Consider the following 57333-nt stretch of genomic DNA (forward strand, 5'->3'; position numbering starts at 1 on the left):
TACGAGTTCGTTTGTGGTAAGATGGGTGTAGGTCATTTATGGTAGTTCCTCTCAGACAAATGTGGTGTTTATCTGAGCCTAACATAAATGGCTTTTTTCTGTCTAGCTTAATTTTACAAATTGGGCAACTAAAACGCGCCAAGGCTGAAAATTATTGCCAGATGGCGCATAGCTGGCATGTTTCAGCATATCGACGATCACACTTTTTTCCAAGATTGCTTGGGAATCAAAATGTCTGACAGACCGACGTTCATCCAAAAAGCTTAAAATATTTTCCATAATCTTGTATCCTCCTTTGTGTTTCTTAACAATTTCATTATAATAAAGCTAATAATGAAAAAACAGTAGTCACTTTTTTGTGACCACTGTCTTAGGAGACCCTGCTATGCAAACAAACACACACTGGAACTGTGGGGTATCAAGATTAATGGACAGTATTTCGGGAAAATGGAAACTCAATATTATCTGGATTATCTCACAGCATGAGTCTATTCGTTTTAACCAGTTAAAGCGTGAAGTAGAGGGAATCACCAAAACCATGCTGACACGCGCTTTAAACGATTTAATAGCCGATGGCCTAGTGCTCAAAACAGACCTACAAACCTTACCTTTTCACACTCAGTACCGCTTAACAGCAAAAGGACAAGAACTATTGAAGCTTTTACTCAAACTCAACACATGGGGTAAAGATAATATGTAGCTGCCCTCTATGTTAGAAAGCAACAAAATATTGACATTTAGTCTATAAATTTATAGACTGTTACCAGTATTATCTATTACAAGGAGGCCATTTATGAAAACAATCAACGCCACGTTCTTTATTAAAGAGGATAATCGTCAAGATTTCTTGCAGGCGATTCAACCACTGATTGAATCCTCAAGACAAGAAAAAGGAAACCGCAGCTATCAGCTCTATCAAGCTGTGGACAAGCCCAATCAATTTATCATGATTGAACAGTGGGAAAATCAAGAAGCCATTGATAGCCACAACCAAACACCGGCCTTCACCCAATTTTTCGACCAATTGTCTGACTGGTCATCAGCTGAACCAATTGTGACTGTATTGGACTAGGTTATTTTAAAGGCCTGCTCTAGGAGCTCTGCTATTTCCTCCGAAGGCCTATCATCGTTGGTAAATACTGGGTGAAGTTTTAGGCCTCATCAATAACTTTACTCTATGACTTAGAGAATTTTTCGTAACTACTTGTCTAACTTTTCATCTCCACCCCCGCATAGCGGGCGGTTTACTGGTTCACACGCTTTGTGAGCGCAGCTCCCTAAAAAGATAAAAAATAAGCATAGAATTACGATGTTAAAATCGTTTATTCTATGCTTTTATTATATTGACTCACCTAAAAATACATGATTATATTTAAACAATACTTGCACCGCCATCAATAACAATCTCAGTTCCCGTTACAAATGAAGACTCATCTGATGCCAAGTACAAATAGGCGTAAGCGATATCTTCTGGCTTTCCAACATACGGCGGTAGAGGAGTCTTGCCCTTCATTGAATTTGAGAGTTCCTCAAATGAACCCATACCCATTTTCTCAATGAGGGGCGTATAGATGAAACCTGGATTAACCGAATTAACACGTATATGATCACTGGCAAGGGTCACAGCCGCATTAATACTCATACTGTAAACGCCACCTTTAGAGGCTGAGTAGGCTACTGTATCTACGCCTCCTTGATGAACAATACCAGAGGCACAGTTTACGATAGAGCCACCGCCGGCTTTTCTCATATAAGGCACAACCGCTCTCATGCCCAACCAAACACTCTTAACATTGATATCCATTGTTTTATCCCATAATTCCATGCTGCAATTTTCAATACCTGCATCATTAGGGCTAATTCCAGCATTATTAACAAGAATATCGATTTTCCCAAACATCTCTTCAGCTTGTTTAGTGATATCTTCCCAAGCCTCTTCTTTGCTTAAATCATAAGCGAAACCAATCGCCTTGCCTCCCGCATCCTTAATTTCATTGACCAGTTTTTCGATTAAATCAGCTTCTAGAGCAACCAAAACAACCGATGCACCTTCTTTGGCAAATAACTTTGCTGCGGATTCCCCCATTCCTGAGCTTGCACCTGTAATGACCGCTACTTTTCCTTCAACTCTGCCCATAATTGCTATCCTCTCTAATTATTTTCACAAGACTAGAAATCGTAACTTTATGATTCCCAAATATGTCTGTATACCTAGCTAGAATATAGCATATGAAAGAGTCAAAAACAATCAACAAAACATTTGAAATATGTACTTTTACACTAATATGTGAAAGTGTGTAATTTTGTCGTTAAAGCGACATGGTCATTATAATAAATATGGTTTAAGTTTTTGAGGCATATTTTCCTCACAAAATTCTATAAAATTCTCAGTTGACATAGGTATTTCATCCATAGAAAATCTGTAAAACATTTCTACAAGGCCACAAACATACAATCTAAGTACTGCTTCTATCTCAAAATCTAGTTTATCTATTTTATTGATTTTTAAAAGCAATCCCAAAATGGCATCATAAGCCTGGTTTGCATGTATAGTCTGGAAAGATTCCTGTCCAGAGGTATTGGCGAAAGCATTCTTTATAAAATATTGAATCTTCTTATAAGATTCGATACCTATGACTAAAAAGTCATGAAAAGAGTAATTACTATTTTCGAGCTTTTTATATATTTTTTCTGTCTCAGACTCCTCTACATAGAGCATCAGTTCAAGTTTATTTTGAAAATGATTATAGAAAGTCTTTGTAGATAACCCACTCTCAGCCACCAACATTCTAACTGTAATTTTGTCAACGGGGTAACTTTTAGTTAGTTCAAGAAATACAGACGCAAATATCTCTTTTGAAGTTCTCTTTTTCAACATCTATTTTACCTCATATAAATGATTTTGCCTTATTATTAAAAGAAAACAGGTTTTCCGATAAATAATTAATCATTTATTGAAAACTATACTCATCCCCATCAAAAATATTTTAGTCGTTAATCCCATCTCTATTTCCTCCTCTTTACATCTGCGACAGTCTCAACACAACTCCTAATTTTCTCATTGTAGCGGTAATGCCAAGCTGTTTCTCTAAAAAATTGGTATTCAATTTTTTCGTTTTAGCCTCTCTAGGCAAATACAGATAGAGGCACTGACTACCTGCATAAAGCTCCTCATCCCCAAAGTCTTTTGCTAGAAGCTCTGCTATTTTGCTTGAAGAAATGGTATCATTGGTGAAAACCAGATGAATACGGGAACTATCATAGCCCTCATCAAAAGGATTTTCCTGCGCAGCCTTTGCCAGTTGCTCAGGGGTTTTGACAATGACGGATAAATTCGCCCCGATATTTTTTAAAATCGTATCGTAGACGAGATTTTTGATGTCTTTATCGGCTAAATCTGTCTCGCAAACAATATTCCCGCTCTGAATATAGGTTTCTACGGACTGCAAACCTGCTATCTCTAAAATTTCCCTAAGATAAGTCATCTTGGGAATTTTATTTTTACCGACAGGTGTGACACCGCGTAAAAGGGCGATTTTTTTCATTAGCTAATCTTCCTTATAGAAACAGTCTGATTTGTAACAAGCAACTTCACAGATATATCCTAACACGTTTTTGGTATTCTCGATAGGCAGCACCAAATTTTATGAAACACTCTCTTTCCTCCGCTAGTATGATAAAGTGAGCTGACAGTTGAAAAATAGCTAAGAAAATAAGCAGCATTAATGACCGAGTCAGCATCGCCACGCCTAAAAAGAAAACAAAATAAGCGATATACATTGGGTGACGGGACAGAGCATAAAGTCCTTTGGTATTCTCCTTTTTCATCAAGGTTGGCAAAATCCTTCATGACCAAAATAAGAAGCACGTCGCCTAAAAGATAGACTCCCAATCCTAAGTAGAAAAAACTAGAGAAATGAAGACTGACTTTAGAAAGAAGGGAGCAACCAGAAGCATCAGGGTAGATAATTGATAAAGGCAGTAAGCTATCATTTCTTTCCCTTGCATCGAAGCAAAATGGGCTGCTCGCCCTATTGCTTTCCTATCCAAGAGTGAAAGAAAAATAAATCGGATAAAAAAGAAAGGAACTAGTAGGTAAAAAGCTGGCATATAATTTTCTCCTTACTCTGAAAATGAGGACATCAATCTGGCATAAGCGGCAACATCTCCCGTAGAAAAATAGTCAAACCAGGCTTCGATAGTTTTCTTAGCATACAAGTCTAATTTTTCCACAATCAGTTTGGCCCACAAGAGCGAACCAGCAGAACTTGCTGTAATCAGATTGCCATCACAAACAGCCACATCTTCTTTGTAATACCTCTGCCCAGTATAATGAGGACTCATTTCTAGATAAAAAGGAGCATTGCTCGCATGGAAACGTGTATTTAAGGCACCACGGTCGGCCAGGCCCAAGGTAGCTCCGCAGATAGCGGCAACCAAGAATCCCTCCTGTAACAACTTGGCCGCAAGGTTCAAAATAGCTGCTTGCTCCTCATCTAGCCAAGTCTCACCGCCAATGAGCACCAAAGCTGCTGTACTCGCAACATCTATATCATCTAGACTTAAATCTGGTACTAGAGTCATTCCACTGGCTGTCCTAATCGGCACTTTTGTCCTGCCTACCGTCTTAAAAGAAACTTTGGGCTTTTTCAACATGACCTGTAAACTCAGAGCTTGCATCAAGTAGCCATGCTCCCAATCGGCCATGGTATCTTGGACATACATATAAACGGTTTTCATTTTTCTTGTCTCACACACTTATTGGATAACGTTTTCCATGTATTTACCTCACGGAGTACCTAAGTATAGTTTTTTGCTTGTCTTCAGCTGTTCTGTTGCGATTTCTGTGAAAATCGGCCGTTCTTGTCAGGCTGAGTTCATTGGCAAGTTGATCCATCAATGCAAAAGATTTAGGTTCATCATCATAGCTTCCCATGTGTAAGATCTGAATAGATTTGCCATCTTCTACTTCTTCAAAGCCTATCTCATCATACAGAATATTAGGCTTCTTCTTTCTGACAGTCTCAAGTGCTTTGGTAACATCCTTCTGCCTTATAAAATCAGGTTGTTTAATCATCAGCGTATAGGTCAGTTTGTTTTTATCAAATGCTGACTCATCACCATTTTCCCAAAGTCCCTCCAAAGGATAGACGGTAAAATCCGTCACTTCAGTATCGGACCTGTCTTTCATATCTTTCTTATACTGCATTTTGATCGCATAGGCCAGTGCGTACAGAGCGGATATTCTCTCTGAAAAATCCGCTTCATTGGGATTGCCCTTGCCTCTTATTACGATAAATTGCTGTTTGGATACTTCTACTACGACCGGCGTCTGCTTGACACCATAAAGCGCTTTTTCCTGTTTTCGCCATTCGTATTTCATGATCTAGTCCTCCTGTATTTTGATAACTCTATTGTACAGGAAGATACTTGACACCATTTGTCAGGTTCTATATTTTTTGGCCATTTTATGAGTCATTTCTCTCATTTGCTGTCGAACATCCTCTGGCTCTAAAACTTCTACCGCATCGCCAAAGGAAAGAATATAGCGATAAAGGTTGTCATCATTAGGCAGTTCTATCTCAGCATAGAGATTGCCCTCTTTATCTTCTACAGCATATTCAGCCATTTCATCGTAGATCCTAAAAGCTACGGTTTTATCAAATTTCATTTTGATTGCTACTGTATCTTCAGTCTTTACTTCCCTTGGCAAAACAATACTGTCGAACTGATCGTTAAAGCTATTCGGACACGTTTCAAAGGCTTTGATACGAGACAGTTTAAAATATCTAAAATCATTTCTGAGTAAACAAAAGCCATAGACATACCAATCCCAGCTTTTAAATAAAAGTCTGACGGGTTTGACTTCTCTATAGGTTTCTTCTTTACTGCTGGAAAAATATCGGAATCTCACAATATTTTTATTGATAATAGCCGACTTTATGTCTCTAAATAATTCACCATGGGCCTTATTCCCCTGCCAGCTGTCAAAATCAACCTCTATCCAGTTGGTGTTTTTCATTTTAAAAAGGGCAGACAGTTTTGTCAGAAGCTCATTCTCATATTCTTTACTTGTTCCCTCCAGACCTTTCAAGGCGATTAAAATCTGCTCTTGTTCTTTCCCAGAGAGCAGTGACTTCCTCAGTATAAAGTCATCAGAAATTTCAATGCCGCCACCCTTGCCTTGAGTCGCATAAATCGGAATTCCCGCACTGCTGATAACATCGATATCTCGGTATATGGTCCTGACTGAGACTTCATATTTCTCAGCCAATTCATTAGCCGTTACTTTACCCTTCTCTAGGACATAGTATAGAATTCTAAACAGTCTATTATTCTTCATGATTCAATCGCTCCTACAAATAGGACAGCACAAGCCTGACAGAGATTGTCGGGTTAGGATATTTCTCACTCAGCAAAATCTTCAAAACCTTCTGCAAATCTGCATGGCCGTCTCCCATCCCTTAGGCTTCGTCAATCATCAACTTTACAAAACCATCTTCTTCGGCATTGTAGACATGTTTCCCAATAATAGAACGAAGATTTTGAATATCTGCTAAGTCAGGACTGGCAAATTCTAGATATGCTTTTTCTGAATCTTGATGACTAATTTCAGGATAAAAATCATTTATGTAACAATAAAATTTATCAAGAATATCCTCAAGAGGATACTGCGATATAGCCTCACCAGCTCCCTCACCCAAGTCGGGCTCCTGTACAAAAGACAATGAAGTCACATACTGAAGTTCTCCGCTCTCATCTTTGGTCTGATAAATGCCTGATTCAACTTTTTCATAATTAGTTTGTTGATATTTTTCTGCCTGATGATCTTCAATAGCCTTCATATCGCACTCCTTTATACCTTGCCATTACTTAACTTTCTCCAAAGTCATATCGAATTGAAAAACTAGAATAACCTACTATAATTCAACCACCATAATCAACTCTTCATCTTTTTCAGATACTGTGTGGAAACAGAGTTTCCGGTACAGTTTAACGGCATAATTGGCCTTTTGAACTGATAAAGAAGCTGCCTTAAAGCCATTTATTTTGAGCAAAGTCAACATTTCTCTCATCAGGGCTGTTCCAATCCCCTGCCCTCTGTATTCTTTGAAAAGAGAAACGGCAAGAGAAGGCGTGTCATCATTGATGTGCCCATAATCCTCTATTATCCTGCTCCATACAGCACCGACTAGCTCTTGATTGATTTCTGCCACCAGGCAAAAATCCCCAAACTGACTGCCAAAGTCTTTGACATATAGCTGCAGGTCTGGAAGCTTGATAATCTCTTTATCAGTTTTTTCCGCCCCTTCCGGAATAAAAATCGCTTCATACAGAAAATCATTCAGCCTATCAACTTCATTTGCTTTCATTTTTCTAATCTTGTAGGTCATCATATGCCCCCAGCAATTATGGTTTGATTACCTTTCTTGGCTCCTTAGAAATTTATATATAGCCTTTTCGATCTGTCTCGAATGAGACGTGAGCACCTGATGGCCTCCATCTTCAATCCATTCTAGCTGAGCTACCTTTATACGCTTGGCTAACTCTCTGGCAGCCCTCTTATTGGGAACATCTTTTGTTCCACATAATACCAAAGTCGGACAAGAGACTGCCGACAATTTTTCTTCTAGATTAACATCTACCATGGAATTCATAAATTCAATCGCCCGATTTTTTGTCAGCCCCAAACCTTTAAAAGTCTGCTCAGGCATGAAATGAAAGATGAAATTTTGTACTTTTATCAGCCATTTGGGTGTCTTATACTGAGCAGAAATTAAAATTAAGTAGGAGACTTTGTCCGGATGAGCAGTCGCATAATGTAAGGCCAGTACGGCTCCTAGTGAATGTCCAGACAAAACCAATGACTCTTTAGTAGCTTGACAGTAGTTTTCTAGACCTTCATATAATTGTTTGTAATGCGGGTGCTCTTTATCAAACCAATCCTCTAAAGGCAAAATAGAAGATTTTTCTGAAGGAATTTTAGTTGCTATATCTCGCCAGACAGATGGAGAATCGCCTAAACCGTGCAGATAAACATGCTCCATTTCCCTTCCTCCAATTTTTAATTTTTTTGATAATTCTCCATCACTTCTTCAACCTCTGTCAGTGTCACGCCAAACAGATCTAAGCGCTTTAGAAGCTGCTTACCGTTGGTGTAGCCGATACGCAATTGTTCACCGAGGTACTCACGGCGCTGACGACTGTCAGCTCCCATGAGAAGGCCGAGACGAACGAGATCGGATTGGGTAATATCAAAATGGTTTTCATCATCATAACTGCCAAGCACTCCTGCCAGAGCCCTTTGCAAGTCCTCAAAAGAGGCATGTTCAACACCGAGCGAGCGCCCCTTGGTTTTTGATTTAGGGGCAGCCTCGCCGCGATTGAGAAAGGCATGCTTAGCTGTTGGCACTGCCTGCATGATAATTTTGCGAATGCGCTCGCCATTGTAGTCTGGGTCGGTAAAGACAATCACCCCACGCAAGTCATTGAGGTAAGCAATCCTTTCTAAATCGTCATCAGTAATTGCCGAACCTTTGGTTTCGTAGGTGTCAACCTCATAGAAACGACGCAGGTTGGCAGTGTCACTCTTGCCCTCGACGACGAGGACTTCTTGTATTTTAATTTTATTTTCCATCATTTTTATTGTCGCTATGTGCACAAACTGACTAGCGGATAATTAATAAACCTTTTCAAATACTTCACTCAGCATAGGGGCTTGTTCATAAAACTCTTTTCCGACTTTTTGGTATTCCTGAGTGAAAAAATCATCATGAACCTTTTTCCAATAGACGTAACTCCTATCACCTTCTCCCTCATGCCAGGCATGCTCAGGTGAAATCAAATGATAGGGCATGATATAGGTCACTTTTGTTTGCGTGACACAAACAGGTTCATCCGAACCATTGAGGATGATGTTGTATTCCCCAATCTGGGACACCCACTCTCCAAGCTCATACAATTCATAGGCTGAGGTTGTAGCCGTTTTAATCTTTCTATTCACTAAATCCGCTAGCTCGTCTGCCATCTCTTTAGTGTTTCCAAAGCTCCACGCCTCATACTTGGTATCTTCTGGTAAATGTAACTTCCTACAACAACGAACCCAGTAATCCTTGATCGTGTCAGTCATATCGTCTTTTTCTTCATCTTAGCAGTCAATTCCAAAAATGCGCAGAGCATTTTCAGTCGTAGCTTCAGCCACTTCCTCCACAGTCATACCTCGGAGTTCTGCAATTTTATCAACGACATAGCGGGTATAGGCTGTGCGGTTTTCTCGGCCACGTTTAGGTACTGGTGCTAGGTAAGGGGCATCGGTTTCCACTAAGATTTTATCAAGCGGTAAACCAGCTGCTGCCTCTTGTACGTCCAGTGCTTTTTTAAAGGTCACAACACCTGAAAATGAAATCATCATACCTAAATCCACAAACTTCTGCGCCATCTCAAGAGACCCTGAGTAGGAGTGCATGATCCCACCACGGGGGCCGACGCCAACCTCCTTAACGACCTCATAAGTGTCCTCTAGGGCATCACGGGTATGCACCACAAAGGGCAGGTCATGATCCTTAGACAGCTGGATTTGACGCTTAAAGACCTCAATCTGAACTTCTTTGGGATCTTCCATCCAGTGGTAATCCAGCCCAATCTCACCAAGAGCAACCACGCGCGGATTGGACAGATGACTAACAATCATATCCTCCACTTCCTGCGTGTAGGAGCCAGCCTCAGTCGGGTGCCAGCCGATAGTCGAATAAAGCTCAGAAAACTGGGCAGACAATTCCAAACTCCGCTTAATCGTCGGTTCATCAAAACCAACAATGTTCATCCTCGTCACACCGAGTTCACGCGCTGCTGCAATTTCTTCTGCTTCTTTTCCTGCAAAATTTTCTACGTTTAAATGAGTATGGGTATCGAATATATTCATGCCTTTATTTTATCACAAAGTCCAGATAAAAAGAGCCCAAATCATATTTGAGCTCTGCTATCTTATTCCTTAGTTTAGTTCTTGGAATTTACCATCTTTTACCTCAGTGTAACCACCAGCTAGCAAGGCTTGAATGGTTTGGCTGTAACTAATCTGATCGGGAGCTTTTCCATCTGTCAACTGAATCTGCAAAAGTTCAGCATTAGCTTGTAAATCAACCTTGGTATAATCAATAGTTGTCTCCTCTATCAGGCGATTTGTCTGATAATCAACCTTATGCTCAATGCCTTCGATACCATCCCACTTAGTCGCACCGTTTTGTTCATAATGAGCCTGCGCAGCCTCTGGTGAATCAACGCCCAAAGCCGAGTAAAAGACAACTGTCCTTGTCTGCGACAACAATAGCTGATCCCCTGCGTACTCATAATGATTACGGATATCCCTTTCACCGGCAACAAATTTCTGATAATCAGACTGCTGCCGACTAGCCTGACTATTGCTGGTAGTATTTGTAGTATTATCAGATGTCTTGCTACCGCCACATGCGCTCAAGCCGACAAGGACCAACAAGGCCAGCAAGCTGACAATCACCTTTTTGAAAGTCATAAAAATCTCCAATCTTTTCACTCCCTCCATTATAAGGTATTTTACTGCAGGGTCAAGAAAAATCTAAAAAGCCAATTCCCTCGAGTAAGAATTGGCTTTTTATTCATTATCACCCTTAAGCTGACAATACCTTACGTCCCTTACGACGGCGGGCTGCTAGCACGCGGCGGCCGTTTTTAGTTGACATACGGTGACGGAATCCGTGCTTACGTTGGCGACGAATTTTACTTGGTTGATACGTACGTTTCACCTTGAATACCTCCTCTAAGATTTTCGTATTCGTTTAGCCGGCTATTATTGTGATCAGTTACTAAACATACCTTATTATTCTATAGGAAATGGGTACGCTTGTCAAGATTTACTCTTCTTTTTTTCAGCTAGCTTATGGTTAATCTTATCAATACGATGAATCCATATACTATAAACTATTCCCCAAATAATAAGATAGCATAAAATAAAGTTACCAAACGAACTGAGGGAAAAAAGAGTCCCATCATAATCATTTAATCTATTCATAAGAATAACCAGACTATAGACCAAACAAAAATGAAGGAATAGCTGGGCTATAAAAGAAGGACGTTCAAAGCTAAAAATCATGGAAATCAATCCTATTAAAGCACTGATCCATACAACATTGGCAATCTGTTCCACAGACTGACTTTCTGCACCATTTAACCAGAGGATGACAACATAGGTGAAACCACCAAAGCCGACACCTATAAGAGCGTATAGGGCCATTTTTCTCAAAAATCTCTTCATTTTCTTACCTCATAAACCTAAACGTTCCTCTAAATTGCGCAGATAGCGACGGCTGACATCTAGTCTGCGTTTCCCTGTCAGAATAGCTAGCATGTTACCAGAAAAACTGGCCTCCAAAGCTTCCAGATGGTTAATATTCAAGAGGGCATGCTTAGATACCTGTACAAAATCTGGATTATTGAGCTGTTGACTGAACCTATAGAGTCGCTCATTGATCTGATAGCGCCCCTGCAAGGTTTCTAAGATCAAACTGCTGCCATCGACATCAACAAAGATCAAATCTTGCACCTTAAGCATTTCAATACGATCAGCTGTTTTAAGCGGCAACACGGCTGGAGTCTCGGTTTGGTAAGCCGATAGATAATTCAAAACTTGCTGCACCTCTGCATTTAGTATTTGGCTGCGAACCACTACCTCAATTGCTTCCCGGTCCAAGCTCTTATCTTCTTCAAAGCGGTAATTCATCTGTCTCTCTGCCCCCTTGGCATAAGTATTACTGCATTCCACCACCAATCCGCCTCAAAATTCCGGAGAACCCAGCTCTGGTCTTTGGACAAGCAAGAAATGCCTAATTAATCATACCAGAATTTACACTAGCAACTCAAACTTTGCCCCAATACTCTTATCAGTTTATCGCAAAACTGACTTCTTGACAAATAGAAGAATACTCAAAACAAGCAAGCTGACAAGCGTGACACCAGCACTTAATAAAACATTCTGTGACAAGGTCATAACATGATCCTTTACAACCAGACTAATGCCTAGGTATTCCTTTAAATCTAAGGGAGACTGCCATTTAGGAATCTTACCCCCGATGAGAATCTGACGGAAAGCCGCAGCAACATAGGCTCCTGGAACTAATTTAATCACCTTTTGAGCCATATCTGGCAAACCACCGATCGGCATGTAAACCCCAACTAAAAAACCAGACGCTGTCCCGATAATAACAGCCAAGCGTTCCGCAACTTCAACAGAATGAATAAATTGCAAGATGATCAAATTAAGGATAGCTGCCATGATCGAGCTCAAGAGCATGAGTCCCAGAATTTTAGGAAGAGCAGCTCCATCAAACCCTAAACCATCCTGCCAGGCAAAATAGAGCGACATAACACCATACATGACCAACTGCATAATACTGCCGATCAAGCTGGTGCTGATAAGATAGCCAAGATTCAATTTAAAAGCAGAGGTCTCTGTCAGCAAAAAATCATTAAATTTTTGACTTTCCTTATCACGAACCAGACGCACAGCACTAGACCAGGTCGTCGTAATGCTAGTAACCGCTAGAATACCTCCCATTACCCATTTATCTAAGAATTTTTCTGGATGGTCCAGACTGCTCCAAGCATCCAGCATATTTTTTTGCAGAAAGATAATATAGAGTGCAAAGGCAATCCAAGCCCCCATAAGGGAGAAAAAAACACTAGCCTTATTGCTAAAATAAAGTGCTAGATTTCGTTTAATAATAACTAACATTAGTCAATCTCCCTTCCAGTAATAGCCATAAAAGCTTCATTAATTGTCCCTTGTTTAAATTCAAAATCGATAATACTGTCCTGATAGTTAGCAAGTATAGTAATAACCTCCTGAGAGGATAATCCTTCCACCAGATAGCCCGCTTCGACCCTCCTTATCTCATAAGGGAAATCAAGTAATTTTTGCTGGTCCTTTGTTTTTAAAAGGAGCTGACTCTTTGCATATTCCTTGATTAATTCAAAGGCTGTTCCCTGTGCTAAAATTTTTCCTTGATCAATGACATAGGTCACTTCCGCATTTTCAGCTTCTTCTAGATAATGCGTTGTCAAAAAAATAGTCAAACCCTCTTCCTTTTTCAAGCGATAGAGCAAATCCCAAATCATCTGACGCGTCTGAATATCCAACCCTGTCGTGGGCTCGTCAAGAAAAAGGAGGTCAGGCTTACTGATAAGAGCACGCGCAATATCGACGCGGCGGCGCTGACCGCCAGATAAGGTGCCGTATTTTTGATGAAAAAAGTCCTTCAAACCAGTCATATCAATCAAATCAGTCAACCAGTCCCTGTCAATTTGACGATACAGACCTGCACGGTTGTTGAGATTAGCCTTGACAGTCAATTCTTCATCAAGCACGCTGTCTTGAAAGACAATACCAATCTTGACCTGAGGAAGGACCTTAATCTCACCAAAGCTTGGTTTTAAAAGTCCTGTTAACATTTTAATTGTCGTTGATTTTCCGGCACCATTGGTTCCTAAGTAAGCTACCAAACTGCCCTTGGGAATCTGTAAATCAAGCTGATCCACAACTGTCTGATTAGCATAGACTTTGCTTAATGATTTTGTTTCCATTAACATATCTCCCACCTCCACATCATATAGTAGCAAAAAAGCTCCTTCTCGTGACTGAAATACCGGTAAGCGGTAAAAACAAGGAGGTAAGTGGTAGCAAAAAAAAAAGATATCACTTATTTAAAATTTTCCTCAAAAAAGAACCAGACCGTACGCGTCCAGCTCCCTTACATTATTGCTAAGTCCTGTCGGGAATCACAACGACATAACGCTTAGGATCCCTTCCTTCTGAATAGCTGTCAACCCCCTTAATATTAGCAATAGTCTTATGCACAATTTTGCGCTCATCATTGCTCATACTATCCATAGCATAAGATTTACCGCTATCCATAACCCTATAGGCAATTTTTTTAGCAAATTCACTCAGGGTCTCCATCCGCCGCTCGACATAATCATGCACATTGAGCGTGATAGAAAAAGCGCGCGAATAGTGGTCATGTAAATAATTTTGTGCCAAAACCTGCAGAGATTTGAGTACCTTCCCATGATAACCGATAACACGTCCTGCTTCAGGTGTTTCAATCTGAACAGTAATTTGACGGTTAGTATGTCTGGTGGTCAGACTGGCTTCAACATCCATTTCATAGATAATAGCTTCTATATAGGAAGCCACATCTGTTGCAGCCTTTTCGATATCTTTGCTGGTCAACGACTCTACTTGATCAAACTCACTGGCGACAAAAGCTTCAAAGGAATCAGCTTCTGATGATGAATGGGCAGTTGAAGCCGCTACAGCAATTTCCACTCCTTTAGAAACTGCTATCTCCGGCGCTGCAACAGCCCCCCCTTCAGACACCTCTTGCTGCTGCGATAAGGCAACAACATCCGCTGAACTATCGTCTAACTCATCCTCCCAATCCAGTCCTTCTTCATCCAGCTCCTCTTTCTTCCGACGATACTCCTCGACAATCTCATCTGGCAGTAAGTCGCTGAGAATAGCCGTCACCGATCGTCTGGCATCCAGCATTTCTGATTTCACATTATCATTGACAATCTGTCCACGCTTTTCTAAATACTTGATAATACTGGTAACCTTACGAGCTTCCAGTTGCTCTTGTTTCAGAGCTTCTTCAGACACTTCTTGCTTACTTAAAGCTCTTGGTAAACTGCGGACAATTTCTTGATCAGCCTGAGAAACCGTCGTGCGATTAATGACTTCGACATCGACCTCCGCTGGCTTCTTCCAAAAACCAAAAAATCCTTTCTTTCCACGGGATAGGACACGGATAGAGGCCTTAGTCCTCGTGATATCGAGTTCACGTAAGCCGTTCTCAATTGCCTCATCAACAGTGTTACCTGTGAATTTAACCATAATCTATCTTCTCCTTCGCTAACAGAAAAAATATCTACCTTCTGATGCGTTTACTTAACGTCTTTTACGCGCCTTCTTCTTAGCACGACGAATTTTCGCTTCCCTCTCTTTGGCCTCACGCTCCTGACGCTCGCGCTCGGCAATAATCTTAAAGGGGTTGTTGAAAATCAGCATCTGAACAACCTGAAAAGCATTACCGATAGCCCAATAGAGAGCGATACCGCTGGTGAAACGGGCGCCAATCCAGAGAATAAAGAGGGGCATGATAATACTAGTTGCTGTCATGAAACCATTTTTCTCTTTGGCAGCCTTGTTGCTCAGCCACATGGACAAGAAAGTAAAGAGCGCTGCTAAGACTGGCAAAATATAAGTTGTATCGTTACGACCAAGATTCCAAATCAAAAAGCTACCGCGACTGAGCTCTGGTACCCTGATCAAGGCCTGATAGAGCGCCAGCATTACAGGAAACTGAATCACTAAAGGCAGGAAAGCTGCCCATTGGTTGATCCCTTTCTCTTTGTAAAGTTCCTGGGTTTTTAGGGCCTGCATATTGCGATCGTCCGCATATTCTTTTTGAATACGTTTGAGTTCTGGCTGCAATTCCTGCATTTCCTGACTAGATTTAATCTGACGATTATAGAGAGGAATCAGGGCAATCCGAACCAAAAGAGTAAAAAGAATAATACCGATACCAACCGAGCCACCAAACGACATAAATTGGATAGCCCGACCGAATCCATAGACTAGCTGATCCCAGCCTGTCGAGGAACTGGTCACTTCGCCGTTGCGTCCGCAAGCCGATAAAAAGATAAGGGCGGCTAAAGCCAGTCCACTAAGCTTCATGGTTTTCTTCACAGTCATTTCCTTTCCGATACAGCTGAGCAAGCGCTAATACATGCTTCAAATTTTGCTTCACTTCCTGATAGTTCAAGTCCTCCACTCCTTTTCTGGCAATCACAACAAAATCATGTTTTGTCAGATCAGGCGAGAGCTCCATCAAAATATGCCTCAATTTTCGTTTAATACGGTTGCGGGTGACAGCATTCCCCAGCTTCTTGCTGACAGATAAGCCCACCCTGAAATGTTTTTGCGGCCTCTCAAGACTGTAGACGACGAATTTTCGGTTGGCTACACTCTTACCCTGACCAAAAATAGCCTGAAAATCTTGATGACGCTTTACTCGATAAGTCTTTTTCACCACGGTCTCCAAACACTCGAAATTATTCTTTATTATACCACAAAAGACCAAAAAGCCCAAAATCCCTCAGATTTTGGACTATCCTGATAGAAAATCTTACTTATAAACAGCTCGCTCGGTTGTTCTCAAAAAAGCGACCTATCCAAAGCCTTCTTAGCCTGTTCAACTTGCCATTTAACCTGTTCAAAACCTGTCCCTCCTAGAGAATTGCGGCGCTCTACAGCTGTTTTGGACTGCAAGGTCACATAGATATCCTCCTCAATTAGATCTGAAATTTCTTGGTAACGCTCCAGAGGAAGATCCTGCAAGTAATGACCATTCTTGGTGCACTCCAGTACCAGCTTACCAACGATTTCATGAGCCTGACGGAAAGGCACTCCCTTAACTGCTAAGTAATCAGCCAGCTCGGTTGCATTAGAGAAGTCTTTTTCAGTCGATTCAGCCATATGGACATCATTGACAGTCATGCTGTCTAGCATTCCAGCTAGAATATCAATAGCAACCGTAATAGTCTCCACTGTATCAAACATGCCCTCCTTGTCCTCCTGTAAATCCTTATTGTAGGCTAAAGGCAAGGACTTCATCACGGTCAAAAGACCAGTTAAGTTACCATAAATACGCCCAGTTTTGCCACGAATTAACTCTGCCATATCCGGATTTTTCTTTTGCGGCATAATAGACGACCCTGTTGAAAAAGTGTCTGACAGGGTAACAAATTTAAACTCGTTGGAACACCAGCTGATGATTTCTTCACAAATCCGGCTCATATGCATCATTAAGATACTAGCATTTGCAAGAAATTCTAAAATAAAATCGCGGTCAGATACAGCATCCAGAGAATTACTGTAAGGTTGTTCAAATCCCATCAACTGAGCTGTCATTTCACGATCAATAGGAAAGGTCGTTCCAGCAAGAGCTGCTGCCCCCAGAGGGGAAATATTGGTATGTTTTTGGTTGAACTCAAATCGCTCGCTATCACGGGTAAACATATTGTAGTAGGCCATCAGATGGTGCCCAAAGGAAATGGGCTGAGCATGCTGCAAGTGCGTATAACCCGGCATAATCGTATCAGTATGCTCAGCAGCTAACTCGACCAAAATCTGACGCAGATGATGCAATTTATCAATGACCTCACTCAACTTAGCCTGAAGGTAGAGATGCATATCTGTCGCAACCTGATCGTTACGTGAGCGGGCAGTATGAAGTTTCCCTGCTACTGGACCGATCTTTTGAGTCAACAATGACTCCAAGTTCATGTGGATATCTTCATTGCTGATATCAAACACCAGCTTCCCAGCCTTAAAGTCCCGCAACAACTCTTCCAAGCCAGCTTTAATTTGAGCAGACTCAGCCTGAGTAATGATTCCCGTCTCACCCAGCATCGTCACGTGAGCCAGCGACCCCTTTAGATCAAATTCTGCCATCTTTTGGTCAAAAGAGATAGAAGCTCCAAACTCTTCAACCCATTTCTCAAGGCCAGCTTCAAAACGGCCGCCCCACAGTTTATGATTTTCTGCCATTGTATTTTCTAGGACAGTTGCATTAGCTTGAGCAACTCCCCATTCCTTTCTGATCTTTTCGAATAATTATCAGCCAATTTGATCATCCTGCCGCAGCCAAAAAGCCTAGCAGTGACAAAACAGTACTTCCTCATTCTATCAAAAAAACTAGCCTATGTCACAGCTAGTTTTAACGGCCTCACGGGACAGCCCCTTGAAAGGAACTCACTGGTTCACCTTATTCAAGCTCGTAGGAGACCTCACTGAATCTCCCAATCGAGAATCGAAAATAATAAGAAAAGAGTCTCAGATCCAGCTCTCTGACTGTGATTATCTGATAAGGCTTCCCCTCTATTTTAAAATAGCCGGACTGCTTCAATAATCTGATAAAAATTCAAAGGCTGATAGTAAAGCCTATAAAGCAGCCACAACTCAAATGCTGAAGCTCAGTCAGCTCGGAAGCTCTCTTCTCTTCTTAAAACCTCTAATTCAGGCGCACTAGCGAACTATAAGGCTGAGCTGATTGATTATAGCTTGCCCTCAATCACTATAGTCCGTCTGAAACAACGAGTAATAGTGGCTATACTCTTAAAAACAGCTCTGATACCACCAGTCACCTCAACTATTCACCTGGCTTATTAACCTGGGCATTAACCTGTGTTGGCAGTCCCCAAAGCTTGATGAAACCAACCGCAGCATCCTGATCAAAACTGTCTGCTGAAGTATACGTGGCAAGATTTTCGTCGTACAAGGAATTTGGTGATTTACGAGCCACAACCTTTGCAGAACCCTTGTACAATTTTACTTTGGCAGTGCCGTTAACTACTTTTTGCGTTTCCTCGATATAAGCAAGAATAGCTTGTGTCGCTGGGCTGAACCAGAGGGCATTGTAAATCAAATTTGACAGCTCGTTTTCAAGGATAGGCTTGAAATGCGATACTTCACGCACCAAGGTCAGATCCTCGATCTCTTTGTGGGCCGTCAAAAGGGTAATAGCCCCTGGGCATTCATAGATTTCCCGAGATTTGATACCGACAAGCCTATTTTCCACATGGTCAATACGTCCCACTCCATGTTTGCCAGCGAGGTCGTTCAATTTTTGGATAAGATCAGCCAGTTTCATTTCCTGACCATCAAGAGCAACTGGCTTACCTTCCTTAAAAGTAATTTCTACAAACTCAGGGGTATCAGGAGCTTCTTCTACCGGGTTTGTAATCCCAAAGGCATCTTCTGGTGCTTCATTCCAAGGATTTTCAAGAACACCACATTCGTTAGCACGTCCCCAAAGATTTTGGTCGACTGAATATGGATTGTCAAGATCGGCAGGAACCGGTACACCATGAGCTTTAGCGTATTCGATTTCTTCTTCACGTGACCACTTCCACTCCCTTACTGGGGCAATAACTTTCAAACTTGGATCAAGAGCTGCAATGGCCACTTCGAAACGAACCTGATCATTCCCTTTACCAGTACAACCATGAGCGATAGTTGTTGCCCCTGTCTTGTGGGCAATCTCAACCAATTTCTTAGAAATCACCGGACGGCTGAGGGCTGATACCAGCGGATATTTTTGTTCGTAGTAGGCATGGGCTTGAAGAGCTGGCAGCACATAATCTTGCGCAAACTCATCTTTAACATCAAGGACATAAGACTCAACTGCTCCAACACTTAGAGCCTTATCATGAATAAACTCAAGATCCTTTCCTTCACCAACATCCATACAGACCGCAACAACATCGTAGTCCTTTTTCAACCAAGTGATAGCAACTGAGGTATCAAGCCCCCCCGAATAAGCTAGAATAACTTTCTCTTTTGACATAATTATTTCTCTTTTCTTATTTTTTTGGTTGTTTTTTGTATATCTCAACCTTACGAGCCCTATTATATGGTATTTTTATTCACTCGTCAAGTGTTTTTTGTATTTTTATCGATTTCTTGCCATTTTTTTGATTTTTATTCATAATAAAGTAGAATATACACATAAAAATAAACAATCTATTAATCTGATTAATAAAACTTTTTAAGACAAAAAGAAACCTGCCGTTTGGGCAGGTTTCTTTCCATTTCACAAGTATATTGGGAGAGAGATGAGAAATGGGTTTCGAATAAATAAGAAGTTCGGGATAAGTTTGCGTCTGTTTCCTATTAGTGAAAGACTTGGGAGAGAGAAACTAATAGAAAACTTCATCCCTACATTCACTAGTATATCTCAAATCTCTATTTTTTAAACCGCTATGTCTTGAATTGTCGTTTTTTTGTCCTGAAATGTCAAAAATAATCTTGAACTGCCTAAGCACCCTGACGTCTTTGCTCCCATTCTTTCATAAGAGACTTTAATTTCAGACGAGAGACCGGACAGGAATCTCCATTTTCAAAGAAAGCAAGAAGCTCTGCCTTATCCACACGGCTAATATTATCCAGATTGACAAGGAAAGATCGGTGGCAGGAGAAGAGTCGGGAATCTACTTCAGCAATTTCAGAAAGATTGCCGTAAAATTCCAGCCGCTCACTTTTTGTCATCAGCATCACCTTATGAGGGGTAGGGGAAGTCGCAAAGTAGTAAATATCCTTAAAAGGCAATTGGACACGCGCCTGAGCCGACTCAAAGGTAAAGACCTCATCCACCTCTTCAGAACGATGCATGTGGTCAGCTGTATATCTGATTGCCTCCCGTAAATCAATTTTAAATTCCTCATCTGTTCCAGTCTTATCGATAAAATCTAGGGCTGATACCTTATATTTAAAACTGATCGGAGCAAATTCTGAGTGGGTGGTCACAAACACAATGACAGCTGCCGGATCAATCTGCCGAATTTCAGCTGCGGTTTCCAATCCCTTTTTGGTCTCGCCTTTAATTTCAATATCCAAAAGGAAGAGCTGGTGATTTCCCTTTTCCGCAATCGCCTCTAATAAATTTTCTGCCTTGGAAAAGACCCCAAACTGACGAGCTGATGTCCCTTCTTCACGCAAGATCTCTGTTACCAGCGTTTTTATCCGCGTCTGTTGGATGAGATTATCCTCTAAAATAAATATATTCATAACTTCTTATCCTAATTTCAACTACTGTTTGAATTATTATATTATTTTATAATTAAAATAACAACACGCTATCTTCATTGAAAATAAAAAATCCCCCGACCATTCGGGGGATGTCCAAAACAGTGAACAGTATGTCTTATAATTGGCTTGGCTAGGAGAAGCCGTTACAATCGCCTTGAGAATATATCTCTCCCCCATTCTCTAAGGCAGCTTTCCATTAGAAGCCAACTTTTACAGTAAGCAAACTTATCACCAATCGTGTCTAGTATACCATAAGCTGCCTCCAATAGAAAGTAAAAAGACTGTAAATTATTTCCTACATTAAAAGCAGAGCGACCTAAACACTCTGCTATAATCTACCAATTTAAATGAGTTCTACAGAGCTATAGAGAAACGTTGTCCCTACCTCAAGCTCTCCAACATATTGGTAAGGTGCTCAATTGATTTTTCTCTACCTAAGAGATAGATTGTGTCGGGTAATTCAGGCCCGTGCATTTCCCCAGATACTGCAATGCGAATCGGCATGAAGAGGTTCTTGCCCTTGATACCCGTTTCTTTTTGAACGGCCTTAATTTGTGGGAAGATGTTTTCAACAACAAAATCCTCATCAGACATAGCTTCTAACTTAGCCTTAAAAGCTTCAAGCACTGTCGGAACCGTCTCACCAGCCATGAAATTCTTCTCTTCCTGTGTCAATTCTGGAAAGTCTTCAAAGAAGAGGTCAGTTAGAGGAACAATTTCATCAGCCGATTTTAGCTGAGGCTGGTAGAGCTGGACTAATTTCTCAGCCTTATCGGTCAGACGTCCTGCTGCCTCAAGGAATGGTTTGCAAAGCTCAAAAACCTTATCAAAATCAGCCTTCTTGATGTACTCGTTGCTCATCCAGTCCAGCTTCTTTTGGTCAAAAGCAGCTGGTGACTTGCTGAGACGATTTTCATCAAAGAATTTGATCAACTCCTCGCGTGAGAAGATTTCATCTTCTCCACCTGGATTCCAACCCAGAAGAGCGATAAAGTTAAAGACTGCTTCTGGCAGATAACCTTTTTTACGGTAGTCCTCGATAAATTGAAGGGTGTTGGTATCACGCTTCGACAGTTTTTTACCAGTCTCAGAGTTGATGATCAAGGTCATATGGCCAAACTCTGGTGCCTCCCAGCCGAGTGCTTCATAGACCATGAGCTGTTTAGGGGTGTTGGCGATATGGTCATCGCCGCGGATAACATGGGAAATTCGCATATCGTGGTCATCAATGACAACGGCAAAGTTGTAAGTTGGATAACCATCGCGTTTCTGAATAACCCAATCACCACCGATATTGCCGCCTTCAAACTCAATGTCACCTTTAACGATATCAGTCCATTTATAAATACTGGTATCATTAACAGCCAAACGAACCGTTGGGATAACACCGGCTGCCTCACGCTCAGCAACATAAGCTGCTTTTTCTTCCTCGTTCATCCCCAGATATTCATTGATATAACGAGGTGTTTCACCAGCTGTTTCTTGACGCTCACGCTCAGCTGCAAGTTCTTCTTCTGTCACATAAGACTTGTAAGCCTTTCCTTCCTCCAAGAGTTGGTCAATATATTTTTGGTATAGAGGCAGGCGTTCGGACTGACGATAATTTTCATGAGTTTCTGGGCTCTCATCCCAGTCTATTCCCAACCAGCGTAAATTGTCCAGCTGGGAACGCTCGCCATCTTCAACATGGCGCTTGCGATCCGTATCCTCAATACGAATGACAAAGGTACCGCCATAGTGACGAGCATAAAGATAATTAAAGAGCGCTGTCCGCGCATTTCCGATATGTAGCAGTCCCGTTGGACTTGGTGCGTAACGCACACGAATTTCATTAGACATAGTCTTCTACCGTCTCCTATTTTCCTGTTATAGCTGTCCTAAAAGAACAGAAAGCAAACCACTTAATTAGCCGTTTGCGATCCTTTTTATTATAGCACAAATATGAGGAATTATGATGTTAACTAGAAACTTTGCCTCTTGATAAAATCCACTGTTGTTAAAACCTCTGCAAATCTCTGAAGAGACACTAAAAAACTTAATTGGACATTTTCAGCTTTTACTAACTGGGAGCCATAATATAAATCCCTAGTTGTTGTAGTATCCTCAATCACTATAGGATTGTAACTTTTTTCATAAGCAGCCCTTGTGGTTGAGTCAATACACATGTGAGTCATCATCCCTGTTATAACCAGCTGTGAGACGCCTAATTTTTTAAGAAAAATTTCCAACTCAGTATTCAAAAAGCTGTTAGGAAACTGTTTTTGAATAACAATTGAACCGTTTAATTGAATCAGGTTTGAGTGCATTTCCGCACCTTGGGTCCCTCTTACAAAAAACGGGGCATCCTTACTTTCATTAATATGCTGGATATAAATAACAGGTAGTTCCTTCTTATTAAATAGCCTTATTAGTTGATTAATAGAATCTAGCGCCTCATCAGCCTTAACTAGCTCATACTTACCACTAGGAAAGTAGTCCTTCTGGACATCAATAACAATCAATGCTTGTTTCATTTGCTACTCCTTTAATTTTTGATATGATTAAGTATAAATATTTCTAACCTGTTTGAACATACTTTGGTGAAAAAATAATTACTTCTATCATTTCAACATGAAAGGAATTAGTTTATGGATCAAATGGATCTACAGATTATTGAACTTTTAAAATCAAATAGCCGCCTAAATAATAAAGAAATCGGAAAAATCGTCCATTTGACAGGACAAGCCGTTGGACAGCGAATCATCAAGTTGCAAGAATCAGGCACGATTAGGGCTTTTACAGCCTCTATTCAATATACAACTCAACAATTCATTTTAGTGTACATGGATAATAATAAATTCCAATCATTCGAGAACTTTTTAGCCAGTCAGCCTAGTATTGACGAATTTTATAAAACAGCAGGTCGAGCCTGTTATATTATTAAAGCCCATTTTTCAGATAATGAGCTCAAATCATTTTTAGAAAAACTTAATGAATGGGGACGTTATAACGTTGAAACAATCATACAACAGCTAAGATAAATTGGTAAGTATGAGTCTGAGCCAGACATAAACATTATAGCTCCACTGTCATCCATAATTCCCATAGGATTAATATCTGGTTCCAGCTCTTCCAGTTCAAATATATTCAATGCTCAGTCGTCCAAAATTAACGTCACCGGTCACAACTAAACGCTTATTCTGACCGGATAGCCTTTGCGGAGCTTGAGCCATTCCCAAGGCGGTCTTTACTTGCAAATCAACATACCAATCTTTGGGAATATAAAGGGTAATATTACCAAAATTGACTTCTACCTCAAAATTAGCAGTATCACCTAAAATTAAGGCATTATCAAAATAAATAGTGGAATTTCCAAAATTGACCTCTGCTTTATCTGACAGAAAATTATCATTATGAATATAGCGAGTAGAATTGCCAAAATTATATTCTTTCCCATCATTGGAGGAGGAATAGAATCGTCCATAGGTCAGAGTCCTGTGCCATTTATGCTCAGGCTTAAAAATTAATTCCAAGCCAATGCAGGCAAGGATAACAGCTAAGAACAGTGTCCAAGTCTCAATGCGAACAAAATGGTACTGACTATTTAGGATAATAACTATCAAAACGCCACAGATTCCTAGTCCCATGATAGAACCTGTCAGTAGGTTTTTAATAGCATGATAGGCCAAGAAGACCAGGGCAAGTAGTGCCCAAATGGATAGGGGAGAAGGCATTAAATAGTCTTTAAATAATAGAAAAACAGATAAAAAGAGCAAAACGATACCTAAGAAATACTTTTTCATGATAGAACCTACCTCATTTCATTTAGCTTGTCTTTCAAATATTGATAATAGTGACGCGAAACATGAATCTGCTTGTGTGTATCTTCAAAATGGATCGTACTGGTTCCTGAAAATGATTTATCCAGAGAATAGATAGTTTGAACATTAACAATAGCCGATTTTGAGATACGGCAAAAGTAAGCAGGTAATCTGTCTTCTAGCTCATAGAGCCTCATTTTTACCCTATAAGCGTCCTCCTTAGTATGGGCATAAATATTTGCTCCCTCAGTTTCAAAGAAAAGGAGCTCTGCTAAGTCAATAAAATATTCACTCGTCCCTTTATACAATGGAAAAGGTGCCCTATCCATACAACTGAGTAAACGGCAGATTTCATCTACTTTACCACTAAGATTAGGCGTTTTTAAAACAACTTCAAGAGTCTCTAATCTTTTATCCAGCTCAACCCTAATCTTCATAAGAATTACCTTTCCATCTCTAGTAACTTTATTATAGCAAGTCTGCTGCTATAAACAAGGGAACTCTCATAAGTGGTAACATTCGGCTGATAAGTCGCTAAGATGGACTTGTTGACTTTTAATAAATAAAAATCCAGGGCAGTATAACAACTCCCTAGATTTCCATTAACCCTTTATTAAGGTAGTAACGGCATAGACCTCTAGCCACAAGATAGGCTATAAAACCAAAAGTTCAATTACATCAACCCTAAAATTCCTGAACCATTACTGTTCGTATTTGAAACCGTTAAATGGCCGCCAATAACCTGAGAGAAAGTCTCGATATTGAGACTTTGAACATAAACTTCACCACTTCCCCGGAAGGTATTAACAATTCCTTCGCCTGTACCAAACGACTGCAAAAGGCCATTCTCTAGGTGAATCTGATAATCTAATTCCTTAGACCAAGCGACAACATGTGCATTATCAATCGTAATCTCCTGTTGATCAAGCTCCAGCTTCTGAATAGAACCGAAACTGTTAGCCAGTAAGGTGCCAACTCCTTCTGTTGACATGACAAAGAGGCCACCTTGCCCACCAAAGAAGGCACGACCGACAGACTGGCGCTCCATGGTATACTGGGCCGAGCCATCCAAGGCCAGAAAAGCACCATCATTGAGACGGTATTGTTTAGCTCCAAGCTCTAAGGCAATAATCTGACCCGGCATTGAAGGAGCAATCGCCAAACGACCATCATTACCATTAGCAATCGCCTGTGTAATAAAGGCCGACTCCCCTGAAACTACAGAACGACCAACAGCCTTAAAGATTTTACCAAGACCTGCACCTTTAGCGTTAAGCTTTGTGTTCAAGCTAATAGACGGCGTGTGGTAGACCATGCTGCCTCGTTGGATATAAGCTGACTCCCCAGCTTCTAAAAATATCTCAACTAAAGGAAATTGCATATGGCTATCAATACGGTAAGTCATATGATTATCGGACATAATATTTCTCGCTTACTTATTTAATAATAGTTTCAGTATAGCGGTATATCCCAAAGATTGTCAATAGGCCAAAAGAAAAATCAGCCCAAAGTCTTAGGCTGACGTCCCTAGCACTCAACTGCTGAAATGCGGCCGCTATCAACATCATAGATAGCACCAGATATGATAATATCATCTGGAATTAACGGAGAGTCTCGTAAGAGGTTGACATCCTCTCGAACACTGGCTTCAAGATCATCAAATGGACGAAAATCATGATCATGTACATTTTGGTTTAACTTACTCTCAACAAGGTTAGCTAGCTCTTCATTTTTAAAAGTAAGCATGCCACAGTCCGTATGGTGGAGAACAACGATTTCATGTGTCCCAAGCAGTTGTTCTGAAATAACAAGAGAGCGAATAGTATCCTCGGTTACCCGACCGCCTGCATTGCGTAGAATATGGGCATCACCCAGTGCTAATCCCAGAGCTGGAGCAACATGCAAACGAGCATCCATACAGGTGATAACAGCTACTTCTGTTTTGGGTTTAATCGGTAAATGGCTTGTCCCATGTAATGCAACATAAGCACTGTTGGCATTTATAAAATTATCAAAATATGACATAATTTTCTCCTTTACTACCGCTAAGTATAAAACGCTGTTATTATAACACAAATAGCAAAGAAAAGCCTGAGTTCAGACTAGGATCAAAAAAGCTTGTTTCTTGTTTACGAAGAGAACCCTTTTGGTCAATAGCCCCAAAATTCTAACCTAATCTTACCTTTTCCCAATAACATAGGTCAACTCTGCTGCTTGTTTGGCTGTGAAGGTGCGATAGGAAACAAGGCCTAGCCCTAAAGCATTAGATTCAGAAATTAAAATTGATCCATCCTTTCGAACCTCCTCCACAATAGCGACATGGCCATAATTAGGATCAGCACCGGCCTGATTAGGAGCAAACGATACGGCATAGCCTAGCTTGGGTTCATGAGTTAATTCATAACCAGATTTGTAAATCCATGCACCGCCATTCCCCATATAGGCATCAAATTGATAGCCCAATTCATGAGCACGATTATAAACATACCAAGTACACTGCCCCCAAGGATAGGAAAGAGCAACATAGTTTTCTATGTGCATTGGCTTAGATAAGTGATAACCTGCGGGGACGACCTCAAGGCTAATCCCACTGAAATTCTTAAGTTCTTCAGGGATAGTCGGCGTTCCCCCGTGCTGATCAATCCAGCGATCTATATTCTGCATGGCTTGCGCGCGGCGTTTACCTGTACCGGAAGTATCCGTAAAATAAACACCCCCTTCCGTTAATAAATCTAGTTGTCCTTGAGCGTACTTTGTCGCTTTGTCATCTTGACGCTTAAAACTCCAATTTTTATTTTGAATAATTGTTTCAGCAGTCATCCGCCTAATAGCAATCTCGTCTGAAAAATGAGTAGCATTGCTAACATTAGTATCAAAAGCTCCGTAACCAAACATATTAGCACCAGCTTCTTTGGCTACACCAGCAGTTCCTAGTGAGCTTTCAAAAAGTGCGATAGCAATGATAGCACGGACATCTAGGCCGCTCTCTCTTTCCCATTTAAGCAGACGCTGTCCATTGATACGATTTCGATCGTAAGCTATTCCTAAGGAATTGAGGTAACCATCCAGTTGTTCAGCCTTGATCCCGTAGCGATGAGACAGAAGATTATGACTGTAGGCATTTTTGCCAGACCAGTGTTCTACATACTTTGTATAAGAAAAAGCTGGAGTAACCTCACCATCATCGTTATCAAAAACCGATGTTGCGCTCCACAATGGGCTAGCAATTACTGAAGCTTGGGAACTTGATGTGACCGTTCCAGAGCTCTCTGAATATATAGGTAAAGATAAATTGAATGGGTCATATGATTTAACAGGCGCTTGCTGGTCTCTTGAGGGAAGATCTGAAGAAGAACCTTTGGCTGCATCTGAAGAAACCTCTTTTTCCGTTATTTCAGTTTCCTCCATTGCCCTCTCTGATGTGATCGAACTATCCTCAGTACGATCAGCCATTTCGGTTTTACTTTTCTCCTGCTCACTTTCTACTTTATCCTCAGATGATGGCTGAGGAGAATCTTTAAAAGTTTCCTTAGAATCTGCTGAACTCTGGTCTGACGCAGAGAACGAGACTTCCTGGGCACTACTCTCTGTCTGCGTTTCCGCCTTGTTCTCATCTTCATCCTTAGTTTCTTCTACCTCCGTCGAATCCTCAGAAAAAGAAATATCATCCGAACTGCTGCTCGACTCGCTACTTTTCCCTTCTTCCTTAGACCGGCGAACCGTTCTTTCTGCCGTTTCGGCTCTTGTTACGGGAGGAACAAGATAGGCCCCACTTAAGATAAGTAAAAGCGTCAAAGCCACCAATTTTTCTTTTTTCATGGCCCAAAACTCCTTTCATAATATGATTCACCTATTTATTCGCAAAACATATAAAAAAGCTTTAGAAACATCTTTGTAACAATGTTCCTAAAGCTTCATTTTTAAGTTAACCAACTGAACCTTCCATTTCATAGCTAATTAAGCGATTAAGCTCAACAGCATATTCCATTGGCAGTTCCTTGGTAAAGGGTTCGACAAATCCCATAACAATCATCTCTGTCGCCTCTTGCTCGGACAATCCTCGACTCATAAGGTAGTAGAGCTGTTCTTCTGAAATTTTTGAGACTTTTGCTTCATGCTCAAGGGCTACTTGTGAGTTATGGATTTCATTAAAAGGGATGGTATCAGATTTAGATAAATCGTCCATCAAAATCGTATCGCATTCGATATGACTAACAGACTTTGTCGATTCACGATTAAAAGTCACCTGACCGCGGTAATCCACTTTACCCCCATTTCGAGCAATAGATTTTGACACAATAGACGAGGAGGTGCGGGGCGCATTGTGAATCATTTTTGCACCAGTATCTTGGTGCTGCCCTTTATTGGCAAAGGCAATAGATAACATAGTCCCGCGCGCTCCCTCACCTTCAAGGTAAACAGAAGGATACTTCATAGTCGTTTTAGCACCAATATTACCATCAATCCACTCGACGGTAGCATTTTTTGTTGCCTTAGCCCGCTTGGTTACTAGGTTATAGACATTATCAGACCAGTTTTGAATGGTTGAATAACGCATATAGGCACCATCCAAGGCAAATATTTCCACAATGGCAGCGTGAAGACTGGCCGTTGAATAGGTCGGCGCTGTACAACCTTCAACATAATGGACACTAGCCCCTTCATCTACAATAATCAGGGTTCGCTCAAATTGAGCTGTCGCCTCATTGTTCATGCGGAAATAGGTCTGCAAAGGAATATCAACCTTAACTCCCTTAGGCACGTAGATGAATGTTCCTCCTGACCAGAAAGCAGAGTTGAGAGCTGCCAGCTTATTATCCGTGGGAGGAACCAGTTTTGAGAAGTACTGTTTAAAGAGGTCTGGATATTCCTTGAGCGCTGAGTCTGTATCTGTAAAAACAATTCCCAGCTTATCATATTCCTCTTTCATATTATGGTAGACCACTTCTGACTCGTATTGAGCTGAGGCGCCAGCCAGATATGCCCGTTCTGCCTCTGGGATCCCTATCCTCTCAAATGTTTCCTTGATCTTATCGGGAACGTCATCCCAATCACGAGCAGCCTTGTCTGTTGCTTTTGAGTAGTAAATCAGATCATCAAAGTTGATGTCTGAGAGATCTGGTCCCCACTCCTGCATAGGCATCTTATTAAAGGTTTCTAAGGACCTTAGGCGAAAGTCCAACATCCAGTCAGGCTCGCCTTTTTCCGCCGACATTCGACGCACAACCTCTTCACTGATCCCCTTACCTGTTGAAAATACAGGAGTAACGTCATCGTGGAAACCATATTTATATTCACCGAGGTCAATCGGTTTTGGCTCTACTTTTTCTTCTGCCATGTTCCCTCTTTCTATTTTAACTTAGTCTAAAATCTTCAAAATCTTGTCTAGTGATTGTCGCTCAGGGCGGAAAGTATTAACAGAATGGTCACTTTCATAACCTAAGGCCATACCGATTACAATCTCATAAGCACTATCAACCCGTAAGGTTTGAGCTAAATTTCCAGGAAATTTGACTAATTCATAAGCCACCATGGTTGCCAAACTTTGGTTATTGGCCGATAAACTTGCTGTTTGCAAAAAAGCTCCCATATCTAAAATAGACCACTCAGGTGAGTTTTTTGGCAAGGCAAAATACATAATCACTGGAGCTTGAAAAAGTTCTTGGTTAAGTTGCCAAAAGGTCTCATTTTTAACCTCTGTAAAGTTATCTAAGCGATTTGACCAAGCCGCCATGTGAGACTGCTGATCTTCTTGAAAACCTGTCCGAGAACGAACTGGAAAAATCGGAGTTGATTTTTGTCCAACTTCGATTAAACTCCTGTGGTCTGACTTTATTTCCTCCAAGGTTTTTCCAGTCGCTACATAGACTTTCCAGGGCTGTGAATTAACCCAAGAAGCCGTTTGACTGGCTTTCTGCAACAATTTGCTTCAGCATTTCTGTCTCGACTGGTTGATCCTTAAAGTGACGTGTCGAATGACGATTGGCCATTAATTTACTAAATTCCATAAGTAGCTCCTTATCTCGATTACATCTCACTACGTTCGATGGCCTTTTTGAGGGCATTCCATGAGAGGGTGGCACATTTGATACGCTGTGGAAATTTTGACACACCAGCCATGAGCTCAGCTTCACCTAGCTCTTTTTGCTGGTCGTCTGTTTCTCCTTGGACCATCTTTGAAAAGATATCCGCCAAACGAAGCGCCTCCTCCTTGGTTTTGCCAATAACCGCATCTGTCATCATACTAGACGAAGCAGTCGAAATCGTACAACCATGGCCGGCAAAGGCGATATCCTCAATAACACCATCCTTAAACTTCACCGAAAGGTTGATGACATCACCGCAAGTTGGATTATTGAGCTGCAATTGCTCAACTCCTTCTAAAAAACCATGATGGTGAGGACTCCTAGAGTGATCAGCAACAACCGCCTTATAAAGACTATCTAACCTAGAAAGTGCCATTAAAGAACTCCTTCGCTTTTAAAATTGCATCCACTAATCGATCACAATCTTCTTTGGTATTGTAAATATAAAAACTAGCCCGTACGGCTGAATGAATACCCAGATGATTAATCAAGGGTTGAGCACAGTGGTGCCCGGCTCGTACAGCTACTCCCTCATAATCTAGGGCTGTCGCCACATCATGAGGATGCAATCCCTCTAAATTAAAGGCAATAACACCTGCATGCTGAGACGAATTCTGCGGCCCATAAACTGTTAGCCCTGTAATCGCCTGTAACTGAGGCAAGACATAATCAACAAGCTCTTGTTCGTGTTCCTGCACATTAGCCATTCCCAACTCACCTAGATAATCAACCGCCGCTCCTAAAGCGATGGCTCCAGCAATATTGGGAGTCCCCGCTTCAAATTTCCACGGCAGCTCTTTCCATGTTGCCTCCTGTTCGTAGACAAAATCAATCATTTCACCACCAAATTCAACTGGTGACATCTGATTGAGAAGCTCTTCTTTACCATACAAAACACCAATACCTGTCGGACCTAACATTTTATGACCAGAAAGAGCATAAAAATCACAATCCATATCCTGCACATCAATAGCCATGTGAGGAGCTGATTGCGCACCATCAACAACCATATAAGCACCATATTGGTGAGCTAAGTCAGCAACAGCCTTGACAGGATTGATGCAACCCAGAACATTAGAGACGTGGGCAAGGCTGACAAATCTAGTCCGTTCACTGAGCTTAGATTTGAGGTCATCCATATCCAATTGACCATCTTTTAGGTAGACATAGACTAACTCAGCACCTGTTTCCTGACAGACTCTCTGCCATGGAACCAAGTTAGAGTGATGCTCCATAACCGAAATCAAAACTTGATCTCCAGTTTGTAAAATCTCCTTGGCAAATTGAGCTACCCAGTTGAGCCCCGTCGTTGTTCCGCGCGTAAAAAGAATCTCCTTAGTTGAACGCGCATTTAAAAAGAGGCGTAACTTCTCACGACTGTCTTCATAAGACTGAGTTGCTCGTTCAGCTAAGGTATGTACACCACGATGAACATTGGCATTATTTGTACGGTAATAAGATTCTAAAACCTCAAGGACTGCTTGAGGTTTTTGCGTTGTAGCCGCATTATCTAAATAAACTAATGGCTCATCATTTATTACCTGGTCTAAAATCGAAAAATCTTTCCGCAGTGTTCTTGCATCCAACAATGATAAACTCCTTTTTATAAGATATAAGGACGCCAAATAGTCATTTTTGAGATATGGGATAAAATTTCCTAGACTTATGCATTTTTATAGTTCTACTTGCAAGACGCAAGAGGGTGCTTTCCGCCTTCTAGGCTTAAACCTTTGACAGTGCCAACGGACTGTCAAACTGTTATATCTCAAATAATTGGTGGAGGGAGGACATTTGCTCCAACCCCTTAGGTCAGCAACTAAAAATTAGGACTTACTGAAAAATCAAATGCTTCTGAATTACTGTTTTTTATCCCACTCGCAAGGGGCCTTCCTTTTACCGACACTTTTACATGGGATTTAGCCCATAAAATGCAATAATCAGACGACAAAAAGCAAACTAAAACAAGATTTAGCGCTTATCCAGCTTTGTATCTAGAACTGAAATCATTTCATCACGAACTTCCTTAATGGGGATCTCTGTAATAACAGCTCCTAAGAATCCGCGAATAACCAGACGTTCAGCTTCTTCAAATTTTAAACCGCGGCTCATCAGATAATACATGTCCTCTGGATCAATTTGACCAATCGAGGCTGCATGACCAGCCGTTACATCATTTTCATCAATCAACAAGATTGGGTTAGCATCACTGCGCGCCTTATCAGACAGCATAAGGACACGACTTTCCTGTTGGGCGTCAGCCCCTTTGGCACCTTTAATAATATGACCAATACCGTTAAAGGTCAAGGTCCCCCGTTCTAAGATAACACCATGTTGGAGAATATGCCCAACAGAATTTTTCCCATAATTGGTTACCCGTGTATCGATCCCTTGTACCTGACGACCACTGGAAGCCGCAACGACCTTGAGATCAGCATGGCTACCGTCCCCTTTAAGATCGCTATCAAAATCGGCAATCACATTGCCTTCATTCATAACGCCAAGAGCCCAATCAACAGTAGCATCACGCTCTAGACGTCCCCGCCGGCTCATATAGGTTGTCAAATTATCTCCAAGCCTATCAATAGCGGAAAATTTAACCTGACTACCAGCACCGGCAATAACTTCGACACTAATATTAGCTGTTGTTTGAGCACTGCCATCACCAATAGACTCAAACCGCTCCAAGTAACTCACACGCGCATTGCGACCGGCAATAATCAGCACATGCTTATTAAAAGGCACTGCACTGTCGCTATCCTGCAGAAAGACACCTTCAATTGGTCGGGAGACTTCAACATTGTCCGGCACATACAGAACAGCTGCGCTGTTGAAATAAGCATAGTGATAAGCAGCTAATTTATCCTCATTCAGAGCCAGTGCTTGACCAAAGTGGCTCTCAATAATCTCTGGGATCTCCTCTAGGGCAGAAGCTAAATCAATAAACACAACACCTTGTTCTAACAAATCTGCCGAGAGCTGCTCAAGTACGGTCTGCGTCCCCAGCTGGACAAGCTTAGGATTATCCCCAAGTGCTGTGAAATCAGGCACATTGTTACTAGCCTCACTTTCAGCTATTCTACCGTCACCCAGATTCCAACGATGAAACTTAACACGTTCAATATCAGGCAAAGGCAGATTTTCGATCTGATCAAAAGCTGCTAAACGCCGCTCACGTAGCCAAACCGGCTCAGCCTGCGCCTGTGAAAATTTTACAATAGATTCCTTTGACATGAGATGGTGGTTGCTCCTCTCTTCTAACACGTCTAGGTAATTTTACCCTAAACTTGTTTTAAATTAGACGCCTATTTAAACTTCTTCGTGGTATTCTAATCCCAACTCTTCAGCTACTTGGGCATAGCCTTCACGCTCAAGTCGGGCTGCCAATTCAGCATCACCTGAAAGAACAATCCGGCCATCCATCATAACATGAACAACATCAGGCTTAATGTAGTTGAGTAGGCGTTGATAGTGGGTGATAATCATAGCCCCAAATCCTTCACCGCGCATGGCATTAACTCCTTTAGAGACAACCTTCAGGGCATCGATATCCAAGCCAGAGTCAATCTCATCTAGGAGAGCAAATTTAGGTTCTAACATCAGAAGCTGTAAAATTTCATTGCGCTTTTTCTCACCACCAGAGAATCCCTCGTTGAGATAACGCTCAGCCATTTCTTCTTTCATGCCCAATAGTTCCATTTTTTCATCCAATTTAGTGATGAAATCGCGAATGGAAATCTTTTCTTCATCCTCCTTGCCAGCATTCATCGCCGCACGGATAAACTCTGCATTAGTGATTCCTGGAATTTCTGACGGATACTGCATCGCTAAGAAAAGGCCTAAACGTGCACGTTCGTCCACTTCTAACTCAAGAATATTTTGCCCCTCGAACCAAATTTCACCTTCAGTCACCTCATAATTAGGGTTTCCCATGATAGCCGCAGAGAGTGTTGATTTCCCTGTACCATTTGGCCCCATAATGGCTGCAATTTCACCTGTTTTCAGGGTCAAGTTCAGTCCTTTCAAAATTTCCTTATCCTCAATGGAGACGTGAAGATTTTTTATTTCCAGTACAGACATGTATAACTCCTTTATCATTGTTGGCCAGCGTCAATCGCAAGGGCCTGTCTTTAGAAGAGACTAATACTCAAAAAACACATTAGTGAAACAACAGCTGTGCGCAATACAACATATTGCCATCTATAAAGTGCTACCCTAAATTTTAAAGAGTACAATACACAACTTAGCCTCTAATCACCCTTCATTATAACAAAAAAAGACAAGCTTAGCTTTGTCTTTGATTATAAAATTATCTATTAAACTTTTGCTTCCACCTGTCCAATACCGATTGGCGGTAAGAGCTGTTGCCAATAAACTTCAAGGCATCAAAGAGCGGCGTTCGGCCGATCCCCCAAATTTGTAATCCCTCAATGAGCACCTCTGCTGTAAACAGAATACCAATCATCAGAAGGACTCCCCCAAGACGGCTGGAAACATTTAAAAGCAGGGAGGTTAAAGAGAAAACCATAGCAATCCCATAAACAACCAAGACTGCCCCTCGATGAGTAAATCCCATAGCCAACAGACGGTGGTGCAGGTGCATTTTGTCAGCCTCTATGGCTGAACGTCCTGACAGTTTCCGCCGAATAATAGCCACGAAGGTATCCAAAATTGGTACTCCTAAAATGATAACCGGTGTGATAACTGCAACTGCTGTCGAATTTTTTAATCCCTGCAGGGACAAAACACCAATCATAAAACCAATAAAGAGCGCACCAGTATCCCCCAGATAGATAATAGCAGGATTATAATTGTAAGGAAAAAAGCCAGCAATCGCTGCGATTAAAAGAAAGATCGTCAGAGTAGTATAAAGATTACTATCAAAAAGAAAGAAATAAGAAATCAGCCCCATAGTCGTTAGACTGATAATTGATACTCCGCAGACCAATCCATCTAAACCATCAATCAAATTAATAGCATTAGTAATGGCAATAATCCACAGAACAGTCAAAAAGAAACTTAAAACAGGCCCAAAATAGAACANGAAAAAAGCCAGCAATCGCTGCGATTAAAAGAAAGATCGTCAGAGTAGTATAAAGATTACTATCAAAAAGAAAGAAATAAGAAATCAGCCCCATAGTCGTTAGACTGATAATTGATACTCCGCAGACCAATCCATCTAAACCATCAATCAAATTAATAGCATTAGTAATGGCAATAATCCACAGAACAGTCAAAAAGAAACTTAAAACAGGCCCAAAATAGAGCATCGGACCCCCAAAGGGAATCTTGAAGCTGTCAAAACGATAATCTGTAAAGGTCCAGACAACGATGGCGCCAAGCACAATTCCCAACATCTTCCACTTTGGTGTAAGTTCACGTATATCATCAATAAAGCCAGTCATTGCTACGATAAGTCCTCCTAGAGAAACTGGCAAAATATAATCAAAGTAGGACTGTAAAAAATGATGTCGCTCGGTAATAATCGGCATCAAAATCAGAGAACCAATCAAAAAGGCAATTAAAATTCCCAGCCCGCCGCTGCTAGGCATGGGAACCTTGTTGATACGTCTGGCGTTAGGATTATCAACTGCACCAATATGTAAAGCCAAAAACCGCACCAAGGGAGTCAGGATAAGAGAAATCAAAAATACCCCAATCAAGACCAAGATGTATTGTAAACGAAATGGATTTATCATTTAGAGGGCACCAACTTTATTTTTTTCAGGTGTTCAATGGCGTTGTCATCAACCAGCTTAATCATATGCTCCAACAGGTAGGCCCGCGTATATTCTGAAGGATAACCGTACTCATAAAAACGAGCCTTTAGCTGATCGGACCGCTGAGGAGACTCATTTGCAATATAAAAGAGAACCGTCATATGGTATTTGTCTTCCGACTTAAAAAGCTCAGAAGCTTCTGTTGGTACATCCAATGCCTGTGCTGCTATAATCGCATCCTTTAAAGTAGGATAATCCGCTGCAAAATGCACATAGTGAGTCTCTGGGATCAGATCTTCCGGTTTAAATTTGAAAGGTTTATCTTCACCATCATCCTCATCAGCTTCCGATGTTTCCGTCGTTGAGACAGGCGAGTCCGATAGATTACTAAGGGCATCATCCAGCATTTCTTCGATGTTTTTCAGCTTTTCATGAGCTTCTGTATCCCCTTGTTCCATCATATTTTTTTCCAGATTTTTAAAAAAATCTTCTGGGGTCAAGTCGGACCAATCGTTCACTCCTTCTGCAAACTGCTCAAAGTCTAAATCTTCACTGAGGTCCGATTTGGTGACAAAAACATCAACCCTATCCTGACGGGGGGTTACCCGAAAGCTCAACATACCAGTTGATTTAAAGTTATCAGGAATATCCAACTCATCCAAAATGGTATAGAAAAACTCTTCTGTTTTTTCTTGTGGCATGAGGAAATCTTTCAATTCCATGCCATAAGTATCTAGATCATCCATACTAACTGAAATCTTCAACGTGGATTCATTGATCTGTTTCATTTCCATAGTCTTTACCTCGCACGAGTAGTTATTTTATTATACAAGAAAAGTCCTAAAAGTTCAATTTTACAGTATGTCTCTAAAGCCAACTAGAAATAAGATAAAAATCATGATTTCGCAGAAATCAACTATTCAACAAATCTTAATTTCTAGTTGCTGGTTCGAAATAATTGAACTCCAGACCGTTTTAGGCTATCGCCTAGAAACTAGAGAGCCGTGTGAATCAAACTTAAAATTTTTGTGCTGGTCTCCCACCATAAGGACAAGGCCAGATCATGAAGTTTTCAAAAGATATTAAACAATCAGTACAAAAAATAAGAGCAGGGAACACGGATGTTCCAAGCCCTTTTCTACTCTTTGCACAATAAAAACTGTCTTAAGCCACCAATACTTTGACTGCTGCATATAGCAAAAGAACAACACCTAATACAATTCGGTACCAGCCAAAAACTGTAAAATCATGCTTTTTGACAAAATTAGTTAAGAATTTAATAACAACCATGCTGACTGCAAAAGCCACCACCGAAGCCAGCAGCAGAATAAGCCACTGAGGACCAGTCAGATGATGACCATCGAGAAAGAATTTGACAAACTTAAGCCCGCTGTAGCCAAACATGGTCGGAATTCCTAGAAAGAATGTAAAATCAGCAGCCACACTGCGGCTGGTCCCAACCAGGATGGCACCTAATATTGTCGCACCCGAACGACTGGTCCCCGGAATAATACTAAGAACTTGAAACAATCCGATATAAAGAGCGGTCTTATAGTGCATACGTGCTAAATCTTTCACTGCTGGCTCAACATTTTGATTACGTCTTTCAATCCAGATAAAAGCAATACCGTAGACAATCAGCATCGTAGCAACACTGGTGAAATTACTAAAGTGAGCATCCATCCAATCATCCAAAAGAAGTCCCACTACAGCCGAGGGAATGCAGGCAATAACAACCTTCAGCCAAAGCTGCCAAGTCAGACGTACCTCTCTAGCCGTCTTACCTCTTTGAAAGGGATTAAGGCGCTCAAAGTAAATAACCATGACTGCCAAGATAGCACCCAACTGGATGACAATATTAAAGAGTTCGCGGAAGGCATCTCCCTGATTGAGATTGATAAATTCCTGCACCAGAATTAAATGCCCTGTGCTAGAAATCGGCAACCATTCAGTAATACCTTCGACAATGCCGAGAAATACTGCCTTAAGCAGTTCAATAAATAGCATAGCATCTCCTAGATAAGTTTTGTTCCATTATAGCAAAAAGAAGTAGATTTTAGAAGGCTCCGCCTCCTCCACCTCCACCGCCTCCGGAAAAGCCGCCGCTACTGAAACCACCTGACGAAACATGAAAGTTTTGAGCTGCCACCGCTTGATGTCCGTAATCAGCAAAGTGATGAGCAGATAGATAAAGCAAGGGATACCAATCGTGATAAACATAGCCTGCCATTGCAGAAGGAACTTCTATTCGGTGAACCCTAATAACCTCTTCGACCTCCTTGGCATAGCCAAAGAGCGTAGCATATACAAGAATACGATTCCACACCACAATACTTTCCAATTCAGCCTGATTAAAAGTCTTAATATCCTTCATCATACGGCGAAAGGCTTGCCAAGCATAATAGTCAGGTAAAAACTCTTCTTTGAGCACCCCATTTTGTTTTTCCAAACGGCTAAAAGCATTAAACAGAATCCAAAGCAGCAAAGACCCTAGACTCAGTAAAACGTACCCCAAGGAAAGTTGCCAATTAAGCAGCGTTAACTTCCCTGAAATCAGAAGATAGAGGAGGGATACCACGGAAAATAGACTCGCTCCTAAAAGCAGAGCTAGGCTGAGCTGTCTCAGACCGTTCTCCCGTAAACTCAAAGGTCTGTAGTAATCCCCCAAACGGTAAATTTGCTTTTCATCAGCAACAGCTTGCGTCAACTTCTTTAGCGACCGTGTAAACGCGCTTGTCTTGCGGCGTCCATAATCGTTGACCTGCGAAGCATTATACCCCTTTTTAACACTAATACTCTTGTCAACTTTGTAATCAGAAAACAGCCCTTCCACAGCAAGTTTACTATCCAAATGTTCTCCCATAGCCATGTGAATAAAATACTCCTCAGATGGAGTTAGCCCCTTAGATGTCATGTAGGAAAGCCAAGCACCCTTCTCATCTACTTCTAACTTGAGATTCCCTCGATCAATTAAGTCAAGTAGCGTTGCCTGAACTAAATTTTCAAAGGAAAATAGCCCCTTTCCTCCTGTAATAGGGTTGACATCAGACCAGTCTGTACTGTAAACAGTAGAAGCAACCAGTTGCGGAGACCAGTCTGCAGGTGCAACGTAGAGCCATTTGGCTCCCTGATAGGTATTGCGGGGTTTTAGCAAAAGCTTATAAAGAATAAAAACGCAAACGGCAATAAGGACAGCAGCACTTATGACAACCGGAAAAATTACAGAGAATACCCTGCGAAAAAGAAGACTCTTTCGATGAATTTTCTTTTCTACACTTTGAAATTGTCCCAGAGCTAGCTTTCGATCGTCCTTTTTAGCTGTAAAACTATTTGAATCCCAGAATCCATGCAGCTCTAAAGCTTTACCTTCACCAATATAGTCAGCGTCCACACCAAATGTGTTCCCCATATTCTTAATACGAGCAGCCGGTTGTAGATACCCTAAATGCACAAATAATTGCTGCTGTGAACTACTTGGAGCCGATATTTTAAAGCTCACGTGACGCAGAGGGACATCCCAATCGCTGACTGGTTTCCAGTTTAATTCAGCAATGTCTCGATGAACCGTCAAAATATGATTCAACTGCCAAGTCACTGTTACTCGAACTTGGTCTCCCTTTTGTCCAGCATTATATATTTTAAGGGCATATCCTTCTTTTAGTGATTCTAAGTGAGCTTTAGGCTTCCTTTTCACCCCTCTATTGTTCTCGACCCAAGAGGTAACCTTTGATTTATCAATAGAAAATCCCTTGGGGTTATTTCCAGCACTCCCTAGGGTAACATATTGACCCTTATAAGCCGAATCAAATTTATAGGTTATCACTTGAGTAAAAGTCGCTGTGTTATCCTTACGAATATTAAGTCGTCCCTCATAACGGCTGATGCTATAATCCACCTCATCATCCGCCTGAATCTTAGGCGCAAAAATAATTAAAGATATTAGCAAAGACAGACAAAACAAAAATTTCTTTCTCATAAACTCCTCTCTTACGACAGTACAAAAGCGCCGAGAAAACAAGCAGATAGAGAATATTCTAACCCTCAAAAGGCAAGAAAACTATTCTTTAACCTACTTAAACCTAGACTTAACTGTATAACTTCTTATACCCCCCATTTTATCATAAATTTAAACGGTACTTGAGAAATTCCTCTTTAAAAAGGGGATACTCCCATTGAAATCGACTGATATTTCCTGTAAAATAGGATAGTATGTATATTTGTGTCTTGATAGCTAGAATTAGGACCTTTAACTATAGGAGTATCTCATGAAAAAACTAATCCTAACCTTCGTGTTAGCTGCTGCCCTAGTTTGGGGTGGGACAACATCTGTTCAAGCAGATGAATATTTACGTGTCGGCATGGAAGCGGCCTATGCCCCCTTCAACTGGACACAAAATGATGATTCTAACGGTGCCGTTCCCATTGACGGCAGTCGTCAGTACGCCAATGGTTATGATGTCCAGATGGCTAAGAAAATTGCTAAGAAGATGGACAAAAAGCTCATCGTCGTCAAGACTAAATGGGACGGGCTGCTGCCTGCCCTAACTTCCAATAAAATTGATATGATCGTCGCTGGTATGAGTCCAACAGCGGAACGTAAGAGAGAAATCAATTTTTCCAACACCTACTATACTAGCGAGCCTGTTCTAGTAGTAAAATCGGATAGCAAATACGCGGATGCCAGCAGCCTTTCTGACTTCTCCGGTGCAAAAATTACATCTCAACAAGGGGTCTACCTTTACGGTCTTATTGATCAAATTCCCAATGCTAAAAAAGAAACAGCTGTCAGTGACTTTTCTCAAATGCGCCAATCTTTAACGTCAGGAAAAATTGATGCTTATGTATCTGAACGGCCCGAGGCCCTGACTGCGGAGACATTTAGTGATGACTTCAAAATGATCGAGTTGGATAAGGGCTTTAAAACAAATCCAGATGATACGGCACTCGCTATCGGCTTGCGCAAAGATGATACCCAAACGCTCAATAAAGTTAATGAAATCCTGGCCACAATCCCTGAAAAAGAACGACTCCAGCTCATGGATAAGATGACTAAAGAACAACCAGGAGCTGGGCAAGACAACCAAACTTTCTTCAACCAAGCTTGGACAATTCTTACCGAGAATTGGTCCCAATTCCTGCGCGGAACGGGCATAACCCTGCTCATCTCAATTGTCGGAACTCTGGTTGGCATGATTATTGGCCTTTTGATCGGCGTCTACCGAACTGCTCCCAAAGCTGCCAACAAGGTCCTTACCCTTTTGCAAACTCTTTTCAATTGGCTCCTTAATATCTATATCGAGGTCTTTCGTGGGACGCCAATGATTGTTCAGGCCATGGTTATTTACTACGGTCTCGATCAGGCCTTTGATATTTCACTCGATCGCACCTGGGCAGCCATCTTTATTGTTTCCATAAATACAGGTGCTTACATGAGTGAAATTGTCCGTGGCGGCATCTTTGCAGTTGATAAGGGGCAGTTTGAAGCTGCCACAGCTTTAGGTTTTAACCACAGCCAGACTATGCGTAAGATTGTTTTGCCACAGGTTATTCGCAATATTCTGCCTGCTACTGGCAATGAATTTGTTATCAACATCAAGGACACATCCGTTCTTAATGTTATCTCGGTGGTAGAACTCTACTTCTCTGGTAACACTGTGGCCACTCAAACCTATCAATATTTCCAAACCTTCTTTATCATCGCCACTATCTACTTTATCCTTACCTTTACCGTTACCCGCATCTTGCGTTACGTTGAACGCCGCCTTGACCAAGATAATTACACACAGGGAGGTGCCCACTAATGACTGATACCATCTTAGAAATTAAACATTTAAAAAAATCCTACGGACAAAATGAAGTCCTCAAAGATATTTCACTAAGTGTCAAAAAGGGAGAAGTCATCTCAATCATCGGGAGTTCCGGATCTGGTAAATCAACCTTTCTGCGCTCTATCAATCTTCTTGAAACTCCAACCGATGGACAAATTCTCTACCACGGACAAGACGTTCTTGAAAAAGGGTATGATTTAGCAACCTACCGTGAAAAATTAGGAATGGTTTTCCAATCTTTTAATCTTTTTGAAAACCTCAATGTCCTTGATAATGCCGTTGTTCCTCAGACAACTGTTCTGAAACGTCCTAAAGATGAAGCTATAGCGGTCGCTAAAGCCAATCTAGAAAAAGTAGGAATGGGAGAGCAGTACTGGAAAGCCAAACCAGCTCAACTTTCCGGAGGACAAAAACAGCGGGTCGCTATTGCACGCGCGCTCTCAGTCAATCCTGAAGCCATTCTTTTCGATGAGCCAACATCCGCTCTGGATCCTGAAATGGTCGGCGAAGTCCTTAAAACTATGCAGGATTTAGCCAAATCAGGTTTAACCATGCTCATCGTTACCCATGAGATGGAATTTGCTAAAGATGTTTCTGATCGCGTTATCTTTATGGATAAAGGTGTCATCGCTGAACAAGGAAAGCCAGAACAGCTTTTTGAACATCCGCAAGAGAGTCGTACCAAAGAATTCCTGCAACGTTTCCTCGGATAAAGCCATAAACGAACTGGGGAAACAGCTCCCTTAAAGCAGATCGTAAAATAATAAAATCTTCAGCAAGGGTCTTGTTCTTTATTTCAAAAGGGGCAAGACTCTTATGCTTCTCTTGACAGCTTTAAACACAGCCTGCTATAATAATTTGTCATACAATTCTATACAATTCAATACTGGAGGTTACAATGCAAAAACGATCAACCTATTGGATCATTGGTTTCATGCTCTTTGCACTCTTTTTTGGTGCAGGCAATCTTATTTTCCCAGCCTATCTTGGGATTTATTCTGGTGTTAATCTTTGGTTAGCTATCATCGGCTTTTGCTTAACAGGGGTAACCTTGCCCCTGCTGGGAGTAGTTGCCGTTGCCTATTCAGGTAAGACTGATGTAGAGTCTATCGCTCAACCAGCCTCACGAATTTATGCTCTTTTCTTTGCCATTGCCCTTTACCTGTCAATTGGCCCCTTCTTTGCTATTCCACGTACTGGGGCTGTTTCTTACGAAATTGGCATCATGCCCTTCTTTGGAGATAGTCAATTTATACATATTAGCTATGGTATTGTCTTTTTTGGCCTATCTTATCTCATTGCTGTTCGCCCAAGTAAAATTGCTGACCGTGTTGGAAAGTACCTCACACCGGCTCTTTTGATTTTTCTAGGTATACTTATCCTCGCTTCCTTTATCTCGCCGGCCGGTAACCTTGGGCAAGCTGTCAACGCTTCAAATGCGGTAAGTGACAGTTTCCGCGACCTGCCTTTTGTCGCAGGCCTGATTCAAGGTTACAGTACCATGGATGCCCTTGCCTCTTTAGCTTTTGCCATTTTAGTTATTGATGCTGCTAAAAACCATGGCGCTGAGACACCTGCTGCCATAGCTCAACTAACACTAAAATCTGGTATTATCGCCGCTGCTCTCCTAGCTGCGATTTATATCTTTGTCGGCCGTTTGGGGGCAACATCGCAATCTCTCTTTAGTCTGTCTAATGGCCTCTTTATGCACCACTCAACAGCCGTTACGGATGGTGGCCCAGTTCTCATCCAATCAGCCAGTCACTATATGGGCTCTCTTGGTCAAATTGTGCTAGCTCTGGCTATTTTCCTAGCCTGTCTAACAACAGCTACAGGGCTCATTACAGCCTGCGCTGAATATTTTCACAAAATTATCCCCCGACTCTCCCATATCGCTTGGGCGACCATTTTTACCCTTATTGGGGTGACATTTTACTTCGGAGGACTATCAGAGATTATCAAATGGTCTTTGCCAGTCCTCTACCTTCTCTACCCACTAACTATCGTAACGATTATTCTTATTTTCTTAAAGGGCTTCATTGGAGACAATTCTATCGTTTATAAGGCTACGTTAGCTTTCACTGCTATTGCTGGACTTTTTGATGCCTTTAATACTCTATCAGCCCAAACTCAACTTTTTACACTGCCAAATTGGTTGATGACCTTCTTCATTAAAGTCATCCCACTTGGCAGCTATAACATGGGTTGGATTAGCTTCGCCGCAGTTGGACTGCTAGCTGGCCTAGTATTAGCAAGACTTAATCCCTTTCGCAAAAAGCAATTAAAATCATAAAAGATATTATCTTTTTAACCAGCCTGCTTTATTCAGCGTTTTATCCTTAACATCGTATCACCAATTCAAATGAGCAAGAAGATTTAACATCTATTATAAAACAGGCCCTAGTACTGTTAACACTTGACAATCAAAAGCTTTAAAAGTTGGCAAAGAAGGTTGCTAAAGCAATTTCTACTTTAACGTCAAAAAGAGCAATCCAGACTGATTCCTAAAAATCAGATTGGATCTGCCCTTTTTTATTTTGCTTTTAAAGCTGATAATATCTGCGTCCGAATATCTTCAGCCCCTTCTGGATTATTAGGCAAAAATAGAGTTTGATTGCCACCAGCAGCAAATTGATTCAGAGTGTCAAGATATTGGTTGGTCAAAAGGATAGACATAATCTGTTCCTCTGTCATGCCGACATTAGCTTGCTTAAGTTCTGCAATAGACTCAGCTAAACCATCAACAATCGCCTTACGTTGTTGAGCGATACCAACACCGTGCAGCCGATCCTTTTCTGCTTCCGCAGAGGCTGCTGTAACAATCTTAATCTTATCAGCCTCTGCTAATTCTTGAGCAGCTACTCGCTTACGTTGAGCTGCATTAATTTCATTCATGGACTGCTTAACTTCAGCATCTGGCTCAACCTTAGTAATCAGGGTTTTAACAATGATATATCCGTATGTAGACATCTCCTCTGCCACCTGATGCTGAACTTCGAGGGCAATCTCATCTTTTTTCTCAAAGAGTTCATCCAGGGTCAATTTAGGAACAGACGAGCGCAGGGCATCTTCAATGTAAGATTTAATCTGTGCTTCTGGGCGCATTAATTTGTAATAAGCATCAATAACATTCTGCTCGTTAACCCGATACTGTGTTGCTACATTCAAGGTAACAAAAACATTATCTTTAGTCTTAGTTTCAACAACAATTTCACTCTGTAAAAGCCGTAACTGCACGCGCGCAGCAATCTTATCTATACCAAGCGGCAGACGAACATGAATTCCACTGCTAGAAGTGGTTTGGTAACGCCCAAAACGCTCAATAATCGCTACTGATTGCTGCCGAACAACATAGAGCGAACTGACTAAAAAGATAATAAAAATAATAAAACAAATGAGACAAAAAATTAAAAATCCACCCATAATAACTTTCCTCCAGTAATAAATTAAACATCTAAAGATAATACATGCATATCACACTAAACTAACATATTATAAAGACTTTCATTGCCGTGCAAATTAATATAGTTAGGGTCAAAGTTTGACAAACGTTGAAGTAAACTGTCGTAATCATTTTTGTCAGATAAAGTTACTCCAACCAGACACGGCCCTGTCCCTTTGGCAGCCCGTTTGATATACTCAAAACGTGTAATGTCATCATTCGGTCCTAAAATATTATTAACAAACTCTCGCAGAGCACCCGGCCGCTGTGGAAAATTCACAACAAAATAATGCTTAACCCCATCGTAAATCAGCGCACGCTCTTCCATTTCCTGCATGCGATTGATATCATTATTACCGCCAGAAACGATGCAGACAAGGGTCTTACCCCTGATCTCCTCTTTGAGAACTTCCAGAGCAGCAATAGAAGCTGCACCGGCAGGCTCCGCAATAATGCCTTGCCTTGAATACATATTAATCAGCGTTTCAGAAATCAGGCCCTCATCTACCCCGACCAGATCATCAACATGACGGCGAGCCACATCGTAAGTACGCTCTCCAACCTTCTGAACAGCGATACCATCTGCAAATTTATCAATACGCTCCAGCTTAACTGGATGTCCCTTATCAAAAGCAGCACGCATGCTACGGGCACCGTTGGATTCTACACCAATCACCCTTATTTCCGGAGATACATCCTTCATATAAGTCGATACACCAGCGATTAACCCACCACCACCGACAGGAACTAAGATACTGTCAAAATCAACGCCTTCTTCCTTGGCTTGCTCATAAATTTCATAAGCAACTGTTCCTTGACCTGCCTGAACATTATCATCATCAAAAGGAGGAATAAAAGTCCGACCTTCCGCTTTGGTAAACTCCTGTGCAGCCTGAGATGAAGCATCAAAGGTATCACCAACTAGTTGGATATCAACATAGCTACCACCGAAGAACTTAACCTGTGTAATCTTTTGCTGAGGTGTCGTAATCGGCATAAAAATAGTAGCTGGAATCTTCATCTCGTTGCAAGTATATGCAACACCCTGAGCATGATTACCTGCTGAAGCGCAGACCACTCCGTGTGCCTTATCTTCATCTGATAATTGATGAATGGCGTAATAAGCTCCCCGCAATTTAAAAGAGCGTACCTTTTGCATATTCTCACGCTTCAAATAAATCGTTGCCTGATATTTCTCTGACAAATAACGGTCAAAATCAAGAGGTGTTCGTTCAACCACATCTTTTAGAACACTGTGAGCTCGGATAACATCGGTTGCAGTTAGCATAACCCCTCCTTATTACTTATTGTCTAAATTTTCTGTAGATTTATTATAACAAAATCGTCTATGAAATAAAAGAGAATTTTCTAGACAATAAAAAGCTTGTACCTTTTCTGATACAAACCTTACCTCCGATAGACCTCTCTTGACATCCTTAAGCTAGATTTTCTCTATCATACTTGTCATCTGGATTATCACCTGCTAGTTGGGCTTGACACTCTGGACAGATGCCATAGAGCATAACCTGACTGTGGGTCACCTGATAGCCCGTCTGATTGCTAGCTTCCTGGTACATATCCCTAATATCAGCATCCATGAAATCTGTAATTCTCCCGCAATTTTCACAAGCAATATGGATTTCACGATGCCCCAAGAAATCATAATAAGTCGTACTGTAATGGCAGAGCTTGAGCTCTGTCACAAACCCTTCCTCTACCAAGACCTTGAGGTTATTGTAAACCGTTGCCAAACTCATGCTAGGATAATCTGGCAAAAGATCCTCATAAATCATCTCAGCACTAGGGTGTTTCTTAGTTCCAATCATATATCTAATGATGGCCTTACGGCTCTCTGTAATTCTTATATGCTTACTTCTTAGGCGCTCCAGAACAGTCTCATAAGCTTCCAAGGCCATGCGATCCTTTTCCATAGCCACCTCCTATTCACTATTCATACTAGCCTTATTATAGCATAAATAAAAGCGGAAAAGCCGTATTTCAACGTTATGAACCAAGTAAACGCCGGTGCTCCACCTTAATACAACGGTTCATAACAATATCATTTCTACCAGCTTGACGCAAAAAGTCCTCTGCATCCTGCGCCTCTAAACCTAACTGAGCCCAAAATACTTTAGCATCTGTCTCTACAAAATCTTGAGCCACATCAATCAAAAATTCTGAACGGCGGAAAACATCAACAATATCAACAGGGACAGGAATATCCTTCAAGGAAGCGTAAACTGACTCTCCAAGAATTTCTTGACCAGCTAGCTTAGGATTAACAGGAATAATACGGTACCCTGCATTTTGTAACACCTGGGCTATATCATAGGCTGCCGTTTCTACCCGCTTAGATAAGCCTACAACTGCAATAGTTTGAGCTTCCTTCAGATAAGACTTGATAACAGTATCATCAGGATTACTAAAATGATAAGACATAAAGCACCTCCATCTTAAATAGATTGCCAATATGGATTAAAAACATTGCTAGTTCAATCTACTATAGCACATCCCTTGCCAAAAGTCCAAAGCTTGACATTATCAATAGGTCACATTATAATTAAACTATCGGTTTAATTAACTCAAAAGGAGACTCTTATATGGGACGTCGTAAAAAAGCACCCGCCGAAAATCATAGGAAAACCATTGCACAGTCCGCCCATCAGCTCTTTATCAAAAACGGGGTAGAAGCTACTAGTGTCAGCAAGATTGCCCAAGCTGCTGGTTACAGCAAGGCCACACTTTATGTTTACTTTAAAAATAAAGAAGAAATTTTCTTTACCCTTGTCTATGAGCACATTAAAAACCTCTATGAAGAGATCAAAATCATTACAGCTTTTCCTGCGCAATCGCAAGAGAGTGGACTACAGCAGTATCTACAGATATGCTTTGCTGTACAGCATTTCTGTCGTGAGTATCCTCTCTATTTTGAAGGCTTTATTGGTCATATCAATGTCAATATTGAGGATATAGCAACTCCTCGTATCTACAAGGATATCTATCAACTTGGGTTAGCTATTAACCAAAAGATCCATCTCATGATCGAGCAAGGAAGCAAGCTCGGTTATCTTTCTAATGACATTGATCTTGATAAAGCTACTTTATTTATTTGGAGTGCCCTCTCCGGTATCATCCGTATGGCTGAACAAAAAGCAGAATATTATCAATTGTTAGGACTTAATACAGAAGACTTCCTAAAAGAGGAATTTTTAACGCTTCTTTCCTGTTACCAAAAGAAGTAAACTATATAAAAAGGAGTAGACAGGCCATGAAATATACTTTCTCCAAATTAATCCTAGGGATTATCTTACTACTAATCCTAACAGGAGGAACAACAATAATCATGATTGGAAGACCTGTAAACTCAACAGCAGCTAACCTTTCTCTACCCGGGGTAGCACCCGAAATTGAACAGGCCTTGTATGATGCTTCTTTCGCCGCCAATTCTCATAACACTCAGGCATGGGAGGTTTCCTTAAACCCCAAAAAAGGAAAACTAAATATTGCCATCGATGATAGTCGAACTTTAAGCATTGTAGATCCCCACAATCGAGAACTTTATATCTCACTCGGGGCTTATATCCAATCCCTAAAAACGACATTTAAAGCTTATGGCTATGATATAGAAGCTGACTATGCCTCCCCTTTATCTAAAAGCAACCAGGTAGTGACTATTCACTACCAACAAAAAAGCAAAGGAAAAAGGATCAAACAAGATAAGATTGATCTCATTCGAAAGCGCCACACAGATAAACGACCCTATCAATCAGCAGCAATTACTCAAAAACATATCAACCAATTACAAAAGAAATATCCTGATATTGCCTACTATGCTAAAGGATCTCCTCCTTTTGACTACATCAAGAAAAATAGCATCGCTGCAGCGAAAAAACAGTATAAAAATAAAAACTTTCTTCAAGAGCAAGGCGAGTGGCTGCGTTTCTCCAATCAAGAAACACAGACCAAATTAGATGGAATTTCTGCCGATATGATGGGATTAAATATGGTGACGAAATCACTTTACTACCTAACAAGTAATCACCGAAATGCTACTAGTAAGACTTTCGCCAAACAGAGTCTTGACACCTTATCCAAACAGGTTAACCACAGTGCTGGATTTTTCGTCATAACTGGCAGACAAACGATTTCCGATTGGATTCAAGTTGGAGAAAAAACACAGGCTTTTTGGTATGATTGCACTGAGAATGATATTGCCATCCAGCCCATTAGTGCTATGATTGAAGTTTCAATCTATGAACAAGCTATGAAAAAGCACTTTCATTTATCTCAAGATGCCCAAATGATCTTAAGAGCAGGCCGTGTCAAAGACTACGGCAAAAACGAAGGATTGCGTCGCTCTTTAAAAGATTATATTACAGTTACCAAGCAATAGAGAGCAGGCTCAACAGTGATTATGGCTGTTGAGCCTGCTCTATTTTTACTATTGAAACTAACCTAGTTTTGCATTGATTCTCCCAATATCTCTACGCACACTAAGATAATTTACCAAAAAAATCAAGGTATAAACCAAACTGATAGATAAAAACATACCAGCAAAAGATAGCCAAGTTAGGGAAAACCAGTGTAAATACCAACCTGCTGCCAGAAGAGGCAGCACCACTAAACCATAGTGCAAACTTGTGATAAATAGTAACCCCTGTTTATCTCTAACAGATTGAAAAAGGGAAGATGCCATTCCCTGAACACATCCTAATACCGCAAATATCAACAATTGTACACCAACCGCCTGAGTGACAGTGTCAAATTCTTGAATAAAGCTAGGGACTGCAGGCGCATAGCCTTTCCCTACCAACACTACGGATAGAAAAGAAATTAGCTCACCAGCACCAATCCCGATTAGAGCTCCTACAATACCTTTTTTAATCATTCGCATCATATGCAACCTCCTTAGACTCCCAAAGCCTTTTTAAATTTCTTTATGGAACGACGAGATACAAAACTCCGTTCACCATTTTTTAAAACAACCTGAATGGTTCCTTTAATAGACAAATCTAAACGCTTAATATAAGTAATATTGACCAGCTCTCCTTGAGAAATCCTGACAAAAGTCCTAGGGAGTTCCTCTTCCAGCTGATACAAGCGCCGCTTAGCTTGATAATGCTCCCGATCAATAGTTTCAAAATATACTTTTTTGTCACTTGTATAGACCCTAATAATATCGTCAGGACTAACCATCTGCGATCTAGTACCAATAAAACCATAGATGTATTGACCGCCATACTCAACCCAATTAATTAAATGTTGAGTTTTTTTGTCAACATAACTAGTATAAATCTTAACTAGTGTTTCCTTAAAAGTCTTATCTTTAATTATTTCTAACTTCATTAAAGCTCGCCTCCTTCCTAGTAATTAAAGTATAATCGAAACTGCACCTAATAGCTAGTACTTCTAGCTATATGGTTACTTTCAGGGGATATTCGGAAAATCAATATAAGAGCACATCTTCTTATAGTAACAGAAATCATCAGGTAACTTTCTAAGCAAGTTTATCAGGACAGTACAAATAAGTACAAGGACCTATTAGTTTGATGGTCAAAGCACATAAAGTTTACATACTCATATAACAGCTCCCCTTTTTCTGAAATCTCTTAGCTTGTGTTAGAGCTAAACATTAAAAACCTCCAGCTCTTTGTGACTGGAGATTTCTTATTTATCAAGGTTATTTTGCCTCATACCAAGTATAGCCCGAATTTTCATCTGCCACAAGTGGTACGGCCAGCTCAGTCGCCGATTCCATAATTTTCTTAACCAATTGACTAACAGCTGTTAACTCAGCATTGGGAACTTCTAAGACAATTTCATCATGAACTTGCAGGAGCATCTTGGACTTGAAGCCACCGTCTTCAAGAGCCTGATCAAGATTTATCATAGCAATTTTTAAAATATCAGCCGCACTCCCCTGAATAGGCGAGTTAATAGCTGTCCGCTCTGCAAAATTTCGAATATTGAAATTACGTGAATTGATATCCGGCAACATACGGCGACGTTTAAAGAGAGTCTCTACGTATCCTTTATCACGCGCTTCACGAACCACCCTCTCCATATAATTTTTGATACCGGGAAAGCGTTCAAAATAAGTATCAATATAGTTCTTAGCGGCCTTGCGGCTAATGCCCAGATTTTGAGATAGCCCGTAATCAGAAATCCCATAAACGACACCAAAGTTAACAGCCTTAGCATTACGGCGGTCATTGGGGGTGACATCCTCAGGACTTCCAATATTAAAAACCCTCATGGCTGTCGCCGTATGAATATCCTCACCATTTTGGAAGGCTGCGATCAGATGTTCATCACCTGAGATGTGGGCTAACACTCGCAATTCAATCTGCGAATAGTCTGAACTCAATAGGACGCTATTTCCCCACTCGGGCGTAAAGGCCTTACGGATCAACCGCCCTTGCTCTAAGCGAACTGGAATGTTTTGCAAGTTAGGATCCACACTGGATAGACGACCGGTCTGGGTTAAATCCTGCATATAGCGTGTATGAATTTTCCCATCACCCAAAATAAAGTCCTGCAAACCTATCAGATAAGTTGACTGAAGTTTAGCAATCTGGCGATATTCCAATATTTTGGCAACAATTGGAGCATGGGGAGCCAAACGCTCTAGAACATCTACAGCCGTCGAATAGCCGGTCTTAGTCTTCTTGGTCATAGACAGGGGCAATTCCATCTTTTCAAAAAGAATTGTTCCTAACTGTTTGGGAGAATTGATGTTAAATTCTTCTCCAGCCATCCTGTAGATATCCTGAGTCAAGACTTCAAGCGCCGCCTCATTTTCCAAAGCCATATCCTTAAGCGTTTGCTGATCAACGCGAATACCAGCAATTTCCATCTTAGCTAGGACATTAGCCAGAGGCAATTCCATATCAAAAAGCAAATCAGACTGTCCATGTTCAGCCAGTAACTCTCTTAGTCTACCTTCTGTTTCCACTAAAACTTGGATCTTGTTAGCTAGGTGCTTAAATAAAACAGTATCTTCTGGTACAGCTTTTTTGGCTCCCTTACCAAAGATTTCAGTATCTTTTGGCAAAGGCGTTTTTCCATAAAGCGCGGCAATAGTAGATAATTCATTATCCTCCACCGTAGACAAAAGATATTTAGCCAAGCGGCTATCAAAAGCTGCTGTCGGTATATCAACTCCTAAGTGACTTAGGAGCACTTTTGTGCGTTTGAAATCGTAAGTCTTAAACGGCTTAAGCAAAGCCTCTAAAAATTGGGGTGCTTTCAAAAGATCTAAATCTTTACTGACATAAATATTTTCACTATCCCCCCAGGCAAAAGCTAAAATATCTTCCTGATGGTAGTTATCATTAAAGACTTCAAAGTAGAAGAATTGCTCCGGTCCAAACATCGCAGCATCTAATTCATGTTCAGTAACATGCTGAAAACCTACAGCAGTCTTTATAGGTTCATCGTCCAAACCAAGCTGAGCTTTCAACTGCTTAAAGCCCATTTCATCGTAGAAGGCTCCCAGAGCGTCTATATGTGGACCTTGGTAACGAGTATCATCCAAGCTTATTTCTAAAGGAGCCTGCGTATTGATCGTTGCTAGTGTTTTTGAAAGAAAGGCTTGTTCCCTATCATTAATCAAATTTTCCTTCATTTTAGAAGGCTTAAATTGATCAATATTATCATAGATAGCCTCCAAGCTCCCATATTCTAACAGGAGTTTAAGGCCAGTCTTCTCACCAATCTTAGTTACCCCCGGAATATTATCCGACTTGTCTCCCATCAAAGCCTTAAGATCAATGAATTGGGTGGGAGTAATCCCCATTTTTTCCATAAGATAGGCTGGACTAAATTCCTCAAATTCAGCCACACCCCTACGAGAGATCTCTACAATAGTATTGTCATCGGTTAGCTGAATGAGATCTTTATCGCCACTCACAATGGTAACATCAAATTCTCCATTTTCAGCCTGCTTATCCAAAGTTCCAATGATATCATCGGCTTCATAATTTTCAAGGTCATAATAAGCAATACCAAGATGATCCAAGAGTTCTCGAATATAGGGAAATTGCTCTCGAAATTCATCTGGAGTCTTAGCTCGCCCCGCCTTATAATCAGCAAACATCTCCGTTCGAAAAGTCGTCTTACCGGCATCGAAGGCAACCAATATGTGAGTCGGTTCAATGCGTTTCATCATATGATCCAGCATTAAATGAAAACCATAAATAGCATTGGTATGGAGACCAGCAGGATTTTTAAAGCGATCAATTTGATTATAAAGAGCAAAAAAAGCTCGAAAAGCAATGGAAGATCCGTCAATTAACAATAATTTATTCTTATTAACCATAGGCCTATTATACCACAGATACACCACTTCCAATAAATTGTAGGTAAATTCAGACGATAACTAGCTTTTCAAGTGTTGCAAATTTTATCGGAATGATTAATAAAGAAGGCAGCAACACGACTTTAACTACTGAAGCATTAATTAAACAAAAAACTAAAAGAAAGAACCCAGCAAAAAGCTGGGCACTCTCAGGAGATTATGAAAAAGAAAAGTTTATTTAGGATACTTGTAGTATAACCTAACACACTTAATAGTGACTTAAAAACCATTCAAATCTCAAAATTTTATCAATAATTCAAAATTCTTTAAGACTACTTCGTCCAATCTGACACCTTATCAGGATTGTCTTTAATCCATTTCTGAGCAGCTTCAGATGGCGATTTTCCATTGCTGATATCCAACATGACTGACTCCATGTCCTTAGAGGTCCAGTGGAAGTTATCAATAATTTTATAGGCACCAGCATTATCATCCTTAAGTCCTTTTCTGGATATCGTATGAATGTCTTCCGATCCACCAAAAACACCTTTTGGATCTTCCAAAATCTTTAAATCATACTTGGCAAAAATCCAATGCGGCTTCCAACCCGTAATAACAATATCTTCTTTATTTTTTAAAGCCTGTTCTAGGCTGGTAATCATGGCACCAGTAGAAGAAGAACTTACCTCCCAATCAGAGAGGTTGGAATATTCTTTTTGTGCCTTCTCGGCACTAGTCGTAATACCGGCCCCGGGTTCAATACCAGTGATGGTTGAATCGGCTTGACTAGATAGATCTTCGATACTGTTGACATCAGTCATATAGGCTGGTACAGCTAATCCTAGTTGGGTTCCTTTTAGATTAACTCCCAGATCATCTAATTGTCCTTTATATTTTTCATACTGTGCCTTATGTGTGGTCGGTAACCAAGCACTTACAGATGCATCAACACTACCATCGGCAACAGATTTCCAAGTAATAGCGTTGTCCAGAGGCTTGATTTCAACATCATATCCCTTATCTTTGAGGACCTCAGCTAAAACATTGGTTGAGGCAACCTCTGAATCCCACTCAACATAGGCCAAAGTAACCTTTGGTTTTTGAACACCCATATGACTTAATACCGTCTGGGTAATACCAGTAGCTATAAATGCTAAGACTAGAACTGGTGCAATCCATTTTTGCCACTTAGGTTTGTTGCCTTGCTTTTGACCAATTGGTGCATTTAATTTTTGAGTAAAACGATCAATAATAATGGCCAAGATTACCAGAGCCAAACCATTGACAAAACCGTTACCAATTTCAGCATGTTGCAGAGCTGACAAGACACCATTACCAAGGCCAGGAGCCCCAATCATTGAGGCTGTGACTACCATAGAGAGAGACAGCATAATGGTCTGATTGACCCCTGCCATGATTGTGTTTTTTGCTAACGGCAATTCAACACCAAACAACTTTTGTGAACTAGTACTACCAAAAGCATCCGAAGCTTCGATCAGCTCAGTTGGAATCTCACGAATCCCTAAGTTAGTCATACGTACTGTCGGTGGTAAGGCAAAGATAACAGAAGCAAATACCCCAGGTACCATACCGATGCCAAAGAAGGCAACTGCAGGAATCAAATAAACAAAGGCTGGCATAGTTTGCATAAAGTCTAGGATAGGATTAATAACCTTTTTGGCATTTTCACTTTTAGCCATCCATATCCCCAGAGGAATACCAATCAAGATAGAAATGAGACTGGAAAGCAAAACCAAAGTAAAGGTATTAATTAAATCGCCCCATAATTCTTGATTATAGATAAAGAGCAATCCAATAGCCGTAAGAATTGTAAAGCTCCATTTCTTAGAAAGAATATAGGCTAGAGCCACAATTAAAGCAATAAGAATCCAAGGATTGATGAAAGTCAGGGTATTAGAAATAAAGCCCATAATACCATCACCAACGACTTTAAGGATATTGAAAAGCCCTGAGAAAGTATTAGTCAACCAATCCACAAAACTATCAACATAGTTTGCAATCGGTAATTTTGCTGCTAATAATATTTCCAAAATTACTCACCTTCCTTTTCCGTGTCAATTCCTTGCTTCGTTAACGCTTCAATCACACGTCCCTTGATAATAACTCCCACGGGACGCTTATCATCATCTAGAACAGCAATCGGAGCTGCAGAATCGTAAATTAAAGGCAAAATATCTGTCAAAACAGTATCCTTCGACACTGTTCGAATATTCGGATCAACACTGTCCGCTAGTTTCGTACCATTTTTGCGAGCCTCATAAGCAGCATCAGCCGTAATGACACCTAAGAGTTTACGTTTACGGTTAGTAGCCAGAAGCATACTGACCTCTTCGGTATCCATACGCTTGAGGGCTACGTTAGGTCCGTCTATTTCAACATTAGCGGTAATAGGTTTGATCATAATATTTTGTGCTGTCAAAACCTTAGAGCGATCGACATCTTCAACGAACTCACGTACAAAGTCATTAGCTGGTTGTGTGAGTATTTCTTCTCCTGTACCGATCTGCATGATTTGCCCATCTTTCATAAGAGCAATCCTATCACCGATTCTAAGTGCTTCATTCAAATCATGTGTGATAAAAATGATGGTCTTCTGTACTCGGTCTTGTAAATCTAGCAGCTCATCCTGCATTTCCTTACGAATCAAAGGATCTAAGGCTGAAAAAGCTTCGTCCATCAAAAGAATATCAGGATTATTTGCTAATGCACGTGCTAGGCCAACACGTTGCTGCATTCCTCCAGACAGCTGATCTGGATACTGATCTTTAAAAGCAATGAGATTAGAATTTTCCAGAGCTTTCTCAGCCGCAGCAGTGCGCTCCTCTTCAGGAACGCCACGTAGTTCTAGGCCGTACTCTGTATTCTCCAAAATAGTTTTATGTGGAAAAAGTCCAAAATTCTGAAAAACCATATTGACAGAGTGACGACGAATTTCACGCAAATCGGCTGTATTCATTTCGGAAACATTTTTCCCTTTGATTTCGATGTCACCAGACGAAGGTTCAATCAAGCGATTGATCAAACGGACCAAAGTTGACTTCCCGCTTCCTGACAATCCCATGATGACGAAAACTTCGCCTTCTTGCACCTCAAAATTAGCGTCATAAACACCAACAGTGCAGCCTGTCTTTTCAAGAATCTCAGTTTTACTCTTTTCTTCTTTAACCATTTGAAGAGCCATTTTCTGCTTTTTTCCAAAGATCTTGGTCAAATGGTTCACTTTAAGAATTGTTCCCATATATATCCTTTCTCTAATATTATTAAAGCGATTATCCTAACATAGGATAAAAAACATATCTGTACTATTATATCAAATTCAAGCCCTTATTAAATTAAAAAAAGTTTACAAATGAAGTTCTCCAGTCACCCCCCTAGCCTGCCTCCCAAAACACAAAAAAAGAGAAGGACTTCCTCCTCTCTACTAAACTCCGCCAGTAGGACTCGAACCTACGACATCATG

Annotated in this window: 57 protein-coding genes and 5 pseudogenes; 8 read left to right on the forward strand and 54 right to left on the reverse strand. The window is 40.9% G+C overall.

Annotation, left to right across the window (positions count from 1 at the left end):
• Nucleotides 1–120: 120 nt before the first annotated feature.
• Nucleotides 121–279: pseudogene (locus AC4HAL_RS06905) on the reverse strand (nitroreductase family protein); the annotation flags it as partial.
• A gap of 106 nt (nucleotides 280–385) precedes the next feature.
• Here AC4HAL_RS06905 and AC4HAL_RS06910 point away from each other — a divergent pair.
• Nucleotides 386–700: a winged helix-turn-helix transcriptional regulator gene (locus tag AC4HAL_RS06910; protein ID WP_491093566.1), complete on the forward strand. Its 315-nt coding sequence runs from the start codon at nucleotides 386–388 to the stop codon at nucleotides 698–700.
• Between the two features lie 93 nt (nucleotides 701–793).
• Nucleotides 794–1072, forward strand: coding sequence for a putative quinol monooxygenase (locus AC4HAL_RS06915; protein WP_491093567.1), 279 nt, complete (start codon nucleotides 794–796; stop codon nucleotides 1070–1072).
• 300 nt (nucleotides 1073–1372) lie between these two features.
• Here the strand turns inward: AC4HAL_RS06915 and AC4HAL_RS06920 are convergent, their stop codons facing one another.
• The 28 genes and pseudogenes from AC4HAL_RS06920 to AC4HAL_RS07055 all read right to left on the reverse strand — a co-directional run bounded on the left by AC4HAL_RS06920 (nucleotide 1373) and on the right by AC4HAL_RS07055 (nucleotide 23193).
• Entirely contained in the window at nucleotides 1373–2137 is a 765-nt protein-coding gene (locus tag AC4HAL_RS06920) for an SDR family NAD(P)-dependent oxidoreductase (RefSeq protein ID WP_491093568.1), read from the reverse strand.
• Nucleotides 2138–2326: 189 nt separating this feature from the next.
• Nucleotides 2327–2878 carry a TetR family transcriptional regulator gene (locus tag AC4HAL_RS06925; RefSeq protein ID WP_491093569.1) on the reverse strand — a complete coding sequence of 184 codons (552 nt, stop codon included), beginning with the start codon at nucleotides 2876–2878 and terminating at the stop codon, nucleotides 2327–2329.
• Nucleotides 2879–3020: 142 nt separating this feature from the next.
• Nucleotides 3021–3545: a DUF1697 domain-containing protein gene (locus tag AC4HAL_RS06930; protein ID WP_491093570.1), complete on the reverse strand. Its 525-nt coding sequence runs from the start codon at nucleotides 3543–3545 to the stop codon at nucleotides 3021–3023.
• 46 nt (nucleotides 3546–3591) lie between these two features.
• Nucleotides 3592–4110, reverse strand: a pseudogene (locus AC4HAL_RS06935) (methyltransferase family protein).
• A gap of 12 nt (nucleotides 4111–4122) precedes the next feature.
• Nucleotides 4123–4740: a DJ-1/PfpI family protein gene (locus AC4HAL_RS06940; RefSeq protein ID WP_491093571.1), complete on the reverse strand. Its 618-nt coding sequence runs from the start codon at nucleotides 4738–4740 to the stop codon at nucleotides 4123–4125.
• A gap of 43 nt (nucleotides 4741–4783) precedes the next feature.
• A complete protein-coding gene (locus AC4HAL_RS06945; RefSeq protein ID WP_491093572.1) occupies nucleotides 4784–5383 on the reverse strand; it encodes a GyrI-like domain-containing protein in 600 nt (199 codons plus the stop codon).
• Nucleotides 5384–5443: 60 nt separating this feature from the next.
• Complete coding sequence (locus AC4HAL_RS06950; protein WP_491093573.1) at nucleotides 5444–6343, reverse strand: helix-turn-helix transcriptional regulator; 900 nt, start codon at nucleotides 6341–6343, stop codon at nucleotides 5444–5446.
• Between the two features lie 121 nt (nucleotides 6344–6464).
• Complete coding sequence (locus AC4HAL_RS06955; RefSeq protein ID WP_491093574.1) at nucleotides 6465–6845, reverse strand: hypothetical protein; 381 nt, start codon at nucleotides 6843–6845, stop codon at nucleotides 6465–6467.
• Nucleotides 6846–6920: 75 nt separating this feature from the next.
• Nucleotides 6921–7394 carry a GNAT family N-acetyltransferase gene (locus tag AC4HAL_RS06960; RefSeq protein WP_491093613.1) on the reverse strand — a complete coding sequence of 158 codons (474 nt, stop codon included), beginning with the start codon at nucleotides 7392–7394 and terminating at the stop codon, nucleotides 6921–6923.
• Nucleotides 7395–7421: 27 nt separating this feature from the next.
• On the reverse strand, nucleotides 7422–8048 hold the full coding sequence (locus AC4HAL_RS06965; protein ID WP_491093575.1) for an alpha/beta fold hydrolase: 627 nt from the start codon (nucleotides 8046–8048) through the stop codon (nucleotides 7422–7424).
• Nucleotides 8049–8065: 17 nt separating this feature from the next.
• Entirely contained in the window at nucleotides 8066–8638 is a 573-nt protein-coding gene (gene rnmV / locus AC4HAL_RS06970) for a ribonuclease M5 (RefSeq protein ID WP_491093614.1), read from the reverse strand.
• Between the two features lie 42 nt (nucleotides 8639–8680).
• Entirely contained in the window at nucleotides 8681–9130 is a 450-nt protein-coding gene (locus AC4HAL_RS06975; RefSeq protein ID WP_491093576.1) for an ASCH domain-containing protein, read from the reverse strand.
• Nucleotides 9131–9148: 18 nt separating this feature from the next.
• Entirely contained in the window at nucleotides 9149–9922 is a 774-nt protein-coding gene (locus AC4HAL_RS06980; RefSeq protein WP_491093577.1) for a TatD family hydrolase, read from the reverse strand.
• Between the two features lie 69 nt (nucleotides 9923–9991).
• Nucleotides 9992–10528, reverse strand: a complete 537-nt coding sequence (locus tag AC4HAL_RS06985) for a DUF1307 domain-containing protein (protein ID WP_491093578.1) — start codon at nucleotides 10526–10528, stop codon at nucleotides 9992–9994.
• A 115-nt stretch (nucleotides 10529–10643) separates the two neighbouring features.
• Nucleotides 10644–10778, reverse strand: coding sequence for a 50S ribosomal protein L34 (rpmH, locus tag AC4HAL_RS06990; RefSeq protein ID WP_002885866.1), 135 nt, complete (start codon nucleotides 10776–10778; stop codon nucleotides 10644–10646).
• A 101-nt stretch (nucleotides 10779–10879) separates the two neighbouring features.
• Entirely contained in the window at nucleotides 10880–11287 is a 408-nt protein-coding gene (locus AC4HAL_RS06995; RefSeq protein ID WP_491093579.1) for a DUF3021 domain-containing protein, read from the reverse strand.
• 9 nt (nucleotides 11288–11296) lie between these two features.
• Entirely contained in the window at nucleotides 11297–11752 is a 456-nt protein-coding gene (locus AC4HAL_RS07000; RefSeq protein ID WP_491093615.1) for a LytTR family DNA-binding domain-containing protein, read from the reverse strand.
• 165 nt (nucleotides 11753–11917) lie between these two features.
• Entirely contained in the window at nucleotides 11918–12763 is an 846-nt protein-coding gene (locus AC4HAL_RS07005; RefSeq protein WP_491093580.1) for an ABC transporter permease, read from the reverse strand.
• Nucleotides 12763–13617 carry an ABC transporter ATP-binding protein gene (locus AC4HAL_RS07010; protein WP_491093581.1) on the reverse strand — a complete coding sequence of 285 codons (855 nt, stop codon included), beginning with the start codon at nucleotides 13615–13617 and terminating at the stop codon, nucleotides 12763–12765. Before AC4HAL_RS07010 ends, AC4HAL_RS07005 begins: the two co-directional genes overlap by 1 nt.
• A 172-nt stretch (nucleotides 13618–13789) precedes the next feature.
• Nucleotides 13790–14218 (reverse strand): annotated as a pseudogene (locus tag AC4HAL_RS07015) (Jag family protein); the annotation flags it as partial.
• A gap of 227 nt (nucleotides 14219–14445) precedes the next feature.
• Nucleotides 14446–14923: pseudogene (locus AC4HAL_RS07020) on the reverse strand (Jag N-terminal domain-containing protein); the annotation flags it as partial.
• Between the two features lie 54 nt (nucleotides 14924–14977).
• Nucleotides 14978–15778, reverse strand: coding sequence for a YidC/Oxa1 family membrane protein insertase (locus AC4HAL_RS07025; RefSeq protein WP_447451963.1), 801 nt, complete (start codon nucleotides 15776–15778; stop codon nucleotides 14978–14980).
• Nucleotides 15756–16121: a ribonuclease P protein component gene (rnpA, locus tag AC4HAL_RS07030; protein WP_491093582.1), complete on the reverse strand. Its 366-nt coding sequence runs from the start codon at nucleotides 16119–16121 to the stop codon at nucleotides 15756–15758. The genes AC4HAL_RS07025 and rnpA overlap by 23 nt, the downstream gene beginning before the upstream one ends.
• A gap of 125 nt (nucleotides 16122–16246) precedes the next feature.
• Complete coding sequence (gene argH / locus AC4HAL_RS07035; protein WP_491093583.1) at nucleotides 16247–17641, reverse strand: argininosuccinate lyase; 1395 nt, start codon at nucleotides 17639–17641, stop codon at nucleotides 16247–16249.
• A 601-nt stretch (nucleotides 17642–18242) separates the two neighbouring features.
• Nucleotides 18243–19439, reverse strand: coding sequence for an argininosuccinate synthase (locus tag AC4HAL_RS07040; RefSeq protein WP_491093584.1), 1197 nt, complete (start codon nucleotides 19437–19439; stop codon nucleotides 18243–18245).
• Nucleotides 19440–19909: 470 nt separating this feature from the next.
• On the reverse strand, nucleotides 19910–20659 hold the full coding sequence (locus AC4HAL_RS07045) for a response regulator transcription factor (protein ID WP_447451748.1): 750 nt from the start codon (nucleotides 20657–20659) through the stop codon (nucleotides 19910–19912).
• Nucleotides 20660–21061: 402 nt separating this feature from the next.
• Nucleotides 21062–22519: a glutamate--tRNA ligase gene (gene gltX / locus AC4HAL_RS07050; protein WP_491093585.1), complete on the reverse strand. Its 1458-nt coding sequence runs from the start codon at nucleotides 22517–22519 to the stop codon at nucleotides 21062–21064.
• Nucleotides 22520–22641: 122 nt separating this feature from the next.
• Nucleotides 22642–23193: a cysteine hydrolase family protein gene (locus AC4HAL_RS07055; protein WP_491093586.1), complete on the reverse strand. Its 552-nt coding sequence runs from the start codon at nucleotides 23191–23193 to the stop codon at nucleotides 22642–22644.
• 114 nt (nucleotides 23194–23307) lie between these two features.
• On the opposite strand from AC4HAL_RS07055, the gene AC4HAL_RS07060 reads away from it, so the two are divergent.
• Nucleotides 23308–23700, forward strand: a complete 393-nt coding sequence (locus tag AC4HAL_RS07060) for an Lrp/AsnC family transcriptional regulator (protein WP_491093587.1) — start codon at nucleotides 23308–23310, stop codon at nucleotides 23698–23700.
• Nucleotides 23701–23796: 96 nt separating this feature from the next.
• On the opposite strand, the gene AC4HAL_RS07065 is transcribed toward AC4HAL_RS07060, so the two are convergent.
• The 16 genes and pseudogenes from AC4HAL_RS07065 to AC4HAL_RS07140 all read right to left on the reverse strand — a co-directional run bounded on the left by AC4HAL_RS07065 (nucleotide 23797) and on the right by AC4HAL_RS07140 (nucleotide 40259).
• Nucleotides 23797–24462, reverse strand: a complete 666-nt coding sequence (locus tag AC4HAL_RS07065) for a LiaF transmembrane domain-containing protein (protein WP_491093588.1) — start codon at nucleotides 24460–24462, stop codon at nucleotides 23797–23799.
• Nucleotides 24463–24470: 8 nt separating this feature from the next.
• The gene (locus tag AC4HAL_RS07070) at nucleotides 24471–24917 is read right to left on the reverse strand and encodes a LytTR family DNA-binding domain-containing protein (RefSeq protein ID WP_491093589.1); all 447 of its coding nucleotides are present in this window, start codon (nucleotides 24915–24917) and stop codon (nucleotides 24471–24473) included.
• A gap of 236 nt (nucleotides 24918–25153) precedes the next feature.
• On the reverse strand, nucleotides 25154–25900 hold the full coding sequence (locus AC4HAL_RS07075; RefSeq protein ID WP_491093590.1) for a TIGR00266 family protein: 747 nt from the start codon (nucleotides 25898–25900) through the stop codon (nucleotides 25154–25156).
• A 107-nt stretch (nucleotides 25901–26007) separates the two neighbouring features.
• Nucleotides 26008–26505: a beta-class carbonic anhydrase gene (locus tag AC4HAL_RS07080; protein WP_491093591.1), complete on the reverse strand. Its 498-nt coding sequence runs from the start codon at nucleotides 26503–26505 to the stop codon at nucleotides 26008–26010.
• 153 nt (nucleotides 26506–26658) lie between these two features.
• Nucleotides 26659–28299 (reverse strand): CHAP domain-containing protein, encoded by a 1641-nt coding sequence (locus tag AC4HAL_RS07085; protein WP_491093592.1) that lies wholly within the window; start codon nucleotides 28297–28299, stop codon nucleotides 26659–26661.
• A 106-nt stretch (nucleotides 28300–28405) separates the two neighbouring features.
• Nucleotides 28406–29818 carry a Fe-S cluster assembly protein SufB gene (gene sufB, locus AC4HAL_RS07090; RefSeq protein ID WP_491093593.1) on the reverse strand — a complete coding sequence of 471 codons (1413 nt, stop codon included), beginning with the start codon at nucleotides 29816–29818 and terminating at the stop codon, nucleotides 28406–28408.
• A 21-nt stretch (nucleotides 29819–29839) separates the two neighbouring features.
• Nucleotides 29840–30403: a nitroreductase family protein gene (locus tag AC4HAL_RS07095; protein ID WP_491093594.1), complete on the reverse strand. Its 564-nt coding sequence runs from the start codon at nucleotides 30401–30403 to the stop codon at nucleotides 29840–29842.
• Complete coding sequence (locus AC4HAL_RS07100; RefSeq protein ID WP_491093595.1) at nucleotides 30366–30488, reverse strand: nitroreductase family protein; 123 nt, start codon at nucleotides 30486–30488, stop codon at nucleotides 30366–30368. The genes AC4HAL_RS07095 and AC4HAL_RS07100 overlap by 38 nt, the downstream gene beginning before the upstream one ends.
• A 19-nt stretch (nucleotides 30489–30507) precedes the next feature.
• The gene (sufU, locus tag AC4HAL_RS07105; protein WP_491093596.1) at nucleotides 30508–30942 is read right to left on the reverse strand and encodes a Fe-S cluster assembly sulfur transfer protein SufU; all 435 of its coding nucleotides are present in this window, start codon (nucleotides 30940–30942) and stop codon (nucleotides 30508–30510) included.
• Entirely contained in the window at nucleotides 30929–32155 is a 1227-nt protein-coding gene (locus AC4HAL_RS07110) for a cysteine desulfurase (RefSeq protein WP_491093597.1), read from the reverse strand. The genes sufU and AC4HAL_RS07110 overlap by 14 nt, the downstream gene beginning before the upstream one ends.
• 379 nt (nucleotides 32156–32534) lie before the next feature.
• Nucleotides 32535–33797 carry a Fe-S cluster assembly protein SufD gene (gene sufD / locus AC4HAL_RS07115; RefSeq protein WP_491093598.1) on the reverse strand — a complete coding sequence of 421 codons (1263 nt, stop codon included), beginning with the start codon at nucleotides 33795–33797 and terminating at the stop codon, nucleotides 32535–32537.
• A gap of 75 nt (nucleotides 33798–33872) precedes the next feature.
• Entirely contained in the window at nucleotides 33873–34643 is a 771-nt protein-coding gene (gene sufC / locus AC4HAL_RS07120; RefSeq protein ID WP_491093599.1) for a Fe-S cluster assembly ATPase SufC, read from the reverse strand.
• Between the two features lie 229 nt (nucleotides 34644–34872).
• Nucleotides 34873–36073 (reverse strand): annotated as a pseudogene (locus AC4HAL_RS07125) (MraY family glycosyltransferase); the annotation flags it as partial.
• Nucleotides 36074–36258: 185 nt separating this feature from the next.
• The gene (locus AC4HAL_RS07130; RefSeq protein WP_447451733.1) at nucleotides 36259–37077 is read right to left on the reverse strand and encodes an adaptor protein MecA; all 819 of its coding nucleotides are present in this window, start codon (nucleotides 37075–37077) and stop codon (nucleotides 36259–36261) included.
• Nucleotides 37078–37447: 370 nt separating this feature from the next.
• Nucleotides 37448–38290, reverse strand: a complete 843-nt coding sequence (locus AC4HAL_RS07135) for an undecaprenyl-diphosphate phosphatase (protein WP_491093601.1) — start codon at nucleotides 38288–38290, stop codon at nucleotides 37448–37450.
• Nucleotides 38291–38339: 49 nt separating this feature from the next.
• Complete coding sequence (locus tag AC4HAL_RS07140; protein WP_491093602.1) at nucleotides 38340–40259, reverse strand: DUF2207 family protein; 1920 nt, start codon at nucleotides 40257–40259, stop codon at nucleotides 38340–38342.
• A 289-nt stretch (nucleotides 40260–40548) separates the two neighbouring features.
• On the opposite strand from AC4HAL_RS07140, the gene AC4HAL_RS07145 reads away from it, so the two are divergent.
• The 3 genes from AC4HAL_RS07145 to brnQ all read left to right on the forward strand — a co-directional run bounded on the left by AC4HAL_RS07145 (nucleotide 40549) and on the right by brnQ (nucleotide 44404).
• Complete coding sequence (locus tag AC4HAL_RS07145) at nucleotides 40549–42084, forward strand: ABC transporter substrate-binding protein/permease (protein ID WP_491093603.1); 1536 nt, start codon at nucleotides 40549–40551, stop codon at nucleotides 42082–42084.
• Nucleotides 42084–42824, forward strand: a complete 741-nt coding sequence (locus AC4HAL_RS07150) for an amino acid ABC transporter ATP-binding protein (RefSeq protein ID WP_447451729.1) — start codon at nucleotides 42084–42086, stop codon at nucleotides 42822–42824. Before AC4HAL_RS07145 ends, AC4HAL_RS07150 begins: the two co-directional genes overlap by 1 nt.
• Before the next feature lie 185 nt (nucleotides 42825–43009).
• Nucleotides 43010–44404 carry a branched-chain amino acid transport system II carrier protein gene (brnQ, locus tag AC4HAL_RS07155; protein ID WP_491093604.1) on the forward strand — a complete coding sequence of 465 codons (1395 nt, stop codon included), beginning with the start codon at nucleotides 43010–43012 and terminating at the stop codon, nucleotides 44402–44404.
• Between the two features lie 239 nt (nucleotides 44405–44643).
• Here the strand turns inward: brnQ and AC4HAL_RS07160 are convergent, their stop codons facing one another.
• The 4 genes from AC4HAL_RS07160 to AC4HAL_RS07175 form a co-directional block, all read right to left on the reverse strand.
• Nucleotides 44644–45534 (reverse strand): SPFH domain-containing protein, encoded by an 891-nt coding sequence (locus tag AC4HAL_RS07160; RefSeq protein WP_447451727.1) that lies wholly within the window; start codon nucleotides 45532–45534, stop codon nucleotides 44644–44646.
• Between the two features lie 56 nt (nucleotides 45535–45590).
• Nucleotides 45591–46841 carry a threonine ammonia-lyase IlvA gene (gene ilvA / locus AC4HAL_RS07165; RefSeq protein ID WP_491093605.1) on the reverse strand — a complete coding sequence of 417 codons (1251 nt, stop codon included), beginning with the start codon at nucleotides 46839–46841 and terminating at the stop codon, nucleotides 45591–45593.
• Nucleotides 46842–46989: 148 nt separating this feature from the next.
• Nucleotides 46990–47484 carry a Fur family transcriptional regulator gene (locus AC4HAL_RS07170; protein WP_447451725.1) on the reverse strand — a complete coding sequence of 165 codons (495 nt, stop codon included), beginning with the start codon at nucleotides 47482–47484 and terminating at the stop codon, nucleotides 46990–46992.
• Nucleotides 47485–47557: 73 nt separating this feature from the next.
• Nucleotides 47558–47992 (reverse strand): CoA-binding protein, encoded by a 435-nt coding sequence (locus AC4HAL_RS07175; protein WP_447451724.1) that lies wholly within the window; start codon nucleotides 47990–47992, stop codon nucleotides 47558–47560.
• A 161-nt stretch (nucleotides 47993–48153) separates the two neighbouring features.
• Between AC4HAL_RS07175 and AC4HAL_RS07180 the strand changes: the two genes are divergently transcribed.
• Together AC4HAL_RS07180 and AC4HAL_RS07185 are read left to right on the forward strand one after the other, a co-directional pair.
• Nucleotides 48154–48795: a TetR/AcrR family transcriptional regulator gene (locus AC4HAL_RS07180; protein WP_491093606.1), complete on the forward strand. Its 642-nt coding sequence runs from the start codon at nucleotides 48154–48156 to the stop codon at nucleotides 48793–48795.
• A gap of 101 nt (nucleotides 48796–48896) precedes the next feature.
• The gene (locus AC4HAL_RS07185; protein ID WP_491093607.1) at nucleotides 48897–49946 is read left to right on the forward strand and encodes an Acg family FMN-binding oxidoreductase; all 1050 of its coding nucleotides are present in this window, start codon (nucleotides 48897–48899) and stop codon (nucleotides 49944–49946) included.
• A gap of 57 nt (nucleotides 49947–50003) precedes the next feature.
• On the opposite strand, the gene AC4HAL_RS07190 is transcribed toward AC4HAL_RS07185, so the two are convergent.
• The 5 genes from AC4HAL_RS07190 to AC4HAL_RS07210 form a co-directional block, all read right to left on the reverse strand.
• Complete coding sequence (locus AC4HAL_RS07190) at nucleotides 50004–50447, reverse strand: DUF3021 domain-containing protein (RefSeq protein WP_491093608.1); 444 nt, start codon at nucleotides 50445–50447, stop codon at nucleotides 50004–50006.
• A gap of 14 nt (nucleotides 50448–50461) precedes the next feature.
• On the reverse strand, nucleotides 50462–50899 hold the full coding sequence (locus AC4HAL_RS07195; protein WP_491093609.1) for a LytTR family DNA-binding domain-containing protein: 438 nt from the start codon (nucleotides 50897–50899) through the stop codon (nucleotides 50462–50464).
• A gap of 334 nt (nucleotides 50900–51233) precedes the next feature.
• Nucleotides 51234–53873, reverse strand: coding sequence for a DNA polymerase I (gene polA, locus AC4HAL_RS07200; protein ID WP_491093610.1), 2640 nt, complete (start codon nucleotides 53871–53873; stop codon nucleotides 51234–51236).
• 311 nt (nucleotides 53874–54184) lie between these two features.
• The gene (locus AC4HAL_RS07205) at nucleotides 54185–55903 is read right to left on the reverse strand and encodes an ABC transporter permease/substrate binding protein (RefSeq protein WP_491093611.1); all 1719 of its coding nucleotides are present in this window, start codon (nucleotides 55901–55903) and stop codon (nucleotides 54185–54187) included.
• A gap of 2 nt (nucleotides 55904–55905) precedes the next feature.
• Nucleotides 55906–57111 (reverse strand): quaternary amine ABC transporter ATP-binding protein, encoded by a 1206-nt coding sequence (locus AC4HAL_RS07210; protein ID WP_491093612.1) that lies wholly within the window; start codon nucleotides 57109–57111, stop codon nucleotides 55906–55908.
• Between the last annotated feature and the right edge of the window lie 222 nt (nucleotides 57112–57333).

This window comes from Streptococcus sp. ELY_125 (genome assembly GCF_058314535.1).

What these genes read in the sequence shown, in the direction of transcription:
- AC4HAL_RS06915 (WP_491093567.1), top strand. Translation starts at nt 794, where the DNA reads ATGAAAACAATCAACGCCACGTTCTTTATTAAAGAGGATAATCGTCAA.
- AC4HAL_RS07010 (WP_491093581.1), bottom strand. Translation starts at nt 13,617, where the DNA reads ATGTTAATGGAAACAAAATCATTAAGCAAAGTCTATGCTAATCAGACA.
- AC4HAL_RS06930 (WP_491093570.1), bottom strand. Translation starts at nt 3,545, where the DNA reads ATGAAAAAAATCGCCCTTTTACGCGGTGTCACACCTGTCGGTAAAAAT.
- AC4HAL_RS07045 (WP_447451748.1), bottom strand. Translation starts at nt 20,659, where the DNA reads ATGAATATATTTATTTTAGAGGATAATCTCATCCAACAGACGCGGATA.
- AC4HAL_RS06955 (WP_491093574.1), bottom strand. Translation starts at nt 6,845, where the DNA reads ATGAAGGCTATTGAAGATCATCAGGCAGAAAAATATCAACAAACTAAT.
- AC4HAL_RS06945 (WP_491093572.1), bottom strand. Translation starts at nt 5,383, where the DNA reads ATGAAATACGAATGGCGAAAACAGGAAAAAGCGCTTTATGGTGTCAAG.
- AC4HAL_RS07055 (WP_491093586.1), bottom strand. Translation starts at nt 23,193, where the DNA reads ATGAAACAAGCATTGATTGTTATTGATGTCCAGAAGGACTACTTTCCT.
- brnQ (WP_491093604.1), top strand. Translation starts at nt 43,010, where the DNA reads ATGCAAAAACGATCAACCTATTGGATCATTGGTTTCATGCTCTTTGCA.
- AC4HAL_RS06960 (WP_491093613.1), bottom strand. Translation starts at nt 7,394, where the DNA reads ATGACCTACAAGATTAGAAAAATGAAAGCAAATGAAGTTGATAGGCTG.
- polA (WP_491093610.1), bottom strand. Translation starts at nt 53,873, where the DNA reads ATGGTTAATAAGAATAAATTATTGTTAATTGACGGATCTTCCATTGCT.
- AC4HAL_RS06925 (WP_491093569.1), bottom strand. Translation starts at nt 2,878, where the DNA reads ATGTTGAAAAAGAGAACTTCAAAAGAGATATTTGCGTCTGTATTTCTT.
- AC4HAL_RS06910 (WP_491093566.1), top strand. Translation starts at nt 386, where the DNA reads ATGCAAACAAACACACACTGGAACTGTGGGGTATCAAGATTAATGGAC.
- AC4HAL_RS07160 (WP_447451727.1), bottom strand. Translation starts at nt 45,534, where the DNA reads ATGGGTGGATTTTTAATTTTTTGTCTCATTTGTTTTATTATTTTTATT.
- AC4HAL_RS07195 (WP_491093609.1), bottom strand. Translation starts at nt 50,899, where the DNA reads ATGAAGTTAGAAATAATTAAAGATAAGACTTTTAAGGAAACACTAGTT.
- AC4HAL_RS07075 (WP_491093590.1), bottom strand. Translation starts at nt 25,900, where the DNA reads ATGTCCGATAATCATATGACTTACCGTATTGATAGCCATATGCAATTT.
- sufB (WP_491093593.1), bottom strand. Translation starts at nt 29,818, where the DNA reads ATGGCAGAAGAAAAAGTAGAGCCAAAACCGATTGACCTCGGTGAATAT.
- AC4HAL_RS07060 (WP_491093587.1), top strand. Translation starts at nt 23,308, where the DNA reads ATGGATCAAATGGATCTACAGATTATTGAACTTTTAAAATCAAATAGC.
- AC4HAL_RS07130 (WP_447451733.1), bottom strand. Translation starts at nt 37,077, where the DNA reads ATGGAAATGAAACAGATCAATGAATCCACGTTGAAGATTTCAGTTAGT.
- AC4HAL_RS07070 (WP_491093589.1), bottom strand. Translation starts at nt 24,917, where the DNA reads ATGAAGATTAGGGTTGAGCTGGATAAAAGATTAGAGACTCTTGAAGTT.
- AC4HAL_RS07065 (WP_491093588.1), bottom strand. Translation starts at nt 24,462, where the DNA reads ATGAAAAAGTATTTCTTAGGTATCGTTTTGCTCTTTTTATCTGTTTTT.
- gltX (WP_491093585.1), bottom strand. Translation starts at nt 22,519, where the DNA reads ATGTCTAATGAAATTCGTGTGCGTTACGCACCAAGTCCAACGGGACTG.
- AC4HAL_RS07135 (WP_491093601.1), bottom strand. Translation starts at nt 38,290, where the DNA reads ATGCTATTTATTGAACTGCTTAAGGCAGTATTTCTCGGCATTGTCGAA.
- AC4HAL_RS06980 (WP_491093577.1), bottom strand. Translation starts at nt 9,922, where the DNA reads ATGAATATATTCGATACCCATACTCATTTAAACGTAGAAAATTTTGCA.
- AC4HAL_RS07185 (WP_491093607.1), top strand. Translation starts at nt 48,897, where the DNA reads ATGATTGGAAGACCTGTAAACTCAACAGCAGCTAACCTTTCTCTACCC.
- AC4HAL_RS07145 (WP_491093603.1), top strand. Translation starts at nt 40,549, where the DNA reads ATGAAAAAACTAATCCTAACCTTCGTGTTAGCTGCTGCCCTAGTTTGG.
- AC4HAL_RS06920 (WP_491093568.1), bottom strand. Translation starts at nt 2,137, where the DNA reads ATGGGCAGAGTTGAAGGAAAAGTAGCGGTCATTACAGGTGCAAGCTCA.
- AC4HAL_RS07190 (WP_491093608.1), bottom strand. Translation starts at nt 50,447, where the DNA reads ATGCGAATGATTAAAAAAGGTATTGTAGGAGCTCTAATCGGGATTGGT.
- AC4HAL_RS06995 (WP_491093579.1), bottom strand. Translation starts at nt 11,287, where the DNA reads ATGAAGAGATTTTTGAGAAAAATGGCCCTATACGCTCTTATAGGTGTC.
- rnmV (WP_491093614.1), bottom strand. Translation starts at nt 8,638, where the DNA reads ATGGAAAATAAAATTAAAATACAAGAAGTCCTCGTCGTCGAGGGCAAG.
- AC4HAL_RS07085 (WP_491093592.1), bottom strand. Translation starts at nt 28,299, where the DNA reads ATGAAAAAAGAAAAATTGGTGGCTTTGACGCTTTTACTTATCTTAAGT.
- AC4HAL_RS07080 (WP_491093591.1), bottom strand. Translation starts at nt 26,505, where the DNA reads ATGTCATATTTTGATAATTTTATAAATGCCAACAGTGCTTATGTTGCA.
- AC4HAL_RS07150 (WP_447451729.1), top strand. Translation starts at nt 42,084, where the DNA reads ATGACTGATACCATCTTAGAAATTAAACATTTAAAAAAATCCTACGGA.
- argH (WP_491093583.1), bottom strand. Translation starts at nt 17,641, where the DNA reads ATGGCAGAAAATCATAAACTGTGGGGCGGCCGTTTTGAAGCTGGCCTT.
- AC4HAL_RS07170 (WP_447451725.1), bottom strand. Translation starts at nt 47,484, where the DNA reads ATGGAAAAGGATCGCATGGCCTTGGAAGCTTATGAGACTGTTCTGGAG.
- sufC (WP_491093599.1), bottom strand. Translation starts at nt 34,643, where the DNA reads ATGTCTGTACTGGAAATAAAAAATCTTCACGTCTCCATTGAGGATAAG.
- AC4HAL_RS07140 (WP_491093602.1), bottom strand. Translation starts at nt 40,259, where the DNA reads ATGAGAAAGAAATTTTTGTTTTGTCTGTCTTTGCTAATATCTTTAATT.
- AC4HAL_RS06950 (WP_491093573.1), bottom strand. Translation starts at nt 6,343, where the DNA reads ATGAAGAATAATAGACTGTTTAGAATTCTATACTATGTCCTAGAGAAG.
- AC4HAL_RS06985 (WP_491093578.1), bottom strand. Translation starts at nt 10,528, where the DNA reads ATGACTTTCAAAAAGGTGATTGTCAGCTTGCTGGCCTTGTTGGTCCTT.
- ilvA (WP_491093605.1), bottom strand. Translation starts at nt 46,841, where the DNA reads ATGCTAACTGCAACCGATGTTATCCGAGCTCACAGTGTTCTAAAAGAT.
- AC4HAL_RS07000 (WP_491093615.1), bottom strand. Translation starts at nt 11,752, where the DNA reads ATGAATTACCGCTTTGAAGAAGATAAGAGCTTGGACCGGGAAGCAATT.
- AC4HAL_RS06975 (WP_491093576.1), bottom strand. Translation starts at nt 9,130, where the DNA reads ATGACTGACACGATCAAGGATTACTGGGTTCGTTGTTGTAGGAAGTTA.
- AC4HAL_RS07175 (WP_447451724.1), bottom strand. Translation starts at nt 47,992, where the DNA reads ATGTCTTATCATTTTAGTAATCCTGATGATACTGTTATCAAGTCTTAT.
- AC4HAL_RS06940 (WP_491093571.1), bottom strand. Translation starts at nt 4,740, where the DNA reads ATGAAAACCGTTTATATGTATGTCCAAGATACCATGGCCGATTGGGAG.
- sufU (WP_491093596.1), bottom strand. Translation starts at nt 30,942, where the DNA reads ATGGCACTTTCTAGGTTAGATAGTCTTTATAAGGCGGTTGTTGCTGAT.
- AC4HAL_RS07040 (WP_491093584.1), bottom strand. Translation starts at nt 19,439, where the DNA reads ATGTCAAAAGAGAAAGTTATTCTAGCTTATTCGGGGGGGCTTGATACC.
- AC4HAL_RS07180 (WP_491093606.1), top strand. Translation starts at nt 48,154, where the DNA reads ATGGGACGTCGTAAAAAAGCACCCGCCGAAAATCATAGGAAAACCATT.
- AC4HAL_RS07005 (WP_491093580.1), bottom strand. Translation starts at nt 12,763, where the DNA reads ATGTTAGTTATTATTAAACGAAATCTAGCACTTTATTTTAGCAATAAG.
- AC4HAL_RS07210 (WP_491093612.1), bottom strand. Translation starts at nt 57,111, where the DNA reads ATGGGAACAATTCTTAAAGTGAACCATTTGACCAAGATCTTTGGAAAA.
- AC4HAL_RS06965 (WP_491093575.1), bottom strand. Translation starts at nt 8,048, where the DNA reads ATGGAGCATGTTTATCTGCACGGTTTAGGCGATTCTCCATCTGTCTGG.
- AC4HAL_RS07100 (WP_491093595.1), bottom strand. Translation starts at nt 30,488, where the DNA reads ATGGAATTTAGTAAATTAATGGCCAATCGTCATTCGACACGTCACTTT.
- sufD (WP_491093598.1), bottom strand. Translation starts at nt 33,797, where the DNA reads ATGTCAAAGGAATCTATTGTAAAATTTTCACAGGCGCAGGCTGAGCCG.